This is a genomic window from Pseudoalteromonas sp. KS88 (assembly GCF_004766475.1).
Taxonomy (GTDB): Bacteria; Pseudomonadota; Gammaproteobacteria; order Enterobacterales; family Alteromonadaceae; genus Pseudoalteromonas.
The window spans coordinates 1-57,671 of record NZ_PYHV01000013.1 but is presented as its reverse complement, the minus strand read 5'-3'; the positions used below and the strand labels follow the sequence as shown (position 1 = coordinate 57,671).

At 38.7% G+C, this 57,671-nt stretch carries 57 protein-coding genes (1 of these 57 running past the window's edge); 17 read left to right on the top strand and 40 right to left on the bottom strand.

Going from position 1 to position 57,671, the window contains the following annotated elements; all coding sequences use genetic code 11:
* The 17 genes from C7Y70_RS08290 to C7Y70_RS08210 all read right to left on the bottom strand — a co-directional run.
* On the bottom strand, positions 1-856 hold the 5' portion of the coding sequence (locus tag C7Y70_RS08290; RefSeq protein ID WP_245321436.1) for a hypothetical protein. The gene continues 365 nt to the left of window position 1, outside the view; the window shows 856 of its 1,221 coding nt (coding positions 1-856); it begins with the start codon at positions 854-856; its stop codon lies beyond the left edge, outside the window.
* Positions 810-1,226, bottom strand: coding sequence for a hypothetical protein (locus C7Y70_RS08285; RefSeq protein WP_135474308.1), 417 nt, complete (start codon positions 1,224-1,226; stop codon positions 810-812). The genes C7Y70_RS08290 and C7Y70_RS08285 overlap by 47 nt, the downstream gene beginning before the upstream one ends.
* 9 nt (positions 1,227-1,235) lie before the next feature.
* On the bottom strand, positions 1,236-3,257 hold the full coding sequence (gene tssI / locus C7Y70_RS08280; RefSeq protein ID WP_210114663.1) for a type VI secretion system Vgr family protein: 2,022 nt from the start codon (positions 3,255-3,257) through the stop codon (positions 1,236-1,238).
* A 28-nt stretch (positions 3,258-3,285) separates the two neighbouring features.
* Complete coding sequence (gene tssH / locus C7Y70_RS08275) at positions 3,286-6,030, bottom strand: type VI secretion system ATPase TssH (RefSeq protein ID WP_135474304.1); 2,745 nt, start codon at positions 6,028-6,030, stop codon at positions 3,286-3,288.
* Between the two features lie 27 nt (positions 6,031-6,057).
* On the bottom strand, positions 6,058-7,041 hold the full coding sequence (gene tssG / locus C7Y70_RS08270; protein WP_135474302.1) for a type VI secretion system baseplate subunit TssG: 984 nt from the start codon (positions 7,039-7,041) through the stop codon (positions 6,058-6,060).
* Positions 7,038-8,756 (bottom strand): type VI secretion system baseplate subunit TssF, encoded by a 1,719-nt coding sequence (tssF, locus tag C7Y70_RS08265; RefSeq protein WP_135474300.1) that lies wholly within the window; start codon positions 8,754-8,756, stop codon positions 7,038-7,040. Before tssF ends, tssG begins: the two co-directional genes overlap by 4 nt.
* Before the next feature lie 16 nt (positions 8,757-8,772).
* Positions 8,773-9,180, bottom strand: a complete 408-nt coding sequence (tssE, locus tag C7Y70_RS08260; RefSeq protein ID WP_135474298.1) for a type VI secretion system baseplate subunit TssE — start codon at positions 9,178-9,180, stop codon at positions 8,773-8,775.
* A 53-nt stretch (positions 9,181-9,233) separates the two neighbouring features.
* Positions 9,234-9,719 carry an Hcp family type VI secretion system effector gene (locus C7Y70_RS08255; protein WP_006792575.1) on the bottom strand — a complete coding sequence of 162 codons (486 nt, stop codon included), beginning with the start codon at positions 9,717-9,719 and terminating at the stop codon, positions 9,234-9,236.
* Positions 9,720-9,961: 242 nt separating this feature from the next.
* Complete coding sequence (tssC, locus tag C7Y70_RS08250) at positions 9,962-11,488, bottom strand: type VI secretion system contractile sheath large subunit (RefSeq protein WP_135474296.1); 1,527 nt, start codon at positions 11,486-11,488, stop codon at positions 9,962-9,964.
* Between the two features lie 10 nt (positions 11,489-11,498).
* Complete coding sequence (gene tssB / locus C7Y70_RS08245) at positions 11,499-12,020, bottom strand: type VI secretion system contractile sheath small subunit (protein ID WP_135474294.1); 522 nt, start codon at positions 12,018-12,020, stop codon at positions 11,499-11,501.
* Positions 12,021-12,087: 67 nt separating this feature from the next.
* A complete protein-coding gene (locus C7Y70_RS08240) occupies positions 12,088-13,656 on the bottom strand; it encodes a TssA family type VI secretion system protein (RefSeq protein WP_135474292.1) in 1,569 nt (522 codons plus the stop codon).
* Positions 13,653-14,645: a type VI secretion system-associated protein TagF gene (gene tagF, locus C7Y70_RS08235; protein WP_135474290.1), complete on the bottom strand. Its 993-nt coding sequence runs from the start codon at positions 14,643-14,645 to the stop codon at positions 13,653-13,655. The genes C7Y70_RS08240 and tagF overlap by 4 nt, the downstream gene beginning before the upstream one ends.
* A gap of 9 nt (positions 14,646-14,654) precedes the next feature.
* Entirely contained in the window at positions 14,655-18,374 is a 3,720-nt protein-coding gene (gene tssM / locus C7Y70_RS08230) for a type VI secretion system membrane subunit TssM (protein WP_135474288.1), read from the bottom strand.
* 9 nt (positions 18,375-18,383) lie between these two features.
* Positions 18,384-19,109, bottom strand: coding sequence for a type IVB secretion system protein IcmH/DotU (gene icmH / locus C7Y70_RS08225; RefSeq protein ID WP_245321434.1), 726 nt, complete (start codon positions 19,107-19,109; stop codon positions 18,384-18,386).
* A 10-nt stretch (positions 19,110-19,119) separates the two neighbouring features.
* Complete coding sequence (gene tssK / locus C7Y70_RS08220) at positions 19,120-20,460, bottom strand: type VI secretion system baseplate subunit TssK (protein ID WP_135474286.1); 1,341 nt, start codon at positions 20,458-20,460, stop codon at positions 19,120-19,122.
* Positions 20,460-20,927, bottom strand: a complete 468-nt coding sequence (gene tssJ, locus C7Y70_RS08215; protein ID WP_135474284.1) for a type VI secretion system lipoprotein TssJ — start codon at positions 20,925-20,927, stop codon at positions 20,460-20,462. The genes tssK and tssJ overlap by 1 nt, the downstream gene beginning before the upstream one ends.
* A gap of 29 nt (positions 20,928-20,956) precedes the next feature.
* Complete coding sequence (locus C7Y70_RS08210) at positions 20,957-21,376, bottom strand: hypothetical protein (RefSeq protein ID WP_135474282.1); 420 nt, start codon at positions 21,374-21,376, stop codon at positions 20,957-20,959.
* 314 nt (positions 21,377-21,690) lie between these two features.
* Between C7Y70_RS08210 and C7Y70_RS08205 the strand changes: the two genes are divergently transcribed.
* The 15 genes from C7Y70_RS08205 (at position 21,691) to C7Y70_RS08135 (ending at position 33,921) form a co-directional block, all read left to right on the top strand.
* A complete protein-coding gene (locus C7Y70_RS08205; protein ID WP_245321433.1) occupies positions 21,691-25,233 on the top strand; it encodes a contractile injection system protein, VgrG/Pvc8 family in 3,543 nt (1,180 codons plus the stop codon).
* 14 nt (positions 25,234-25,247) lie between these two features.
* On the top strand, positions 25,248-25,853 hold the full coding sequence (locus C7Y70_RS08200; RefSeq protein WP_135474280.1) for a hypothetical protein: 606 nt from the start codon (positions 25,248-25,250) through the stop codon (positions 25,851-25,853).
* Between the two features lie 25 nt (positions 25,854-25,878).
* On the top strand, positions 25,879-26,223 hold the full coding sequence (locus tag C7Y70_RS08195; protein WP_135474278.1) for an immunity protein YezG family protein: 345 nt from the start codon (positions 25,879-25,881) through the stop codon (positions 26,221-26,223).
* Positions 26,224-26,632: 409 nt separating this feature from the next.
* Entirely contained in the window at positions 26,633-27,385 is a 753-nt protein-coding gene (locus C7Y70_RS20585) for a hypothetical protein (protein ID WP_245321431.1), read from the top strand.
* A gap of 10 nt (positions 27,386-27,395) precedes the next feature.
* Positions 27,396-28,145: an Imm49 family immunity protein gene (locus C7Y70_RS08180; RefSeq protein WP_135474276.1), complete on the top strand. Its 750-nt coding sequence runs from the start codon at positions 27,396-27,398 to the stop codon at positions 28,143-28,145.
* Positions 28,146-28,178: 33 nt separating this feature from the next.
* Positions 28,179-28,679 (top strand): hypothetical protein, encoded by a 501-nt coding sequence (locus C7Y70_RS08175; protein ID WP_135474274.1) that lies wholly within the window; start codon positions 28,179-28,181, stop codon positions 28,677-28,679.
* 31 nt (positions 28,680-28,710) lie between these two features.
* On the top strand, positions 28,711-29,055 hold the full coding sequence (locus C7Y70_RS08170; RefSeq protein ID WP_135474272.1) for a DUF600 domain-containing protein: 345 nt from the start codon (positions 28,711-28,713) through the stop codon (positions 29,053-29,055).
* Between the two features lie 35 nt (positions 29,056-29,090).
* Positions 29,091-29,333, top strand: coding sequence for a hypothetical protein (locus C7Y70_RS08165; RefSeq protein WP_135474270.1), 243 nt, complete (start codon positions 29,091-29,093; stop codon positions 29,331-29,333).
* Positions 29,334-29,431: 98 nt separating this feature from the next.
* Entirely contained in the window at positions 29,432-30,172 is a 741-nt protein-coding gene (locus C7Y70_RS20580) for a hypothetical protein (protein WP_245321430.1), read from the top strand.
* Positions 30,173-30,196: 24 nt separating this feature from the next.
* Entirely contained in the window at positions 30,197-30,397 is a 201-nt protein-coding gene (locus C7Y70_RS20640) for a hypothetical protein (RefSeq protein ID WP_245321428.1), read from the top strand.
* Between the two features lie 9 nt (positions 30,398-30,406).
* Complete coding sequence (locus tag C7Y70_RS08155) at positions 30,407-31,159, top strand: Imm49 family immunity protein (protein ID WP_135474268.1); 753 nt, start codon at positions 30,407-30,409, stop codon at positions 31,157-31,159.
* A gap of 33 nt (positions 31,160-31,192) precedes the next feature.
* Complete coding sequence (locus C7Y70_RS20635) at positions 31,193-31,516, top strand: hypothetical protein (RefSeq protein ID WP_245321426.1); 324 nt, start codon at positions 31,193-31,195, stop codon at positions 31,514-31,516.
* A gap of 208 nt (positions 31,517-31,724) precedes the next feature.
* A complete protein-coding gene (locus C7Y70_RS08145; protein ID WP_135474266.1) occupies positions 31,725-32,069 on the top strand; it encodes an immunity protein YezG family protein in 345 nt (114 codons plus the stop codon).
* Between the two features lie 524 nt (positions 32,070-32,593).
* The gene (locus tag C7Y70_RS08140) at positions 32,594-32,938 is read left to right on the top strand and encodes a PEGA domain-containing protein (RefSeq protein WP_135474264.1); all 345 of its coding nucleotides are present in this window, start codon (positions 32,594-32,596) and stop codon (positions 32,936-32,938) included.
* Between the two features lie 263 nt (positions 32,939-33,201).
* The gene (locus tag C7Y70_RS08135) at positions 33,202-33,921 is read left to right on the top strand and encodes a rhomboid family intramembrane serine protease (protein ID WP_245321424.1); all 720 of its coding nucleotides are present in this window, start codon (positions 33,202-33,204) and stop codon (positions 33,919-33,921) included.
* Positions 33,922-33,952: 31 nt separating this feature from the next.
* Here the strand turns inward: C7Y70_RS08135 and C7Y70_RS08130 are convergent, their stop codons facing one another.
* Both C7Y70_RS08130 and C7Y70_RS08125 read right to left on the bottom strand, forming a co-directional pair.
* Complete coding sequence (locus tag C7Y70_RS08130; RefSeq protein ID WP_135474260.1) at positions 33,953-35,143, bottom strand: iron-containing alcohol dehydrogenase; 1,191 nt, start codon at positions 35,141-35,143, stop codon at positions 33,953-33,955.
* 45 nt (positions 35,144-35,188) lie between these two features.
* Positions 35,189-35,551: a DUF1294 domain-containing protein gene (locus C7Y70_RS08125; protein ID WP_135474258.1), complete on the bottom strand. Its 363-nt coding sequence runs from the start codon at positions 35,549-35,551 to the stop codon at positions 35,189-35,191.
* 44 nt (positions 35,552-35,595) lie between these two features.
* Here C7Y70_RS08125 and C7Y70_RS08120 point away from each other — a divergent pair, with 44 nt between their 5' ends.
* Complete coding sequence (locus C7Y70_RS08120) at positions 35,596-36,126, top strand: hypothetical protein (RefSeq protein WP_135474256.1); 531 nt, start codon at positions 35,596-35,598, stop codon at positions 36,124-36,126.
* A 43-nt stretch (positions 36,127-36,169) separates the two neighbouring features.
* Here C7Y70_RS08120 and C7Y70_RS08115 read toward each other — a convergent pair whose 3' ends face one another.
* Positions 36,170-36,712: a carboxymuconolactone decarboxylase family protein gene (locus C7Y70_RS08115; protein ID WP_135474254.1), complete on the bottom strand. Its 543-nt coding sequence runs from the start codon at positions 36,710-36,712 to the stop codon at positions 36,170-36,172.
* 109 nt (positions 36,713-36,821) lie between these two features.
* On the opposite strand from C7Y70_RS08115, the gene C7Y70_RS08110 reads away from it, so the two are divergent.
* The gene (locus tag C7Y70_RS08110) at positions 36,822-37,409 is read left to right on the top strand and encodes a TetR/AcrR family transcriptional regulator (RefSeq protein ID WP_135474252.1); all 588 of its coding nucleotides are present in this window, start codon (positions 36,822-36,824) and stop codon (positions 37,407-37,409) included.
* A gap of 303 nt (positions 37,410-37,712) precedes the next feature.
* Here C7Y70_RS08110 and C7Y70_RS08105 read toward each other — a convergent pair whose 3' ends face one another.
* The 20 genes from C7Y70_RS08105 to C7Y70_RS08010 form a co-directional block, all read right to left on the bottom strand.
* Positions 37,713-38,405 (bottom strand): VpsP family polysaccharide biosynthesis protein, encoded by a 693-nt coding sequence (locus C7Y70_RS08105; protein WP_280953827.1) that lies wholly within the window; start codon positions 38,403-38,405, stop codon positions 37,713-37,715.
* On the bottom strand, positions 38,395-39,162 hold the full coding sequence (locus C7Y70_RS08100; protein ID WP_135474247.1) for a CpsB/CapC family capsule biosynthesis tyrosine phosphatase: 768 nt from the start codon (positions 39,160-39,162) through the stop codon (positions 38,395-38,397). The genes C7Y70_RS08105 and C7Y70_RS08100 overlap by 11 nt, the downstream gene beginning before the upstream one ends.
* Complete coding sequence (locus tag C7Y70_RS08095) at positions 39,128-41,299, bottom strand: polysaccharide biosynthesis tyrosine autokinase (RefSeq protein ID WP_135474246.1); 2,172 nt, start codon at positions 41,297-41,299, stop codon at positions 39,128-39,130. Before C7Y70_RS08095 ends, C7Y70_RS08100 begins: the two co-directional genes overlap by 35 nt.
* Entirely contained in the window at positions 41,299-41,814 is a 516-nt protein-coding gene (locus C7Y70_RS08090) for a polysaccharide biosynthesis/export family protein (protein WP_135474244.1), read from the bottom strand. The genes C7Y70_RS08095 and C7Y70_RS08090 overlap by 1 nt, the downstream gene beginning before the upstream one ends.
* Positions 41,815-41,822: 8 nt before the next feature.
* Complete coding sequence (locus C7Y70_RS08085; RefSeq protein WP_135474242.1) at positions 41,823-43,004, bottom strand: outer membrane beta-barrel protein; 1,182 nt, start codon at positions 43,002-43,004, stop codon at positions 41,823-41,825.
* 15 nt (positions 43,005-43,019) lie between these two features.
* Positions 43,020-44,420, bottom strand: a complete 1,401-nt coding sequence (locus C7Y70_RS08080; RefSeq protein ID WP_135474240.1) for an undecaprenyl-phosphate glucose phosphotransferase — start codon at positions 44,418-44,420, stop codon at positions 43,020-43,022.
* A gap of 142 nt (positions 44,421-44,562) precedes the next feature.
* Positions 44,563-45,414, bottom strand: coding sequence for a dTDP-4-dehydrorhamnose reductase (gene rfbD, locus C7Y70_RS08075; RefSeq protein ID WP_135474238.1), 852 nt, complete (start codon positions 45,412-45,414; stop codon positions 44,563-44,565).
* A complete protein-coding gene (gene rfbB, locus C7Y70_RS08070; RefSeq protein WP_135474237.1) occupies positions 45,414-46,481 on the bottom strand; it encodes a dTDP-glucose 4,6-dehydratase in 1,068 nt (355 codons plus the stop codon). Before rfbB ends, rfbD begins: the two co-directional genes overlap by 1 nt.
* Positions 46,482-46,512: 31 nt before the next feature.
* On the bottom strand, positions 46,513-47,061 hold the full coding sequence (rfbC, locus tag C7Y70_RS08065; RefSeq protein WP_135474235.1) for a dTDP-4-dehydrorhamnose 3,5-epimerase: 549 nt from the start codon (positions 47,059-47,061) through the stop codon (positions 46,513-46,515).
* Positions 47,058-47,954 carry a glucose-1-phosphate thymidylyltransferase RfbA gene (gene rfbA, locus C7Y70_RS08060; protein WP_135474233.1) on the bottom strand — a complete coding sequence of 299 codons (897 nt, stop codon included), beginning with the start codon at positions 47,952-47,954 and terminating at the stop codon, positions 47,058-47,060. The genes rfbC and rfbA overlap by 4 nt, the downstream gene beginning before the upstream one ends.
* Positions 47,955-47,973: 19 nt before the next feature.
* Complete coding sequence (locus C7Y70_RS08055; protein ID WP_135474231.1) at positions 47,974-48,450, bottom strand: glycosyltransferase; 477 nt, start codon at positions 48,448-48,450, stop codon at positions 47,974-47,976.
* On the bottom strand, positions 48,447-48,899 hold the full coding sequence (locus tag C7Y70_RS08050) for a UDP-N-acetylglucosamine--LPS N-acetylglucosamine transferase (protein WP_135474229.1): 453 nt from the start codon (positions 48,897-48,899) through the stop codon (positions 48,447-48,449). Before C7Y70_RS08050 ends, C7Y70_RS08055 begins: the two co-directional genes overlap by 4 nt.
* Complete coding sequence (locus C7Y70_RS08045; protein ID WP_167850804.1) at positions 48,896-49,738, bottom strand: glycosyltransferase; 843 nt, start codon at positions 49,736-49,738, stop codon at positions 48,896-48,898. The genes C7Y70_RS08050 and C7Y70_RS08045 overlap by 4 nt, the downstream gene beginning before the upstream one ends.
* Positions 49,738-50,661 (bottom strand): glycosyltransferase family 2 protein, encoded by a 924-nt coding sequence (locus C7Y70_RS08040; protein ID WP_135474225.1) that lies wholly within the window; start codon positions 50,659-50,661, stop codon positions 49,738-49,740. The genes C7Y70_RS08045 and C7Y70_RS08040 overlap by 1 nt, the downstream gene beginning before the upstream one ends.
* Before the next feature lie 37 nt (positions 50,662-50,698).
* Positions 50,699-52,054: an oligosaccharide flippase family protein gene (locus C7Y70_RS08035; RefSeq protein WP_135474223.1), complete on the bottom strand. Its 1,356-nt coding sequence runs from the start codon at positions 52,052-52,054 to the stop codon at positions 50,699-50,701.
* Entirely contained in the window at positions 52,054-52,902 is an 849-nt protein-coding gene (locus C7Y70_RS08030) for an endonuclease/exonuclease/phosphatase family protein (RefSeq protein WP_135474221.1), read from the bottom strand. The genes C7Y70_RS08035 and C7Y70_RS08030 overlap by 1 nt, the downstream gene beginning before the upstream one ends.
* On the bottom strand, positions 52,889-54,058 hold the full coding sequence (locus C7Y70_RS08025) for a hypothetical protein (protein ID WP_135474219.1): 1,170 nt from the start codon (positions 54,056-54,058) through the stop codon (positions 52,889-52,891). The genes C7Y70_RS08030 and C7Y70_RS08025 overlap by 14 nt, the downstream gene beginning before the upstream one ends.
* A gap of 55 nt (positions 54,059-54,113) precedes the next feature.
* Positions 54,114-54,557, bottom strand: a complete 444-nt coding sequence (locus C7Y70_RS20750; protein WP_135474216.1) for a DapH/DapD/GlmU-related protein — start codon at positions 54,555-54,557, stop codon at positions 54,114-54,116.
* A complete protein-coding gene (locus C7Y70_RS08015) occupies positions 54,550-55,827 on the bottom strand; it encodes a polysaccharide pyruvyl transferase family protein (protein WP_135474215.1) in 1,278 nt (425 codons plus the stop codon). Before C7Y70_RS08015 ends, C7Y70_RS20750 begins: the two co-directional genes overlap by 8 nt.
* A gap of 16 nt (positions 55,828-55,843) precedes the next feature.
* On the bottom strand, positions 55,844-57,463 hold the full coding sequence (locus tag C7Y70_RS08010) for a hypothetical protein (protein ID WP_135474213.1): 1,620 nt from the start codon (positions 57,461-57,463) through the stop codon (positions 55,844-55,846).
* Between the last annotated feature and the right edge of the window lie 208 nt (positions 57,464-57,671).

Below are 57,671 nucleotides of genomic sequence, written 5' to 3'. Positions count from 1 at the left end.
TGACCGCTATCGCCATTAACTCCATCACTAATGGCAGCGCTTGTTTAAATACAAAATGACTTAAAACAAATGAGCAATACTCTGGATTTGCTTTGCAAAATAATGAGCATGGCTCATACCAACGAGTGTCATTAAGTAAACCTGCCAAGGCGAGTAATTGCGCTTTTTGCTGTTCATCAGCGGTTTTTGAAAACACTTTAAATAGCTTATCACTTACATCATCATGCCCTGCACTATAACTGTTGATCAGTGCAGCAAAGGCTATAGTAAAATCCTCATGTGATATTGCTGCGTGTAATTCACTGGTTGTCAGCGATTGCGAAAACAATATTTTTTTTACGACTTCTGGGGGCTTTTCTTTACCTTCAAGTACGCTGGTTCTAAGCGCTTTTAAGTCTTTTAACTGCCAATGATCCACATTGTGCTGTAACAACTCATAATGTGTTAACTGCTGAGCATTTCTTAACTCATTAAAATATGCAGTCACGTCAGTGATAGAGGTAGCGAATAAATCAGCCGCGACTAAGCTATAGATTTCAAAATGCTCACTGTTATTAAGCGCCAATTCGCACAATGCTTGCCATGTAAGTTCGCTGACTTGAGTTAAATTTTGCCCTGCAAAATAATCAGTTGGCGCGTCACTTTTTAAATCACTTAAAGTATATAAATGATTGAGTAACTGCGTGTCGATCACATTAAAGCGGGCAAGCGAAAATGCCCCTTGTTGCAACAACTTTTGTCGGTGCTTTAACAAAGTAGTTAGTCGTTGTTTATGCAGTTTTATTTTATACACAGGTGCAAACATGGTGCTAATTAAGCCTAATTGGCCAACCAGCCAAAGTAAGATCTTGTTCACTGTTAGCTGTTATGTCTTGCCCTTCAAGCACAATCGTGCCATCTGCAAATACTTCAATGCTACCTTTGGCTGTTTGCAAGCTCACACTTTGCTTTGCAGAAATCACAATGTGTCCTTGGGCATTATTGATCTGCGCAGCTGGCGCCTGCTCTGGTTGTGCAAGTAATGCGGTGACAATAAAACCTTGAACGGTGTGCATTAGTAGTACATTAGCGCCAATCTCTGCACTGCTGACATGGGCTCCTTGAGCAATTATTGGGTGTTCAGCATCATTAATTACTACCGCTTTTATGCGCCCAAAACTATCAATACGGCTAACCGTTGCAAGGTGTTGATCGTTTTTAAAAATACTTTGGATCTGTGCACTCATCACTATTCCTTAGTTATTACTAATTGCACTGCCTTTGACGGCAATATTATTTGCTGACAAAGTGATTGTGGTGGCGTCTATCGTTAAATTACCTCCAGCATCAATCTCTATACTGGCACCACCTTGACTTAATTGAATTGAGCCTTGCCCATCTGCTTTAATGGTGATGTTAGCGCCACTACTAATATCGATATCACCATTAGGTGCTTGTAGCTCTAGGTTTCCATCAACAGAGTAAACACTAAGGTCTTGATCACCTTGTAATTTAAGTTCCTGATCTGCTTTAAGTTCTAAGCTGCCATCGGTTGCTTCAATTCGAGTGTTTGAGGTGGCTTTTAGTGTGAGGTCCGCAGCAGAATTTACTGTGATATCACCTTCACGCGTTTGGATCTGCAGGTTATTTTCAACTCGCGTAGTGAAGTCATTGGCAACTGTAAAGGTTGCATCATTTTCAGCAACAAATTGTAGATTTTCTTTGGCTGAAATTGTTACATCACCCTCTACAGACTTAAGTGTTGCTTGATGAGCGCCATTGGTGGCATCGAGTAATAACTGGTTTTTGTTATTTTTATTAGCGAGACTGATCTTTTCTTCACCACTTTTATCATCCATTATTAAGCTATGACCCGCTTTAGTAACGAGTTTATTTTCGGTTGGATTTTGGCTTGTAACTGGATTTGGTGCATTTTGATTATACAGAGCCCCTAAAATAATCGGTCTGTCTAAATCGCCATTTTCTCCGCAAACTAATACTTCAGTGCCTTGCGTAAGTGGAAAGTGCATACCATGGCCACTGCCACCATAAGGCTGCATTAAACGCGTAGATTTACTCTGCTGGCCTTCACCATCTTGGTTAAACGGTAATTTAACAATATAATTGCCGTCGTCATCTATCTCTTGCTCTATAAGCGCATTAAAGGTCGAAAACACTCGTCTAGCGGGTAGCAATGGCGCTTTAAACTTTTGTGATGAAGGGATCAGATAGGCCTGGTTTTTATAGGTAAGGCCTTTTACATTAGCACCATATTCTACACCCGATTGCTGGCTTCCTTTGTGCTCAACCCTTACCACCAAGTATTGACCATCATGATCTGGGTGATCAAATATAGAGACTATTACACCTGGGCGGATTGCTCTGCAATCGGTGTCAATAATTAACTGCTCTCGTTGGCAGTCAAAGGCTTGTTGACGTATTGTTGCCAACGAATTCCCCGCACCAGAGTTAAGGTAGTTATCGCCATAGTGGCTATCTTCACCAAAGCCCGGTTGTGATGATGTATTTTGACTCGATACTTGTAAATTACCCGGTGCATTATAATTGTAATCGTTCAGTGCAACACTTTGTGGGTGCATCTGTGCTTGCCTGCTGATGGCAAAAATGCTCTCGCTGGTGCGTACTTGTCCTGAAGGCGGCACGTAACTTAGGTTGATGTCGCTAAAGCGAGCGGCAATATCACTACTGCTATTACACACTGTAAACGTGCAATCACTGTTAGACTCCTCAACAAAACCATATACAAAACCGTATTTTCGCATTAACCGAGTAACAAATTCATAATCGGTTTCGTTGTATTGCACCGTCATTTCTAGGCTAGGGCCACTTGCCTGCATGCTGAATTTTTGCATCGGAAAACCGGCTTTATTAAATACACTTTTAATAATTGCTGCAGGATCCATTGCCGTAAACACACGGTTAGAATGTTGATGTTTAAGTAAGGTTAAATGGGAACTCAGTACGAGCGTATAGTGATACCCTTGATGACTTTTGCCATGGGCGGTAAAACCACTGATCAGGCCTGATATAGTGCGATCAGCCATCGACCACACTAAAATCAAACTGGCATCTTTACCGAGTAACATGTTTGAGGTTAAATGCTCTTGACTTAATACTTGAATATTAAATACAAAATCTTCGCATAAACTGTCATTTGAGGATGCAAAGTCCGTGACTTGCACCATGCCATCGGGTAGCCCTTGTACGGTGACACTAAAGTGACTAGTGCTTGCTTTATGCTCGCTAAATGCGTCCATGAGTCCCATAACTTTATCCTTTTTAAAATTAAGCGTGATCGGCAAACGTAGCAGTAATTTCGTCTTGCTCGTCAACCGTTAACGTTAAAATATCGGGCATATCTTCTTGTGCCATAAACTCTAAAATAGACTTAGCAATACCCGGCAAGATTTGTTGCTCAATCACAGCATTCACCATACGCGCTCCACTATCTGACAGCTGACACTGCTGGGTTAACTTATCAAGTACACTGGCATCAACACGCAATTGCATTTTATGATTAGTCGCTAAACGGTTCGCAATAGCCTCAAGCTTTAAACTCACAATAGATTGTAGAGCGTCTTTATTCAGTGCTAAATAAGGAATAACCTGCATACGCGCGAGCAATGCTGGGGCAAAAAACTGCAATAGTTGCGGCTTAATTAATTCGCTCAATGCACCAATTGTCGGTACTTGCCATGGTGTACCGTCTTCATTAACTGGTGCATCGGTTGGGTTTAGCGCGTCATTAATGGCCTGTTGGTTTTCGGTTTGCTGATCTTGCGCAGATTCTTCGTCATCTTGTGGACTTAAATCAATCACCGTAGGCGGTGTACAAGCATCAATAAGCTCAGCTGAGCCTAAATTTGAAGTCATAATGATCACGGTATTTTTAAAGTCAATCTCACGACCTTCCCCATCACGCATGTTGCCGCGCTCAAATACCTGATAAAACATGTTCAGCACGTCTTTATGGGCTTTTTCGACTTCGTCTAGCAATATGACAGAGTACGGGCGTTGCCTTACTGCTTCTGTTAATACGCCGCCTTCACCATAGCCGACATAACCTGGCGGTGAACCTTTAAGCTGCGATACTGTATGGGCTTCTTGGTATTCGCTCATATTAATAGTCGTTAAAAACTTCTCACCACCAAATAACTGTTTTGCTAAACAACGGGCGGTTTCTGTTTTACCCACCCCAGAAGGCCCAGCAAGTAAAAATACCCCTAACGGCCCCTGCTCGTTACTAATACCGGCTTTGCTCACTCGTAGGCTTTGCGCTATTTTAGCAATACCACCATGCTGGCCAATAACCTCTTGGCCAATCACGTTTTCAAGGGTAATTAAGTTAGTGATCTGATCTTTAACCATGGCTCCCACAGGCACACCCGTCCACTGCGAAATTATTTGTGCCACGGCATCGGCATCAACTTCACTAAATAAGCCATTATCTTGGGTGTTTTGTTCTTTTAGCGACTGGCGAAGACTTAACAACGCAGTGTTGTCTTGACCTTCGTTATTAGTTGCGTGTTTATGCTCGTTAATTTGGCTTAGGGTTGAAATTTGCGCTTCACGGGCTTGCGTGAACTCACTTAGTTTGTCTTGAGCGATATTTAGCTCTTGCTGTAAATAAAGCAGTTTATCCATATCAACCGCTAAGCCCTGCTCGCTTTCTTGCGCTAAACTAGCAATACGGGTTTCGAGGTAGTTTATATGTTCTCGCTCAGCTTCAATGGCTGCGGGGTCAGTAGCAAATGACATTCGTACCCGAGCAGCCGCGGTATCTAATACATCAATTGCTTTATCAGGCAGTTGTCGGCCTGTAATGTAGCGAGCTGATAATACAACTGCTGCTTCAATCGCATCGTCAGTTATTTGAATATTATGATGCTGTTGATACTTATCTTTTAAACCCGCTAACATTAACTGTGCTGCTTGCTCTGTAGGTTCATCCACTTTAATTAATTGAAAACGTCGTTCTAAAGCCGCATCACGTTCAAAATACTTTTTGTACTCGCTCCACGTCGTGGCCGCAACGGTACGCAGTTCGCCACGGGCAAGCGCGGGCTTAAGCAAGTTAGCGGCATCACTCATACCGGCATCGCCACCCGCGCCAATTAGGGTGTGAGCTTCGTCAATAAACATAATGATTGGGGTGGTTGAATTTTTAACTTCATCGATAACAGTTTTTAACCTGCGCTCAAACTCACCTTTAACACCCGCACCCGCTTGTAGTAGCCCCATATCTAGCACTAATAAGCGCACGCCTTTTAGTTCATCAGGTACTTGGCCATCTATTATGCGCTGTGCAAACCCTTCAACAACCGCCGTTTTACCTACGCCAGGTTCCCCCACTAAAATAGGATTGTTTTTACGACGACGACACAATACATCAACCATCATGCGGATTTCGTCGTTACGCCCAAGCACAGGGTCAATTTTACCTTGGCTGGCTTTGTCAGTTAAATCTTCGCAATATTCGTCAAGCGCGCTACTGCCTTCGCTTTGCGTTTTGCCACTCGTTTGTTGTTGCGCTTTAGTCGCCGTATTTAAACGTTCACTTGAGTTTTGACAAATTTTATCGAGGTTTTCAGCTAAAAAGCGAGCATCAATTTTATCTAAAAGTGCAGGTAGCTGTAAAACTGGGCTGTAAGGTAATAACTCTGTTAGTGAGTCAATTAACGCTGCGCCATTGATCCAATCGCCCTTGTGTTGCACATTGGCACTTAGCCAAGCGCGCTCCAACCATTCGTATAAACGGCGTGAAAACACCGGCTTACTTTGGTTTCCCGCAGGTTGGCGATTTAAAAAATCCAGTAGTTCATGCCAAACGGCATCTTGATTCACATTAAAAAAGTGAAAAATTTGCTCTAAATCACCATTACTGCCTTCTTCCATCAACTTAATTAGTAAATGCTCAGGCAGCACTTCAAAGTGACTTCGGCTACTAGCAAAACCGGCTGCTGATTCCAGCGCTGTAGCCGTGTGACCGTTTAGTTTATCTATAAGTTGTTTAATGCCTTTTGCATCCATTGTTTTATCCTTAAATCCTGTTTATTACTAATGTTGATACTGAAGATGGGTGTAGCTGTGTATGCTGATATTTGCCGCTGCACTGCCTAAGTAACTGTTATGACCCAGCACGAGTGGAGAGCGACCAATGGCTTGTTGCTCTACTGCCTCATTTGCAACTTTTATTTGGCAAAGCCATTGCACATTGCTGGGTAAGTGAGTACTCAACAATGCGGCCATTTTTTTGCCCTGCTCGTTTTGTGGGTTTAATTGCATAGCCGTTTTGCTATCTACTGGGCCAATTGCGATGGTTAAAATACTACCACTCACCAATACCTTACTTCCCAACACCACAGAGCCACCGAGTACCATTTGTGAATCTTTACCAAAGGTGCTGGGGCTGTCTACTGTTTGCCAATTAGCGCGAGTGTCATCAACCTGTAGTTCATTTACTGCAAGAGTATGTTTTAGTAATTGTGCCAATCCAGCAGCACTGGTTTGCTTTAAACTGGCAATACCACATTGTACTTTTTGCTCAGTGCTATTTGATAAAATAGACTCTACCAAATGATCAAATTGAGCAGCTCCACGCCCTGCTACGTTAATTTGTGACTTTTTCCAAGCCTGAAACAATTGGCAATATAAGATATGATTAAACATATCTAAAAATTGCCTGACTCTGTCGCCACTTTCATCATCACTGGCAGCTTGCTCTAACAAATAATGTGGCATAGGTGCATCAACACCATACAAGCCCAAAAAGGAGGTCGAGAGACTTAACCGGCCACGCCCTTGATTATCCAAAGTGCAATCGCGTACATCCGTAGCCGGAAAGCCAAGCTCTTTGTAAGGCTTAAACATCACCCGCTCACTAATGCCTTTTTCAAGCTCTTTAGGCGTAGCCCAGTATTTCTCGATTAAACTCATGGCTTTAAATAAATTGAACTGCCATGGTTGCTCAATTAATTGCTCAATCGGTTTTGGCAACTTTGCCCACACAGGGTGATTAACCGCGCGATCATGCACACTCATAGCTGATAACTCTTGCCTGGTTCTATGTCCCAACACCAGGTTTTATAGCTGGGAATTGCATTAACACGCGTTTGCACACTTTCATTAATTGGTGCGTACATTAAAAAGAACTGATGCAACATATTACAAAAATGATAAAGGTCGGCATCGCAAACAAACTTGCTTTCATCAATATCGAGCAGTACATCAACCCCTTTTATAAAAATGCCACGCTTAATTTGGCTAATTGGTGTAGCGGTTATTTTTTGAATACTTTCGATACGTAAGCGATTTTCAGCTTTTTGAGACCAATCAAATAATGCTAGTAACCTCTTTAGTTCAGTAACCTGTGTTATCTGCGAAAACTTAACATTCAGCAAGCTTATTAATTGCCAGTGTTTAGGTTGCTCAGGGCTTGGTAAATAATTAGTGGGGCGAATAACGTTTTCAACATCAGCAATACTCGGCATATCACGGCCACCTAAGTTAAGCTCCCCTTCTTGCAACAGCTGGCGTGGCCAACCAGCATTAAATACGGTTAAATCAACTGAAAGCGTTTCTTTTTCATCATTCAGATTAAAAGGCAATTGTAAATAATGCGTGGGTGCAGCCGCACCAACGTCTTTGGTGAGCACAGTAAATAGTTTTTTCTCATCTTCAAATACACTTTGGTATCGTGGCGTATAATCGTAGGTTTTACCGCTTAATGAATTACGACCCATTACAGAGTCAACGGTATAACTAAAAATATGATCACTTCGGTTTTGATCTGCTGTAATCATATAATCAGTTCTATTAGGTTCTATTTTTATTGGCTCAGCAGCTTGTGAAAACAAATTGACCGCAGGTACGCAGTTTAATAATATATTTTCTTTAGATAGTTGATGCCCCGGCGGTAATTTGCTTTCTCCTCTAAATACGATTTCAAAGCGGTCAAGATCATCTGCAAATTTAATATCAGCTAACCCAGTAAAACTTAAAAAATAAAAGCGGTCTTTAGCATTAAAATAATCAAGTAATAGTGCATAACCCGGGTGACTTTGATCTGCATTGGGTAGCAATGCGCCATCAATATTTAAATAAGTTGCTGTGCAGCCTTTAACTTTAAGTTTTCTGTTATGCTCAAAATGAGCTGGGCCAAAATCTAGCTCGGCAAATTTATCCGCCGTTTGCAGTAGTTTAAACAACGAACTACATAACGGAGTGTCGCCACGCAAATAAAATTGCAAGTTTGAAAAGTCATAGTTCTTGCGCTCACCTTGGCACACAAATTTAAGGCCAATGCGTAATTCAGCCCCCAAATGAGATTCTTGATAGCGAACATGTTCAACATCTAATGGGGCTATCATTAGGTCATGCGTGGTAGTAAAGGTAATGTTTTTATGATCAACCACCGCATTTTCAGCTTTAATGGTTAAGCCTTTTTCAATTAGGTGCGTTTTCTGCATAGCCAGTTTAGGACTAAACTTAACCACAGTACTCGATGGGTAGTAACTGAGTAATATTGGACATAATTGACGTAATACTTGCTCTGATACCTCGGGAACCGATTCATCTAAACGTTTTTGAGTGTGCGCGGTTAGGTACGCCATCCCTTCAAGTAAGCGCTCTATATGTGGGTCTCGGTCTTTTAATGCATCAATATTTAGCATGCCTGCATGCTCAGGATAATATTGTGCAAATTGCTTACCTGCCTGCGTTAATAAACGCATTTGTGCATCAAAGTACTGCTGCATAAGAATATCCTTATAATTACTCGCCGTTTCTAGCGTGCTGCATAACATCAGCCTTACCACCAGATTCAAACCGTGTGTTTAGTTTAATACTGTGCCCGGAGGTTAAAAATGCCTGTATATCGAGTCGAATAACGCAGTTTTCTTCGCGTATTTCCATCGGTATCACATTGGCATAACGCACTCTAGGTTCGTACTTTTCAATCAATTTTTTAACCTCAAACGCCAATGTATGTTGCGAATAAGGTAAACCCTCATAAATATCTTCAACATCAGGTAAACCATAATCGGCTAAGTGCTTTAATACGCCACGACGAGCGTTTAAAAGTTCATTTAAATGATTACAGACACTATTTTGCTCATCAGTTTGAAAACCCTGATGACCATTACGAACGACAGGTTGAGTTAAAAAATCGAATAACGCCATGAACTACCTCGAATAAAAGGATATGCCTAAGCATATCCTTTGAAATATCTAACTTATCGACCTTCAGTCCATGAGTCAGAGAACTCGATGTTGCCATCAAGGTAAGTCCAAGTAATGCGCTTGTAACGTAAACATACCGTTTCAAGGTGCGGATAACGCTCCTTGTCTAAGTCTTTTACATTGTGCATTGTTGGTGAGATTGACGTAATTTTTACATCTTCCAACTTGTGGCAGAAATACTCACGTTCAGTCCCTGTGTCATCAATACGGTACCATTTAAGCTCAAGTTGCTTAAGTGTTTGACCGTTTGAGCACGCTTTATACAAGTATGGTGTAGATGCATCTACCGCTTTAGTAATTACAAACGGTTCGTGCTTACGAGTACCTGTAAGTTCACCTGTGTCGTTATCTGTAGGGATGCGAAGTTCATGATCAAAGTGTAGGATCTCAATTGAACCTTCACGCTCTGCAACAGTTACAGAACCTTTGATATCATTACCTTGGTCATCCTTTAACCACATATACGCTGGAATTGCCATTTCATTATTCTCCTTTTAGAATGAAGTGTTTCCTGTTAATGGCATTGGCATAAACAACCTTGTTTATGCCCCCCAAAAAGCCCGATGCTTCATGCCACTGGGGAACATGTCCCAAGTTGGGTGCAACCAACTTGGGGCAATCTTTTCCATCTACATTTTTACACCAACCAGCTACTCACCAAATTGACGTATTTACACTTTAAAAGCCTGCGTTAAATGCGTTTCATCGGCGGCTTGGCAGTTCATTTTTCGCCAGGCATTTGCCCTACTAATGCTAAGCGCACATCAATGCCTTCTACTTGGAAATGCGGCACAATGTAAGTACTCACACGGTAATAACCCGGGTTACCTGGGATCTCAGCAACGGTTACTTTGGCATCTTTTAATGGGTGCGTTGCAATTAATGACTCATCTGGGTTGTTCATTTTAGTTACGAGCGCACCTAACCAATCATTAAGCTGTTGTTCCAATTCATGGCGTGGCTTGCTTGAACCTATGTTCTCGCGTTGTAATACTTTTAAGTAATGTGCAATACGCGACACCAAAAAGATATACGGTAAACGTGAGTTTATACGTGCGTTTGAGGTTGCTTCAGGCGTTTCAAGTACTTGTGGCTTTTGCGCACTATTAGCAGAGAAGAAACACGCAAAATCAGAGTTTTTATAATAACTAAGCGGAATAAATCCTTGGTTAGCAAACTCAAGTTCTTTAGTCTCTGAAATAAGTACTTCTGTTGGAATTTTAGTTTCAGAGCCTTTACCTGCTTCAAATGAGTGAAGTGGTAAGTTCTCAACTTTACCGCCTGATTGTGGACCACGAATATTCACTGCCCAACCATTATCATGGAAGCTACGAATAATATTAGCGGCAAAAGCAAACGTTGCATTGCCCCATAAATAACGCTCATGGTGCTGGCTATTTACGTCTTCTTGGTAATTAAAGTTACGCAGTGGGTTTGTTTCACCATACGGTAAACGCAGTAAGAAACGCGGGAAAGCTAAGCCAATGTAGCGTGAATCTTCTGACTCACGGAAGTTTTTCCAACGTAAGAATTCAGCACGTTCCATGTATGAACCAATATCTTGAATTTTAGATACTTCATCCAATGACTCTTTTAAGAAAAACTTAGGTCCTACGCTGCCCATAAACGGGCAATGTGCCGCGGCTGATACACGCGAGATTTCTTGCAGTAATGACACATCAGGTGCAGAGCAATCGAACTCAAAGTTAGACACCATAGTCGAAACTGGCTCACCACCTGGGGTATCGTAGTCAGAGGTATAAACATGCTTGTACAAAGCCGATTGTGTGGTGTCTGGTGCTTCTTCAAAGTCATCGCGTAACGTTTCTTTATCTACATCAAGCATTTCAATCTTAATGTTAGCGTTATTAGGCGTGCGGTTAATTAAGTAACGCAGTGAACGCCATGCCGATTCCATTTTTTGAAAATTCGGATGATGTAAAATTTGGTCCAGCTGTTGTGAGATAATAGTGTCTACTGTAGCGATGTAGTCATCTAATAACAGTTTATCTATGCGCGTAACATCTTGGCCACTGTTACCCGCCATATCTAAAAATACATTAATAGCCGCTGTTAATCGCTCATTTGCACGGGTTTCTGCTAGGTTGCCGGCATCACGAAACGTGTCTAATTTGATTTCATCAGCAACAGGTGCAATATCCACCATATCACATAAGCTTTCGTAGGTTGAAGTGGGCGCTTGCTCAACACTGTGAGATGCCACATTTAATTGTTCTTGCATTGACATGATAACGTCCTTATTCAGCCAGTGGTTGTTTTTCGTCTTCCGACGCAAGTGGAGCAATTTCGTCAAGCTTGGCTTTTAATTCATCAAGCTCAGGTTGGTTTTGCAATACACGTTCAAGCTCTTTACGCAGTGATGAGTTATCAAGCAGGTTTGATTTCAGGTCACGTAATAAGTTACGCATTGCCATCATTTTATTAAGCTCAGGTACCTGTGCTGCGACTTGCTCAGGGTCAAATGATTTAAATGAGTCAAACTGTAAATTGACGTTAATTTCGCCATCACCCTTGATCTTATTTGATACCTGAAAATTGGCTTTTGGTGCCATATCTTTCAGTACTTGCTCAATATTATTTTTATTGATTGTCACGCGTTCACGTTCAGCAAGTTCTTGCGTGTTTTGACCATTTGAGTAGTCACCTATTACCAGCATTTTTAGTGGTAATTCACTTTTTTGCGATGCCCCATCAGTATCAAGCTCTAGCGATATATTGATCCGAGCTCGTGGGATCTCTTTTTGAAATGTATCTGTCATGTTTTTTCCTTTGCAGTTTGTTTGCTAAATTCCAATTAGCCTTAACCCATTAGTCAGGCTCTTGTTACTAAATCCAACTAATTGCTTTCGCTGGATTAGTCACCATCATTCGCTGACTAATTTGCTTAGCAGCTAAACTCATTTCATCACTGTCTGTCTGCGACAGATTGGCGTAACATTGCTTGGCGAAACGCCATACTTCCATGCAAAAATGTTGTTGCCATTTTGCTAATTGAAACGTTTCAATTTGCTCAAGTAATTCAGTTAAAATTGCCAATGCATGTTCGTAATGCTCAGCTTTGAGTAATAACTTAGCTCGTAATAATTGACTTTGCGCAAGGTCAAACCCTGTAGGGGTACTCAATTGCTCAACCTTGCCAAGCGCTTGGCTTAATTGCCCTTGTGCTACATCGTCTGCGAGTAAAGTGTACTGCTCTTCAAATACATTGTTTTGCACCGTATTTGTCTGCTGGGTTTGTCCATTAGCTATTTCAAGTAAGGTCTCTTTACTGGCTGGGCTGCATAACCCTGTGCCATCGTCATAGGTCAAACTGGTTAATAGTGGAAACTGACTTGTTAAGTTAACTAATTGCTGTTCTAGCCAATGACTCAATTTAGCTTTATTTAATTGCTTCAATGCACTTAATGCGAGTAATTGTAAATTAAGATTAAATTGCATCGCCCCTTCCATAAACAACCCCTCTGCAAGTATTAATGCTTGCTCAGGTTGCTCACTGGCAAGGGCGTTTTCAATCGGGGCAAAAGCAGCCGCTCTTGGCGCGGGTAACCGAGTTTTCCCATTTTCATTAGCAGGAACTTTTAGACCAGACCAGCGGGCTGCCCGCGATAATTTAACTACCCGTTCTAAGTTATTCTGCTCTTTATCAAAGTTAAGCAATTCACGTATAGCTGCTAAATATGCCGTATCGTTTGCCACATCGGCTACATTAATTGCTGTATTAGTATTGCCATTACTAAGCGTCGATTTAACGGCGGTATCAGTGGCAATTGTTTGTTCAGGGGCTGCTTCTGTGGTTTTTGAACTTGGTGCTGGCTCATCCTTAACGACAGGCTTAGGAACGGGGTTACGTTTAATTTGTTCGTTATTCCACTCATTTAGCGTAGATAATGGGCCTGATTCACTATCAAGTGCAGGCACTGAATGCTGGTTATATTCACTAAGTACTTCAGCCAGTTCAATCCATTGTTCAGGGCTGGTTGAATGTGCTTGCGCAATTCCTTTTAACCGTTCTTGTTGCTGTAAAAACCAAGTATTTACAGCACTACGCATACGCGCTTTTAAAGGGTGAACTTGATCAGGAAAATCAACTAGAACTTTATTAAATAGCTTAATTGAATACGTTAAACCAACCACCCCAAACTCACTCGTTGCTGCAAGGCATAAATAGCTCACTAACCGTAAATCTTTACTTTGATTTTGTAAAAGATCCGTGGCTTGAATAAACATAACTTTAAAATCAACTTCGCCTACCCCAGAGGACGATGCTTTTAAGCTCTTAAAGGTTTCTTCATACTTTAAATCTTCACCGCAAATTAACCCGCCTTTGAGTGGTGCGGATAGCTCATCAAGCCAGAGCTGCCAGCTTGAGTGGGTGTGTGGATGTGTCATATTCATGCTTTACACCAACGTCTTAGCGCATCATAAACACTCATATTATCCATATCTGCAAAATTTCGACTGTACTCGCTTGACGCTTTATCTAACGCCAAGTTCGTTAGATCTATGATATCTTGAGATTTGATATCGTGCTGCCACACAGATCCAAAGTAGGATGCGGGAATAGGTCGGCAATAAATAGTCAAACTTGGCGCATGCTGCTCACAGCCTAACTGATAAAAAAACCATGGTTGCCAATTATGATCAGCGACAACCGACGCCACCAAATGCAACCAAAATCCAGCGACTAACGCACTTTCATGGCTAAACTGCGGCATGGGTAAACGAATACCAAATTGACTGCGCAAACAGCCCCGATTAGCGATTGATTTTAAGACTTCTGAAAGCGACTCAATTAAAACTGCACGGCGATGTAAATCATCAATACCTAAGTGTTGCCAAATTACACTCATGGGTACCAATCGTAATTTATCAAGCTCTTGGTTCAAGTTAGGTTGCTGCTTTAGGGCATCAGCCACTTTATTAAATGCGTGTGCTTGTTCAGCCATTGCCGTGCTTGACGGCGCATCAATAACACGGTCATTAACACCGATTAAGTGTTCAATCACATGACTTGCAAATAAGAATAAGAATGCAGGGTGTCGCTTATAGGTATCTACCCCACTATGTATAAATGAGCTAAAAGGATAAAACCTGCCGCTGCTGTCTTGGCTCGGCTGTAAAACCCCAAGTAGGCTACCATCATCACTATTACCCGAGATGAAAAACAAGGATTTAACGCCGTGCAAAGCTGTCGTATTATTTACCTTCCGGCCCCTGTTAAGATGCGCAAACCCTTCTTGTAACCAGTGATCTAATGCCACCGATTCACGTGATGAAATATTAAGCTTAACAAAATCTGGACGAACAGGTGTTTTACCCATGTAGCCAAAATTAAACTGCTTTACCAGTGTTGGGGTTTTCTTTTTTGCAAATAAGTTAAACATTAATCGCTCCTACTGAATCGCACTATTATTTGCGTTCGCAAATTGTGGTGAGGGAGAAAATAATGAATTAGGTAGTGCAAAAGACGCCAGCATATACTTTGAAAATATTCCGCTGTTACGGCCTGATTTTAAAGAAAACTGTACTTTAAACTCATGGTCAGACTTATCTTTTAATTCCCACGTTGCTAAGAATTCAGTGCCTTTGATCCATTTAACATTGGCATTATTAAGTACTTTAAGTAACGCCCATGGACCATCTTGCTCTATCGATATACGGTTGCCTTTGTTGTCTAAGCCATACAGCACTGCTTTTTCAGCGGCTCCTCGCCCTGGCCATGAAAAATTACGCCACTCTTCAGGCTCATTTCGGTAGCGATAACCTTGCTCAGAAAAACCGAGGAATGTTTCTCTAATGCCACGTTGCGGCACTGGCATCATTTGGAAATTAAAGCCCGCAGAATCAGCCCCATTAGCAAACAGTGAGCGTGAAACTTTATTCGCCTTAGTTAAGCCACTTAATAGATCTTTATTAAAGCCAATACCAACACCATTCCATAGTTTTTCTTCCCAGACTCCACGTCGCACTTTCATAAATGGTTTTAACTGCGTATTGATAAAATTCCATAAAATGCCTGTTTCTGTGTTTAAAAACTCAGACACATCTGCAATAGCTGCATCAGGGCCGGTTAAATTAAATGGATATTTACCAGCAATGCTATTGCTATACATAGTGTAAACTTGGTTATCCCATGCTTCATTTAATTGGCTACGTGCTTTGGCCATAATTGTTGCAATACCAGCTTGTAATGGCGCCTTAAATAACTTATCGAGCGTTTCTTTTGTTTCTGGGTCCAGAGCACGAGTTTGACTTTCAATAATGATCCATGACGACTGTAGAGCATTAGTTTGATTATTGCCTGAGAGTAAGTCTTGAACAAAAATCATTGCTTGGCCATCGTCTTCATTACTTGCAGCCATTGCTTTTATATCAGAATGTATACTACTTAATGCGCTAATATATTGGCCCATATAATCCGAACTACGCTTATTTTCATCAATTTGTGTGAAACGGCGTAAATCGGCAAATCGCGATTCGAGTTCTGGCGCTCTAACTGTGCTAATTTGTGAAAAATCAGGTTTACTACTTATTGCTTGTTTTGCAATTTTACCTTTGGCGACTTTCTTTTGTGCCGCATCAGATGCACCTGCAACAAGCGTTGCAATTTTATCATTATTAGCAGTCACCGCTGACGGTTCATCTGCCAACAAAATATTAGCGTTTACCAGCGCCATTAAATCAATTAGCGGACCGTCATTAGATGAAAGCCTTGCAAAATCGATACTGGCGTCATTTAAATCTCTAAATGCAGGTACCTTTACGCTATTTAAAAACTCAAACCAGGTGTTACCGTAATCTTTAAAGTAATACGCACGCATCGCCTTTGCTAAAGTATCAGCTTGCGCTTCGTCTACCACATTCTGGCCTTCTTCATTGCTAGTGCCCATTACCCAGTCACCAGAGAAAACTAAACGTGAAATACGTTTGATCTCTGGATAAACATATTCACGCCAGCCAGCATCGGTATATACATACGGAATTTCAAAATTGCTTTTCAGTACATCACGGTTATTAGCTGACATAAACTGATTAAGCTGCAAAGCTTTTTTACGTTCAGCAAAACTAGTAATTATTTGTTGATAAAGTGGCTGTGCCTCTGGTTGCGTATTTAAATTATTGCGCGCAACGTGAACGGCAGTCTCGTTTAATTGCCAAAACATAATTGAACCTGGTTGTTCAATATCAACACTCATATTGTCTAAGTACAAATCTAATAATGCAGTTAATTGGTTATAAATAGGGGCATCTTCTTTCGCAGATAAATCTATATTGAAGTGCCCACTGATAAAGGTTAGCAATTGCAGCTTCGCAAAGTCAGGCTCTTTATGTTCTGGGTGCGCACTTAACATTAAGTGCAATTTAAGTGCGTCATAATAGGTTTGACGAATACCAGCACGCGCATCAGGGTCATCTGAATTCCACTGACTATCATGGTGTTTTAGCTGTGCAAGCACATGCTTTTGGGCAGGTAAGGTTATCAGCTGATTGAGCTGGTTAAACAAAACCGTTGCAACGCTTTGTTTAGTTTCATCGCCCTCGTAAATACCAAAAATGAAGTACCAAGGTAATTGTTGCTCATAGCTAATCAGTTCTTGATAGTGCTCAAATAAGGCAAGCGTGGCGGCTAGTTTTTGCTCGTCTTTTGCTTTATTAACATTAACTTCCACAATCGCTTTAACACGCGCTTCACCTTGGTTAAGCAATAACTGATTACTGGTATAAGACGTAATCAATAATGCGGTAATAGCTGCAATAGAGGCTAAGCCAGTCGTCACTGTGAGGCCCTTTAACCAACGACCAACTAAGCGTTTTTTTCGATTTCCACGGGTTAAATCTTGCAGTTTAAAAATTACATCGTTGAATACGCGGTTGATAAAGTAACTTTGCGTTATAGTTTCCTGTTTTTGCTCTACAACCACAGCCCCAAATTGATCGCGCACACCATTATTTACTCGTTCAATTGGCGTGCCTTCTTGTGTGCCTGAGGTAAAGTAGACTCCTGCAAACCAAGGTACTTCTTGGTATGGGTTAGACTTGAATAATAAATTTACAAATTCAGTTAGCTTGGTTGAAGCTGATTTAAACTGATTAGGAAAGTCTAAAATAAGCTGTTTACGGTGCTCATTACGCTCACGCGCAACTTTGCCCATACGCTGTTCACATAATCGTGCATACAGCTCTTCCATTCTAAGCTCAAACATTTCAGCGGGATCATTTTGTTGATCTTCACTGATATCAAGCAAGTAAGCGCCCCAAACCTGCTCACGTTCTTTTTCGGTTAAATCGTTAAAAAAGGGTTCGAAACCACTGATAAGATCTGTTTTGGTAAATGTGATATAAACAGGAAAAATAACGCCTAGTTCTGTAATTAACTCTTCAATACGCTCACGCACTAGTTTTACATGGTGACGAATTTCTTCACTGTCTGAGGTTAAAACGTCCGCCACACTTATTGCTACCATCACACCATTGATTGGCAGTTTAGGACGGTATTTTTTTAGTAGGTTTAAAAACGATAACCATTCTTTATTTTCAGATTGCTCTGTAGTGTAACGCCCTGCAGTGTCAATTAAGATAGCTTGATCAGAAAACCACCAATCACAATTACGAGTACCACCAAAGCCTTGGATATGTAACTCACTAGAGTTTGAGTATGGAAAATGCAAACCTGAATTGGCAAATAACGTGCTTTTACCTGTCGCTGAAGGGCCAATTATCATATACCACGGTAATGCATATAGAGCGGTATTTCCACGATAGCCTGCGCCTAAATGTGATGCTTTTAGCGAGCCAAGTGCTTCTTGCATTTTTTCTTTTATTTCATCTAATTCAGCATTTGAGCCTGCATTATGACTGGCCAACTCGGACGCCAATTTATCACCCGAGCGTTTTGTCCATAACCAACGAATAAAAATAAACAGTATAAATACGGCAGTCACAGCACCCATTGCGATAAGTTTTTTGTCGGTTGTATCTAGACCAACAATACGCCCTGCAAACCACACAATACTTAACACAGCAATTAAGCCAATTAACTGTCCTGTTGCTCGCGATGACACTAAACCAAGTAGAAAGTGCACCATGCCGCTTTTATTAACTGTTCCTTGCATCGTATTACCTTATCTCGTCTCGTTGGTTTTGTTTAACTGAGTGAGTACTTCCACTTGATTATTAATAGTTTGCGTACTTTGTGTAGCTTGCTTACTAATCACAAAATGAAAACCTGCAAATAACGCTGCAATCGATCCCAAGCAAATTGATAAAATCACCCAATATGGAATGTTGCGGCCAACTTTCATGGCAAAGCCTTCCGCCGGTACTGCGTTATCTGCGAGCTGTGCGTTCGGAATTCCTTTTACATCTTCAATTTGTGCTCGTACATCAACTATCAGTGCTTTTAATTGCTCAATGCCTTTTACTTTATAAATACCTTCGAATCCCAATTGCAAGCAAATGTAATACACTTCAAGTGCCGCAAATTTATTTTCCCCGCCTGTACGCAATTTAGCTAAACGTTCAAAAAACTCTTCACCTGCACGGTTATTACCAAAAAATTCAAGCTGTAATGGACGAGACATCCAATCCATTCGAAAATGAGCCCCCGAGCTCATAACAAACTCATCACACATAGCTGTTAAGGCAAATTTAACCTCTTGCATCACACTCGTAGTTACTTGCTGGGTATAGCAATTGCGCTCAAATTCATCAAAGCTGTTAATAAGCTGCTCGCGGAATTCATTGAGTTCAAGATCAGTTGATTGCTTTAGTTTCAATGGCGATAATGAGTTAATAACGGGTGAAATACAGGCGACTAGGTCTTGTTCATTGGCGTGTTGTTGCATCATTCAACCTTCATTAATTACGTGCGACAGTGACAATTTCGATTTGCGCTGCTTGCAAACCAAACGGTATAAACAAACTTAATGATTGCTCTTCAATTATCTGCTGCCAAATGTAACCGTGCGACTCAAGGCGGAAATATTCATAGCCACTTTTTATTGCCAACTTATTAGGCGGCCGTTGACAGTGAGTCAATTGAACACCCGCAAGCGCAGAGGAAATCATAATGTCTAGCTTTTCGCTTGCTCCAACCTTTACCTGTTCGCTAAACGTTTCGATCCACTTAGTGTCTTCTGCTTCAAAATAAACCGCCAAGTAAAAATCATTGTTATCGAATATCGCAGAATCGATAGTTGCAACTTGGTAAATTGCGTTCGATACCTTACCCAGCTTGAGGCCAGCCATTTTCTTCGGTACAACGCCTTCGAGTAATTTAGTTAATAACTCGTCTAACTTACCGAATACATGACTCAGCTGCTTGTGTTGATAGGGTGGCACTTGATTGACTAAATCACTGTGTTCAAACATCGAAACAGAGCTAATCAAATCAACCAATTCACAATATAAGCGCTCTGGGTGTACCAGGCTCAAACTTTTTAAGTGATCTAATCGCTTTGCTGACGGTGCCATGGCATTAAGCAATAAAAAGCTATTCATTTCATTGGGGCCAAAGTCAGTCACTGAGCCAAAGTTTTTACGACGATTTAATAAGACACTTACTTTCGCATTGACTAAATTAGCGGTACGATTCAATAGCTCCGTTAAATAGCTTGACGCACTGATATTCAGTAACGGCGGCACAAACAGTTTATTAACACTACAAGAGCCATCTTCTGAACGTGTTATTTTTAAACAAGCCAAGGTATCAAAATAGGTTTTTACATCACTGTCAGTCAGCAATATATATTTAGGGTGCGCAATTAACACCTCTCGATTACGAGCTGCATCATGGTCATCACTCAATTCGATATAATCTGCCTGGTATGCACTTAATTGACCCGATGTCGCATACCCTTCTATATTGCTCACTACTTTATTTGCAGCGATAGCGATATAAATAATCACTTCATCTTGGTTTGTATCAAGTTCAAGCTTTAACTCATCGTGTTGTTGGCGGTCAAACTCAAGTAGACGACCATTTTCAAGTAACAGTTTGAAACTAATGATTTTTAAAAGGCCCCGCGTTAAAGCAGACTCATCAATAGTAAGGTGCTGTATGCCATACAAAAGTGAAGAAGTTAGGCCTTGTCTAGCAATTTGATTTTGCTCATGGTACTCATCAAATAACTGAAAGTGTTGTTGCGCAAGCAATACACCTTCAGCCCAGACGGGTTTTGCAGGGGCTTTAATATTCATTACTCTGCTTCATCCTCATCAGGCAGTTGCACTTCATTATTTGTAATCAATACATCTAATGAAGTTGATAGTTTTACCGGGCCATCACCTAATGGGTGATATGTTTTCCACTTGTCACCTTGGCGGTCTCTAAATAATGCAACAATCGCGACGAAACGTGCATTTTCTGCTTGTTCAAACTCAATATTCGTTTTCTCTGCGGGATTAATTGTTCTCTCTTCTACAGTTATAAGTGTATTTGCCAATACTGATTTATCTGATTTCCAAAGCTCTTCAAATGTGGCTGTTTTGAAACCCTGAATGTCAGACAACTGATACACCCTTAAAACGACAGGAAGAGCTTCATCAAACTGATTTAAATTCAAATTATCTGTGGCTGTTATATCCAACTCTACATTAGTACTCATGCAGCCAGTAATCGACAAAATGAGCAAAGCAGACATTATTCTTTTTGCTAAGAGACGCATTCAATACCTCACCATACATTTATTATTAATTATTTTTTACAAAGAACTTCTTCATAAACGGGACAAATAACACGGTTAAACCTAACCGATGCACAATCAGACCAGCTATTACCTTTAAATAATTTAGAGAATAAGCTAACTGATTTTTTTTCTTGATTTTCGATAGTTAAAGATTTGATTACAACACTGTCAACAGAGGATATTATCTTTGAATTTAATGAGAAAAGTTCATGAATATAATCAGAAATACTTTCATTAATTAAAATAAGCTCGCCATCGTCTTTAGGAGGATTATTAAGAAAGAAGAAAAACTGCTCCATAACGGATTCAGAAAAAACACGGTGCGGGGGAATACCCATTTGATCAAGTAATGACGAGATATTGCACGTCAAGGACCAAGCCAACAAGTAAAGGCTATCAACTTGATTTATAAAGTCTTTTTTTGTCATGAGTCGTCCTTGTGAAATCAAGCATTAACATAACCTTGTTAATGCAACAATACATCTGTCCATAGATTGGGCGCATGATACAAACTAAACAGACATACTGTCAACCGTAGAATGCTCAAAAATACAACTAAAAGTTAACTTGACGACAAATTAATAATAAATGATTGTTTTCCTTATGCGAACAATGATAAAAATAAAATGAATAAACAAAAGGCTAATATCAAAACAATATAAATTAAAAATAAATTTGATAATTTTAATTCCTGAGTGTATTTTACCCCGATAATAGATCCACAAAGAAAGAGCAAAAGGATATGTCTCATTCTCGGTTATTGTTAGATATAAACAATAAAACTATGAACGTAACACAGGTAAAAGGATTTGAACGCCTTAATAGTACATTTGAGTTTTCCCTTATCTTCGATACGCATTCAGAACAGCCACTAAATGATTTACTTCTTCAGTCAGCTTTAATTACATTTGTAAATAAAGACAATTACTTTCGCCACCAATCTGGATTAATAACTAAATCTAATGATTTTGGGCTATACCATAATAAACGGCGCTATCAGGTCATAATAAAAGATAGGTTAAGCACGTTAAAAGACACGACGAATAGTAAGGTTTTTATTAATGTAAATGTCAAAGATGTGCTGTGTCATTTAGCTATGCAGGCTGGCTATTCACAAGGCCAAATCGATTTTAGATTAAGCTCAGCGCTTACAGATATGCCGCAATGCGTACAGGCAATGGAAAGTAATTGGCAATTTTTACACCGTTTACTCTCAGAGCATGGTTTGTTTTATTGGTTCGAAAGTAAAGATACCAGCGAAACGCTGATCATAAGTGACAGCAATCTAAATAGCCCCTATTTAGACAGAGGCATAATACAAGTCAAAAATAGTGCTGGTATGAATAACCAACACCAAGAGGCCTTTGTTGGCTTTATGCACGCCCAAGTGAATGAGTCAATTTATAACAGTGCCACAAGTAGCAGTCACTACGGGCAATTTGAAAATGTAGCCAGTAACAGTCAATCATTTTTTGAGCCCTGCGCTGCAACTCCAGCTCAAGCTAGTTCACAGGCGCAAAACTTTAATAACGCGATGGCAAGCCAAGCAAAAGTCGTCACACTTAACGGTAATGTATGTGATTTATTTGCCGGCTGCTCCATCTCGATAGATGACCAAACAGGTACAGGAACCAGTAGCGACTTAATGTGTATTGCTGTTGAGCACAACAGCGAGCAACCAAGCGACGAAAATAGCCATGACGGCTTAACTAAATACAGTTGCACAGCCCAATTTATTGAACGCGGTACGCCATTTAAACCAGAGCCAATACCTCATCAAGCAAAACCGATGGCGTTTCCTGCGAAAGTAGAATCATTGACAGGCAATGCATTTATTGATGACAACGGGCAATATCGGGCGCGTGTTGATTTTGATAAAGCCGCCCGACCTGTTACACAATCAAGCCCGGCGCTACAAAAACTAGCCTTGTATGCCTGCCAAAACCAGTCCCAAGCCACAGGTTGGCATTTTCCTTTGGTAGGTGACTCAGAAGTTCTCATTGGATGTATCAACAACGATCCTAACCATTCGTTTATTATGGGCTTTGCACTAAACGCTGATCAGCCAAGTGTTGTCACTGCCGCCAACCCAACGCATAACCGATTATTAAGTGCAGCTCACAACGAACTGTTATTTGATGATGACGACCAACAACCAAAAGTCATTTTGCAAACCCTTGCCAGCGAGCATTACCTTGAACTCAACGCCAAGCAATCTGGCCGCCAATTCATCGAATGGATAAGCCAACTCGGCACTATAAACTTGCACGCTGGGCGAGATTTATGCCTAGAAACTGAAAATAACAACGTACAGTTTGTTATTAAAAACAATCAATTCATAGATGTTAAAAATGCAGTATCGCAGCAAACCAACAACGGTAATATCAATTACCAAAGTGCCGGCAACCAAAACATCAACGGTAAAGAAGTCAGCGTAACCGCTGATCAAGAGCTGTCACTCGTCTCTGGCCGTGCAGTTAAAGTTAATGCGCAGAGCGATATACTACTTAAAACCAATAACAGTGACTTAAAGCTCAACGTACCAACTGGCTCAACATTTTTACAAACCAGCGAGTCAATTAACATCACAGGCTCCGGGCAAGGCGATTTAATCATTCATAACGCCGGCGGTGAAATTAAACTCGACAGCCAAGGCAATGCCACCATCATCGCCACCAATGTTCTCACCCTCGACAGCAACATGGTCACCTTTGATGGACCGGTTGATTACGATATTGAAAGCCCTGATACAGCCAGTAGCCCAAGTGCCTCAAACCCGGCCAGTATTAGCCGTATAAATAATGTAAACATTAACGACGCAGGCGTTGCAGCAACGACCGCCAGTGTAGTCGATTTAGAATATGTTTACCAAGACGGTAGCCCTGTTAAAAACGCGCCCTACACCATCACCTTTGATGATGGAACACAAGCTTCTGGCCAACTAGACGATTCCGGCCAAGCGCAATTAACTAATATTCCGAACGGCCAGTTCAGTGTTAAATACGGCGAAGACAGTCGCGATTTTCAGCCCGAAGATAACACCACACCGAACCCGCTTTATGGCCAAATAACCACCGCCGATGCTGTGCACATGATTAATAGCGGTAACACCGCAAAGCTTGAAGAAGCTGGCAATTTAGCCAGCCAAGCCGGCGATTGGTTATGGGGCACATTGCAGGGTGATTTTAATAAAAATCCCAGTACATCACAAATTGTGGTGGGTACCATTATCTCGATGATACCGGTGGTTGACCAAATCATGGATATTCGGGATATTTGTGCCAACGTTATGCTCCTGACCGATGATGATAAATCAAACGACAGTGACGGTTGGATAGCCTTTACCCTGACCGCCATTGGCTTAATTCCACTCTTTGGCTCTGCTATAAAAGGCGTAGGTAAAGTTGTCATTAAAAACAGTGGTGAGTCGATGGAAGCCGCCATTGCAGTGTTACGCAAGCTCGGCAAAGGCGACCCGGTAAAATACTTACGGGAAATAAACTGGCAGGATTTAGGCAGACAGGCCGCCAGTGAAGTAAAAGCCGTAATCAAAGGCTTTAGAGATACCTTACAAGAGGTCTCAACCAGCTGGAAATACGACCTTCTGCTGCCAGACTCTGCCATTGACGGCATGCAAGCCATGGTCAAACAACTTGATGAAGTCACCCCAAAAATTGACCAAGGCGTAAGAAACGCCGCGCAAGAAATTGGCAATCGCGTAAACAAAGCCCTCGATGAATTTGAGCCACCGGCAAGCACAGGTGTAGTGGGCAAACCGAAGAAAACAGTTGCCAATGAATTAGAGCCGCCGAAAGGGAATGATTTAAAAGGGGCTAAAGTAGCCAATAGATCCATTGATGAATTATTAGTAAATGGTAAAGTTCCTTCTATAAGAAATAATAAGTTTAATGAATGGTATAATAATTTATCTTTAGAGGAAATGAGATTACTTTGGGATGATAAAAGTATTCGAGAGAGTATTGAGTCTCGGATTAGAAAGCCTGGTGGCTATCACGAATGGTATATGGTCGCTAGAACACCAAAATTTAAAGAATGGGGCCTCCCCATGGAAGAAATGAAGCGAGTTAGAACAAAAATATCTGAGTTAAAATGGAAAGTACCTAACAGTGGCACTCCTGGTATGCACGGAAAAAAAGGGTCAGGAACCTTTCACAAAGAATTACTAGAAATAATTGACAATAGTAAATCTCTAGATCAATTTCATACTCAGTTAGAAACTTTAATTACTAGATGGAAAATAGATCCTTCAGTATTACCCAAATAAAATAGTGAGAACTTATGGAAAATTTAATTAAAGATTGGAAATGCTTTTGTCAAGGTACACAACAATTTGATAAATCCCATTTCACTTATTTATTTCATGAGGAAGGAATAATTAATAACGTTAATCAGATAACACAATTTATTCCTGAACAAGAGAGGATTACTCAGGTAATAAAGGACGTTTTGTCAATTAAAGAAGTCAAAGATAAAGTTAATATTACCGATGAAGCAATCATATCTCATGCTAAAAACTTTATATTAGAACAAGCTAATTTATTAGAGAATATGGATGATGAACTCCGAAGTGCAACAGATAGTTTTGAAGTTAAATTTGCAACGCCTGCTGAATTCGAGTCTCATCTAGATGACGATATTCCCCATTATTGGCTTTTTGATGAGTTTGGAGATTTAATTAGAGACACAAAGAAAAACGATGATGAAGTGGTATTTGCGTTTTTTGAAGCCTTATATGGAATTGACAATGACTATTATTTAAGTTGGTATATTGCTGCGCCTTTACTTGGAATTAAAATAAATTTAAGTAGCTATTATGAACTGTGGAAAAACAACTGCCAGATTTTATTGATAAAAGGTAAGTTGTTAATATTAAAGAATACATAAACTAATTACATGCTAAGTACAGCACATGCAACCAGACATAAAAAGCATCCCACAACAACTTGGGCAATACTTGTACCAGCAAATCAATGAGCCATGGCTTGAGGCTAAGCTTATTTTAGATTGCGAGGATGAAAACGTACTTGAATGTACAGCGCATTATCAAACTGCTTCTGATGCAAGCGACCAGCCAATTACCGTGACAGACGAGATAGTCGATTTATTCAGCACCCTATTTGAAAGTGCCACAAAGCACCAACCCGAAAACTGGACGCGCGCTATTTTTACCATCAGCCGCCAAGGTCAGTTTAACTTAAACTTTGGGCGCGATAATTACGATGATGAAGTTATCACCGCACAACAAACGCATTAATAAATAACTTAAATTCAAGTACAAAATAAACCCGCTCTCTAACAACATGGATGTTGTAAGGCTAGGCGCCACAGTCTTTTAAAGATTAGCGCCCTAGCCTTTCATTAGCTTTTACACCAGAAAAGCTTAAATACTCTGCAATAAAAGGCGTGGGTAAAGTCGTGATCAAAAACGACGGTGAGTCGATGGAAGCCGCCATTGCAGTGTTACGGCTTTTTACCCAACGAAAGTAGGCAAAGGCGACCCGGTAAAATACTTACGGGAAATAAACTGGCAGGATTTAGGCAGACAGGCCGCCAGTGAAGTAAAAGCCGTAATCAAAGGCTTTAGAGATACCTTACAAGAGGTCTCAACCAGCTGGAAATACGACCTTCTGCTACCAGACTCGGCCATTGACGGCATGCAAGCCATGGTCAAACAACTTGATGAAGTCACCCCAAAAATTGACCAAGGCGTTAAAAATGCAGCGAACGAAATTGGCAATCGCGTAAACAAAGCCCTCGATGAATTTGAGCCACCGGCAAGTACAGGTGTTGTGGGCAAACCGAAGAAAACAGTTGCCAATGAATTAGAGCCGCCGAAAGGGAATGATTTAAAAGGGGCTGCAGCGCTTAAGCGAGTCAGAAACCCTGCCCTTGACGCCCATTATAAAAACCTAGCTGCCTATGAAGCGGCATACGAGAAGAAACTAGCAAAAGCGATTGAAAATGGCGATTCAAATCGACGTATTGGCGCATTTAAAGCAAAACTTACCGAAGTTAAAGGTGAACGAGCAGCAAGTGCCTATATGGCAAAACACTTTTCTAAACCGCCTCCTCCTGCCAAAATGGAGCTTGGCTTTGGCCCGGGTCCTGGTGTCGACCAAATTTGGGCAAAGCGTGATAAAGACGGCAATGTACTCGAGTACTTTGTGGTTGAAGCAAAAGGGCCTGGTGCTAAGCTACAAGAAACAAGTACCAAAGGAAGGCAGATGTCTGATAAATGGATAAAAGCTAATATGAACGCGATGAAAAACTCCAAAAAGTATCCAGAACGAAACCAACTTGGGCAAGATTTGCTGGATGCTATTGAAGATCAAGAACCTGGTATTAAAAAATTGGTGATTGAAGCTGTTGAAGAAAGTGGCAATGTAGTTGGCGCAAAATTACAACCTTTACCTTAGAGAAATAAGAATGTTAAAGTTAAATAAGTTTGAAGAAGACTATGAGCGTGTTTTCAAGCGCGCTCCAAAAGTATTAGCAAAACGAGAGCCTCAGATTATAGACCTAAATCTAAGCGCGTATGACAGACAACAAGCAACTTTTGTCGTTGCTGGTAAGTATATTCAGTTAGCTTATTTAAATTATTGGTTAGAAAACTTTGACCAAGTGAAACCTAACCTTCAAAAAGCCGCTCCTTATGCTTTTTTACGTGGATTTGATCCAGACTTAAAAACCCACAATAATGATTGGACTATACAACAAGAGCTTAATATTGTCATACTGTTTGCTGAGCCAGACGTCATTGAGAAATTAAGTAACAGTGACTGGTTATTACCGAAAGACAATATTATCAATCAAGCATGTTATCTTTACGACCGTCTTCTAATGCAAATAGGCACTGGTCAAACACCCGTTCAATCAGATATTGATGCTGCCTTGCTTGAAGCTAAAACCACCAAAAACAAAGATGTGCTACAGTATATCCTCCCATTAACCGAAGCAATTTCCGCTTTAACATCAGGCAACAAAGCACTTTGGCAAGCCAGTATTGATAAAGCAATCAAATGGCACTCTGATGAATGTAAATTTGGCGATTACAAAGATATGGAAGAAGGGTTTATTTGTTTAAATGCCCTAACCATGGCTAAATTGGGTAAAGATATGCATGGTTGGCAATGCCAAACCGATTCACTCTATTTACCTTTATTTTTAATTGATTAGTTTCGATAATCACACAACACGAGCCTATTATTTATGAGCAGTTTAATTCACCTATCACTTATTGACGAAGATAGTTACCCTACTATGCTTAGCGGTGATGATGAAAGCAAATACCAACAATTGCTTGAAATTACTGAAGAAGAAGCCATTCATTGGCAGTCAATCGAAATAAACCTGCGCGGCTTTGAGCCCGCACTGCAACTATGGGATGCTATCGCAGGTAATAGCCGGTTATTATTGATTGCTAGCTTCAATTTTTTTCCCCATAAGCTACTTCCACCTGACGCTGACATTAGCGGCACTTTCGGCTTTTTCCCAGCCGATATGGTGAAAGATTTATATAACATAATGCAACAAGAATATAGCTTCGATATTAACAGCTTAGAGGGGCAGCATATTATCGCTGAAATTGAAAAGGATGGCGTTGATGAAGTAAACCCCGAAGCCTATGACCTCGTTCGAGACAAGTACTTTGTAACCTTTAGAGATGCGGCTGAGCAAGGTAAATCAATCGTCGTACTCATTGAGCAATAATTAACTATATAGAAAGCGCTAAGGACAGCAAATGCAATCCGACATTAAAAACATCCCCCAACAACTTGGGCAATACTTGTACCAGCAAATCAATGAGCCATGGATTGAGGCTAAGCTTATTTTAGATTGCGAGGATGAAAACGTACTTGAATGCACAGCTCACTATCAAACTGCTTCTGATGCAAGCGACCATCCAATTACCGTGACAGACGAGATAGTCGATTTATTCAGCGTTTTATTTGTTAAAGCCACCAAGCACCAACCCGAAAACTGGACGCGCGCTATTTTTACTATTAATCGCCAAGGCCAATTTAATCTCAATTTTGAGCGTGATAATCACGATGATGACGTTATCACCGCACAACAAACGCATTAATTTACGCTAATACAAAAACACTAAGGACAAAAAACATGGAAGTTACTAAAAGCTCTCGTACTAAATTAAGCCTAACCGCCTTACTTTTTTCAAATAAATATATCAAAAGCCCTGTAATTCGTATCGCAATCATCTTTGCCATCATTATCGCGTGTTTGCTGATGATCAAAGTAGCCATTTTGGCCTTTTACATCACGGTGTTTCTGTTAGTCGCTTTTTTTATCTGGACTGGCTGGAAGCGATTTACGAAACTTAAACATACTAAAACGCTCAATTAGATCATTAGCTTTTACACCAGAAAAGCTTAAATACCCTGCAATAAAAGGCGTGGGTAAAGTCGTGATCAAAAACGGTGGTGAGTCGATGGAAGCCGCTATTGCAGCACTTCGACTTTTACCCAACGAAAGCAGGCAAAGGCGACCCAGTAAAATACCTGCGTGAAATAAACTGGCAGGATTTAGGTAAGCAGGCCGCCAGTGAAGTAAAAGCCGTAATCAAAGGCTTTAGAGATACACTGCAAGATATTTCAACCAGCTGGAAATACGACCTTCTGCTGCCAGACTCTGCCATTGACGGCATGCAAGCCATGGTCAAACAACTTGATGAAGTCACCCCGCAAATTGACCAAGGCGTTAAAAATGCAGCGAACGAAATTGGCAATCGCGTAAACAAAGCCCTCGATGAATTTGAGCCTCCGGCAAGCACAGGTGTAGTGGGCAAACCGAAGAAAACAGTTGCCAAAGAATTAGAGCCGCCGAAAGGGAATGATTTAAAAGGGGCCGCAGCGCTTAAGCGAGTCAGAAACCCTACCCTTGACGCCCATTATAAAAACTTAGCTGCCTATGAAGCGGCATACGAGAAGAAACTAGCAAAAGCGATTGAAAATGGCGATTCAAATCGACGTATTGGCGCATTTAAAGCAAAACTTACCGAAGTTAAACGAGCAGCAAGTGCCTATATGGCAAAACACTTTTCTAAACCGCCTCCACCTGCCAAAATGGAGCTTGGCTTTGGCCCGTGTCCTGGTGTCGACCAAATTTGGGCAAAGCGTGATAAAGACGGCAATGTACTCGAATATTTTATAGTTGAAGCCAAAGGGCCTGGTGCTAAGCTATAAGAAACAAGTACCAAAGGAAGGCAGATGTCTGATAAATGGATAAAAGCTAATATGAAAGCGATGAAAAACTCCAAAAAGTATCCAGATCGAAACCAACTTGGGCAAGACTTGCTTAAAGCAATAAAACGTAAACAGCCAGAAATGAATAAGCTTGTAATAGAAGCAGTTGAAAAAAACGGAGCACTAATAGGTGGAAAGCTTCAAAAGTTACCGACAGAAATCTAAGAGAAACATATGTTAAAGCTAAACAAATACACTGTTGATGAATTAGAAGAATTATACGACGACCTAAATTTTATGGTTGAACATCGTATCCCCGAAATATTTGACAAGTCAGCCACTTCTGATGATCGCAAAAGCGCTACTTTTTGGGTGACCAATCAATATATTGACATAGCTTATACCCATTACGTACTCGAGAACTTTGACCAAGTAAAACCCTATTTGGAAAAAGCCGCTCCTTATGCTTTTTTACGTGGATTTGATCCAGACTTAAAAACCCACAATAATGATTGGACTATACAACAAGAGCTTAATATTGTCATACTGTTTGCTGAGCCAGACGTCATTGAGAAATTAAGTAACAGTGACTGGTCATTACCGAAAAACAATATTATCAATCAAGCATGTTATCTTTACGACCGTCTTCTAATGCAAATAGGCACTGGTCAAACACCCGTTCAATCAGATATTGATGCTGCCTTGTTTGAAGCTAAAACCACCAAAAACAAAGATGTGCTACAGTATATCCTCCCATTAACCGAAGCAATTTCCGCTTTAACATCAGACAACAAAGCACTTTGGCAAGCCAGTATTGATAAAGCAATCAAATGGCACTCTGATGAATGTAAATTTGGCGATTACAAAGACATGCTTGAAGGCTTTATCTGTTTAAACGCACTTACCATGGCTAAATTGGGCAAAGACATGCTTGGTTGGCAATGCCAAACCGACTCATTATATTTACCTTTATTTTTAATTGATTAGTTTCGATAATCACACAACACGAGCCTATTATCTATGAGCAGCTTAATTCACTTATCACTTATTGACGAAGATAGTTACCCTACATCGCTTAGCGGTGATGATGAAAGTAAATACCAACAATTGCTTGCAATTACTGAAGAAGAAGCCATTCATTGGCAGTCAATCGAAATAAACCTGCGCGGCTTTGAACCCGCACTGCAACTATGGGATGCTATAGCAGGTAATAGTCGGTTATTATTAATTGCTAGCTTCAATTTCTTCCCCCATAAGCTGCTTCCACCTGACGCTGACATTAGCGGCACTTTCGGCTTTTTCCCAGCCGATATGGTGAAAGATTTATATAACATAATGCAATAAGAATATAGCTTCGATATTAACAGCTTAGAAGGGCAGCAGATTATCGCTGAAATTGAAAAGGATGGCGTTGATGAAGTAAACCCCGAAGCCTATGACCTCGTTCGAGACAAGTACTTTGTAACCTTTAGAGATGCGGCTGAGCAAGGTAAATCAATCGTCGTACTCATTGAGCAATAATTAACTATATAGAAAGCGCTAAGGACAGCACATGCAACCAGACATAAAAAACATCCCCCAACAACTTGGTCAATACTTGTACCAGCAAATCAATGAGCCATGGCTTGAGGCTAAGCTTATTTTAGATTGCGAGGATGAAAACGTACTTGAATGTACAGCGCATTATCAAACTGCTTCTGATGCAAGCGACCAGCCAATTACCGTGACAGACGAGATAGTCGATTTATTCAACACCCTATTTGAAAGTGCCACAAAGCACCAACCCGAAAACTGGACGCGCGCTATTTTTACTATTACACGGCAAGGCCAGTTCAACCTGAACTTTGAGCGAGATAATCACGATGATGAGGTTATCACCGCTCAACAAACGCATTAATTTACGCTAATACTAAAATACTAAGGACAAAAAACATGGAAGTTACTAAAAGCTCTCGTACTAAATTAAGCCTAACCGCTTTTTTCAAATAAGCTCATCAATAGCCAAGCTATTTTTATCGCTATCATCTTCGCTATTGTGATTGCATGTTTGCCAATGATTAAAGTAGTCATTATGGCCTTCACATCACGGTGTACTGTTTATTAATTTGATATTCTACTATTTTTGCTAATCCTAACAACGCTAAAATTTCACTTTAAGTTACCACTTTATATACAGTATCAATAAAGTATTTATTGCCATAATCATAACAAAAAAGGCGAAATCCGCTTTTTTTTGCAACTATGATTTGAACCTTATCCTAATACATACTAAAATGCGCCTTGATTTATAATCAGATAAATTTTGAAAGTCATGGAAGACTAAAGTTGATATATAATCCTACCCCTTGCTATTCCATGATATTCATAAATACATTTTATATAAACAAAGATGTTTATAATGAAAAATTTAATGGAGTAATTATGAAAAAGTTAAGTGCGTTAGTTGCAGTAGTGATGCTATCTGGTTGCTCAAGTAGCCCTAAAGTTGAGCCTCAATCAACCCCTGTAGAAAAACCTATCGTTATTGAAAAACCGCAAAGCGATACAATTTCTTTAACTGTACTGACCTCCCCTGAAGATGCTCGCATTCGTATTATGAACATAAAACCGAAATACGAAGCAGGTATTGAGCTCGATGAAGGTAAATACGACATCGAAGTTACTAAAGGTGGTTACCTAACTTACAGAAAGTGGATTACAGTTAATAAAAAAACAATCCTGACTATTGAGTTAGATAAAATAGAAGTAACTCAGTCAACGTTATAATTTCTCATGATAGCAAGTACACCTTGCTATCATGATTATGTGCCCAAATCCTTCCTAATTTCAATTAGGGAGCCATCTCATGCGGAACAGTATAATCGTCAAACTATATACTGTTTTCGCAAAAAAACCTTGAGCGCTTTCACTTACTTGAAGATTTTCATACAGAAATTGATTTATGCCGCCATTGTGACGGTAGTTGGATTGAAAAAGACCAATTAGAAAGTGTAGAAAATAGCCCTAAACTAAAAGCAAGTTTAGACGAGTTGAATAAAAAAATAAGCTGGAAAACATATCTTTTCCAGTTTCTAACTCAAATGCCGGTTGAATATAACCTAAAGCCAAAACAAACACCGTGGGTTACACGTGGCTTAATCGTGATTAATGCAATCATTTTTGCATTGTACTTTTTTAATAGCGACACCTTTATGGCTACACTCGACATGTTTGCTATAAACCCCAGTAAAATTTCACAGGGTGAACATTTATGGACGGTGATCATCTGTGTTTTCTTGCATGGCTCCATCATGCACTTAGTCGGAAATATGTACTTCCTTTATATAATTGGCGATAACCTTGAAGATGTTCTAGGTCATAAAAAGTTTTTAATGTGGTATATGATATGCGGTTTAGCTGCGTCGTTTGCCAGCTTTGCCGTTCACCCAAACTCAACGATACCAAGCGTTGGTGCAAGTGGTGCGATAGCTGGGTTATTTGGCATGTATTTAATGTGGTTTAGGCATGCAAGTTTAACGTTTATGATCATTATTTATCAAAAGAAACTCTCAGCAGTCTGGTTCTTTGTGATTTGGTTAGGGATTAACATATTTGGTATGTTATCAGCACCGGATGGTGTTGATTATGGAGCCCATTTGGGTGGTTTTATTGCAGGTTTAATCATCGGTTACTTACTTAAAACCAAAATTAATCAAAACAACCCAATCATTCGGTTGCTAAACCAACCTGAAGCTCAGCTAAAACGCTAATGGATATAGCCTTCATCATGAAGGCTACTTTTCATTCGATGAGTTGGCTAATGATCGCCTCACATTCAGTGTGACTCATAAACGCGGGAACGGGGTAATCTGGATGTGCTTCTTTCATCGCAGCCGTTGCCAGCTCACTAACATCTATAGCACGTATTTCTGCTAATGTATTAGGAATTTCCAGCTCGAGTAATAGTTGCTCTATTGTTTTGAGCACTATTTTTGCTTTCTCCTGCGTGCTTTGCCCAGCGTGTGTTAACTCACAAAAGTCTCCAATAGCTGCAAGTTGAGGGTGAATTTTTTCACCATAAAGCGTTAATACAGGCATCAGTAATACACTATTAGCTAAACCATGTGCCGTGCCATAACGTGCTCCAAACTGATGTGCTATCGCATGCACATAACCCACTGAAGCCCTCGTAAATGCTTGGCCCGCATAGAAAGATGCAAGTAACATATTTTCACGCGCCACTAAGTTATCACCTTGATTAAATACCGTAGGTAGATTATTGAAGATAAGTTTAATCGCATCTAATGCTTTTTGATTGCTAAAGTCTGTGCCAATTTTACCAATGTAAGATTCAATTGCATGCGTTAACGCATCCACACCCGTTGCTGCAGTAATAAAGTTAGGTACACTTTGAGTCAATGGCGCAATTAAAACGGCATCGCTGGGGACTAAACAAAAATCAGTTATTGCGTATTTTGTTTGCGCTTTAGGATCATTGATCACCGCTGCAACTGTAGTTTCAGAGCCCGTGCCTGCCGTTGTAGGGATCGCGCAAAGTGGCGGCAGTTTCTTCAAAACTTTAAACAAGCCTTTTAATTGTTTGATAGACTTTTTAGGTTTAACGGAACGAACCGCAATCATTTTTGCACAATCCAGTACTGATCCACCACCTATGGCAACAAGGCCTGCACATTGTTTTTCGTGGTACAAAGATAATCCATTTTCAACATTATCAATGGTTGGGTTTGGCGAAACATCAATGTATAAATGCCATGATATTTTATGCTTATCAATAAGTGCTAACGTATGCTCAAGCACCCCTAAGTTAAATAATGTCTCATCACTGACAACCAGTAATGGCGCTTTTTTATCCCAGGTTTTTAACCATTGCTCAAAACCACTGTAGCCTGTGTACAAACGTGGATTGGGTATACCAATAAAAGTAATAATACACTGTAAAATAAAATGATAGCAGCGGTAAAAAAATGTCATTTCAATAACTTATCATATTAATTGTAAATTCAATATTGCATCAATTTAACGATATTGCCAGTAATAAAGGTAACCTAACAGACCACAATTTATAAAAATAGTGACCCATAGCCCAAATATGAACGCACGTTTTTTTGATTTATGCCTAAACCACTGCTGCGCTATAAGTGCGCCTGGCCAACCACATGCTATTGCTAAAATATGTAAGCTTCGTTCAGGAACTCGCATCATTTTCGTTGAAGGATTGGAAGCTAAACGCTTATCCCATTTATAAACCAATAACGTAATCATACTCATTAATGCATAGCCACCTACAACTATATGGGGCCAATAACCCAGTAAGCTTCCGACCAAGAGTGTGGCTAAAAAACACACCGAGAAAGTGATTAAAAATTTTTTAATTAACAAGCCGTGACCTATACTAGAATAATTAATAATAACTAGAGCTAATTATGTCATATATAAAAACAATTTTACTATTTCTAACCGTATTTATGGCGCCTGTAATAAGTGCTGAAGAACATAAAAACTTAGCCAAAGAACTACAAGTATTCGCGCCCTATATAGGTACATGGCAAGCTGATTTTGAAGTAGAAAAAGACAAACCAGCCATTCAAGATGTAAGTAAATGGGAACGAGCGTTAAACGGCATGGCGATTCGTACATCACACTCAATCAATGAAGGAGTGTATGGAGGCGAATCAATGATCTTTTGGGACAGTAAAGAACAGTCTTTAGTATTTTACTATTTCACCACCGCGGGCTTTTACACTAAAGGAACAATGAGTGTGCTTTCTCAGAGCAAATTTGTCGCTTACGAAACAGTCACAGGCTCAAAAGAAGGTATCACCAAAGTAAAATCAACCAGCGAATACAAAGATAACAAGTTTACTGTACTTACTTCATACCTAAAAAAAGGCGAGTGGACCAAACCTGAGCAACGAGTTTATACCCGCAGTGATAAAAAAGTAAAATTTAAATAATAAGGCGTTGAGTACGCAGAACATGTCTGCGTACTCAATTCAATCATTTAACGAACGCTTTAAAAGGCTCATCAATGGGTGTTTTTGCAAGGTGATTTGTATAATTGCTCATAACTTTTTGCGATAAACCGACAACAATTTCTAATAATTGCTGTTGCGCATAACCCACAGCGAAAAACGCCTCTATTTGCTCATCACTTATAACACCGCGGTTTTGTGTCATTGCCAAGGTTGTTTCTCGTAATGTTTCTAACTTTTTATCTGCTAATGGCGTTTTATTTACTAGCGCATCAACAATTGCCGGGTCAACTTTCATACTTGCAGCAATTGCACTGTGTGCTGGTACGCAATAGTGACAATTATGCTCAACGTTAATCGTTTGCCATACAACCGTTAACTCCTCAGCATTAAATGATGTGTTTTGAAACAGTTCATGCAGCACCTGATACCCCTCTAACAAAGTTGGCGCTTCTGCCATCACAGCATGCAAGTTTGGTAGCATACCAAATGCAGTTTTCGAATTAGCAATAAGTGGTTTTGCAGCGTCAGCTGCAGTTTGCTCTGTATGTAATGTAAATTCTGCCATTTTAATACTCCAAATAATAAAGTGTTTAAGAAAGTTCATGAGTATACTATTTGATTTTGAGCGATCGCTCAAGTTAAAATTGAGCAAGTGTTCAAAATAGGTTTTAACTATGGCTAACAAATTAAAGTTCGAACGTAATGAAGTGGTGCGAACTGCGGGTCAATTGTTTTGGCAAAAAGGCTTTAATGCAACCTCTACACGTGACTTACAAAATGCAACGAACATGCGCCCCGGCAGCATATATGCAGCGTTTGGATCTAAAGAAGGGTTGTATTGCGAGGCACTTAAAGACTATGCACAATTAATGGAAGGCCAACTGTCGCAAGCAATAAATGAACACAATTGCGTGCTAGACGGTTTAGCAAGCTTTGTAACAAGAGTGCTTATTGAGGACGCTGATTGCGCCCCGAGTAGGTTATGTATGTTAATAAAAGCAAATAACGAATTTACGCAAAATGAACCTGCATTGAAGGTTTTAAGTGTTGATTTAGCCAATGAATTTGAGGCTTTTTTAACAGCACTCTTTAAACAAGCACAGCACCAAAATGAGCTTAGTACAGACTTGAGCGCACTAGAATATGCCCGTTACTTTCAAATACAATTTACCGGATTGCGAAGCTATTTAAATCGCCCCAACACACAAGTACTGGCATCAGCATTAATTGATCAGATGTTTGCATCTCTCAAACAACTTTGAGTGCAATAGCAGCATCGACAGACGAAGTAAACAAATGTGTTTAATGATTTGGGGCTAACCGTCACTTTATAAAAACGGCCGAAAAAATACGAGTACCTACTGACAAAGTTGAGCCTCAAATGTGTAGGGGCTCTATGTTCACCATGCATAGATGAAATATCGGAATTAGCGGTTAAAACATTAAAGCCAATACTGGTAATATAAAAAGGCTTTGCTTGTACCTTTTTTTTACATTTACCCCGTCAGAACGACCTTCAGCAATACTTGTTATTTACGGTGAATATGCAATTAGCAAGTAGGTGCTTAGTTACAAAAGCGCACCTCAAGTGCTTGTATATTTACTTCTTCAATATATGATGATTTATTCAGTAATAAGCACACCATTTGAAGCTTATTATATTTCTTTGCCAATGCTAACTGCGCTTTTAGTCGATACTCTTTTAAAAAACTATCATGAACAATTTTGATATATAAACGCTTATCTTCATTATTTAGATAATTCCAATTAGTTAAATATATTTTACTAACAGTAAACATAACATGCTTAGTGTAGCGCCCTGTGGAATGGGCTTTAGCTATATAAAGTCTGGTTTGGTCATTCATTCCGTATAAATATGCACTTAAACTCGCTAGATCTGTCCAAGTCTCTGACCAATGTGGCCGAGTTTTAGTAGCGCTTAAATATAATCCAACCACATCAACATAACGTGATTTTTTTTCAGCACCGACAATAATCCCCCAGTGTAGTACCCTGCCTTGCGTATGTATGTAATGATTGTGCTCTGGATGGAAATGAACTGCTTTCTCTATTGCTTCTTTGGCTTGTTGATAGCTATTAACGGTTAACGACGCCCTATCGTCATTCCAACGCTCTAGAAGCGCATTTGTTTGAAAATAATATGTACTAGCGATCCCCCACCTAAATGCCACTAAAATTAAATACGCACATAAGCAAGCAATTATCAGCTTACATATTAAAAATACACTAACCTTCATCAAAAAGAGTCTGTGTTAGTTTTTGAGGCGTGATTTTAAAAAGAGTATCAGCTTTTTCCACGCCGAATTCTTTAGTAACTAAAGCATAGGCCTTAGATAAAACAGGTGGCCGACGGCTAATATTGTGGGCATCACTTGCAATTACGTCTACTTTATCTTGGGCAAGTAAAGACAGTGCATATGATTTCACCGTATTTCCAAACTCACCTGTAATACTTCCGGCTGTTACCTGTGTTAGGCAACCTAGGCGTAAATATGGATTTAATAACGAAGGGCTTTTTAGCAAGTCTCTATTTCTTTCCGGATGCGCAATTATCGGCTTATAGCCGTTGTTAAATAGCCATTTAACAAAATTTTCAGCTCCAGGTGGGATATGACTATGAGGAAACTCTAAAAGTACGATTTTATAGCCATTTACAGTACCTAAAGTTGGTATTTCGCCACTCATTAATTTAGCCATATGCACAATATCAAGTCTAAGCTCACAACTAGCTGCAACATTTATAGTCAAAGAGTGCTCTTTAATTATTTTTTTTAGGGTAGATAAACCAGCGAAAATAGTATTTTGGTCATTTTCAAATCGGCCGCTATGTATATGAGGAGTAGCAACAATATGCGTTGTACCATCTTGCTGCGCTAAACGAAGAAGAGACAAAGCGTCAGCTTCGTCTCTTGCACCGTCATCTATCCTAGGAATTATGTGACTATGAATATCAAACATTTTATGACTTTTTATCACCATACGAATAATAATCATAGTAACCGTGGTAGCCTTGCGTTTTAGAGACTTTATCTGTATCTAAATGGTTCAACACTACACCAGCTAGTTTTGCCTTATCTTGCAATAATCTACCAATCCCATTTTTAACCATAGAAATATGCGTATCATCACTTTTAACAACATAAATTACACTATCAGCACTCTTAGAAATCATTAATGAATCACTCACAGCTTGCACAGGAGCAGTATCTATAATGATTCTATCGTAGCGTTCTTTGAATAACTCAATCACTTTATTAAATTTGCTACTCGACAAAAGTTCAAGTGGGTTTGGTGGCAGCTGACCACAAGGCATAACATCTATGCCACTTTGTTCATCTTGGTATAAGCAATTTTCTAATTTTTCTGTTCCCGCAATAAAATTCGATAATCCTGGGTGATATGCCGGTATATCAAAGCGTTTACAGATACTGGGTTTACGCATGTCAGCATCAATCAGTAACACGTTTTCAATCTGACCCAGAGAGAATGCTAGATTGATTGACGTTGTCGTTTTACCTTCACCTGGTATTGATGAGGTGACTTCTATAACTTTATTATTATCAGCATCCATTTGCGATAAGACGACGCCTGTTCGAAGTGTTCTTACAGCTTCTGAAAACTGTTTTTGCTCTTTATCAAAAAATGCTCTCACATCCAGCTCACCACCTTTAGAAAGTGGGATCATGCCTAACATACGCATTGAAAGTTTACTTTCGATATCAGCTGGAGTTTTTATTGTGTCGTCAAGCATTTCAAATAAAATTACGAGTCCAACAAAAAACATGAGGCTGATAAAAAATGAAGCAGCAACAATAAGCTTACGATTTGGTTTAACTGGGTAAAGGCTCGCATCAGCTATGCCCGTAAATCGTGCAGGACTTGCTTTGTAATCACTGGTCGCTTCGGTTTCGCGTGAGCGTTCTAAAAATGTATTGTAAAGGTTTCGATTGGTATCTAACTCTATTTTTAGAGCGGTATATTGCGTATCAAGTTTGGTTATTTCGCTGTACTTACTACGAATTTCAGCAAGCTCGGCACGATATCTATTAACACGTTGAGCTGCTGTGTATGATTCTTTTTTTATACCTGCTATCAAAGATTTAATCTGTGAATTAACATGTTCAACACGCATATCGAGTTCTTCTGTAGCTGCAATCATGCGAGGATGTTTAGGACCATACTTTTTACCTAACTCCGCAAGCTTAAGTTGAGCACTTTCAAGCTCAGATCGCCCTTTAGATACTGAACTATGGCTTATGATTTCAGGTAAAGACTTAAGGCTTTCAAAATCAGATTGGCCCATTTTATTTATAAGCTCTAAAATATTATCTACTTTGTTTTTATCACTTTCAGCAATAGATAAAGTTTCTTGAGTTTTTTCAAGTTCGTTATCTATTCTCACCAAGGCACTTTCAATATCAACAATATTATTTTTTTGCCTAAAGCTTTCAAATGCAACTTCGGCGCGTTCAAGCTCTGACGTTAAACCCGCCATTTTTTCACTCATCCAGGCACTCGCTTTACGCGTAATACCCATTTTCGCTTCTAATTGAGTTTCAATATAAACCTCACCAATCGCATTTGCTACTGCAGCGGCTAGGTTTCTATCAGACGCTTGGTATGTGATATGAACTAACTGAGTCCCTCTGACTGGTTTAACTGTTAAACGTTGCCTGAAATCGCTAACTAACTGTGCCATTGCATATTCATGATCTAGCGCAGCGTCATTTGCCTTAGTCCCTACTAGTGAATATATATATTTTTTTGCACCTGATAATAAACCTGTTTTAGCTTTAAACTCTGGATGTTCAATCAAGTTGAGCTTGTCAATAACTGCTTCAGCAATGTACTTTGACTGTAAGATCTGAAATTGTGTGCTGTAAAATTCGCGCTTAGTATTGTTAAACCCATACATTTCATCAACAGACATCATACTTTTTTGTTCTGGTTCTATTAGCAATGTCGCAGTTGATTCATAAGTTGGCTTTATTTGCATCACTATAAATGCGGTTAACACGGATATAAGCAGTGAAATAAACACAAGTCGCCATTTATATTCCATACACGCGTATACATAACGTTTGTAGTCTAGAGAGTTATTTTTTTCTAAAAATGTATTTCGGGTATCCATTAAAAAAACCTCTGCTCAACCGTTAGCGTATCACCTGCATGTACTATCGAATCCAATGTTGCATCTATTTGTCTTGATTTATTTTTTTCTTTAAATAAAAAAATTTTTTCTTCTGATGCGCGTTCTGTAAAGCCACCCGCAATCGCAATCGCTTGATTTACGGTCATACCTGGTTGATATGCATAACTACCAGGCATACGCACTTCTCCATGTATAAAAAAAGGACGGTATTGAATTACGTTTACATAAACAGTAGGTTCAATTAAATAATCTCCCTTTAGCCCCCTGTATATTTTTTGTTGTAAGCTTTTCTCTGTAAGACCACTAACTTCAATTTCACCTAAAAAAGGGTAGTTTAGCTTTCCAGACCGTCCTATTTTAGTTTCCAAAGACAAGTCATCTTCTCCGTAAACCTTAATTTGTATAATATCGCCAGTATCCAATAAATATTTTGTCTCATCAGCGAATACTGAAATTGAAAAGAACAGAGCTAAGTAAAAGCAAAAAAACTTCATGTTTATCCTTACATTGAAACTTTAAAATTTAAGCCAATAAGTGTTTTGTCGTACCTGAATTGTGTTAAATTAGAGTCTTTATCTTGTATTGCGCCATATGCACTAATCTCGAGCCATCGCGCAGTACTGTGCACTAGTCCTATTACAAGTTCTTGAGAATCGTCTTCGCGAGTAACGCCTTCATAGTCATCATTTGTGAAGCTATATACAACGTTAGTGCCAAACCGCTCAGTCCAAGTATGCTCCCAGCCAATAGAAATACCTTTTTGATTGATGTAGTCACCAAATGCATCAGGATCAACAGCACCTGCTTCAGAAGTTAATACAAAAGTTGAATAGGTAAGCGGAGACCACTGAGCTTCTACGAGCCAACTTAAGCCATTAAAATCAGAGCGCTCAGCAGATTTAAATGACTTGTTCTGGTAACCAATTTTAGCAACACCAGTTGTTAATGCTGTCGCTTCCCAACGAAGTCCAATACGAACTTCAGAAACATCTGAATCCCGAGAATCGCCACTGATATCGATAACATCGTAGCGAATATCAGAATGGGAGGCATCAATAGATAAATCAGTTAATCCACTTAAAGAGTATAAAAACTCACCACCAAAAAGCAGTTCATCGACATCCCTGTATTGTGTTAAAAATCGGTTATTTGTATAACGTGTATCAGCATAGCTTGCTAAAACAGCAACACGAGAGGTATCAACCCCGCCGATTTCATAACGAACATCAGCATTTTGCTCTCTAAAATTACTTGCTTCTTTGAGTAATTCATCAAAGCCTTCTGTAAGACCACTACCACGTTGCTCAGTATCAAAATCATAAGAGTAGCTAAAATCAAAACGGTTGCTAGCTGAAGGCTCTAAATGTATTGACGTAGCTAAACCGCCATTAAAATAATTATCATCAGAGCTTGCTAAATATGTACCATTTTCAACATATGCACCTATTGAATACTCATCGAGTGCATCAATCATTTCAAAATTAACTGATGGTTTCACAATAATTTTTGTACTGGAGGTTTTATCAGCCGAGCGATTAAAAATATTGTTGTCATATTCAAATTTAGACTCAAGCAAAGGTGTTATATCCACTCCCGACTCAGTTTGAATTGAAGCGGGTTCTATAGCATATATAGACGAAGAGAAACTTGCGGCTAATGCCAATGCTAGCATACTAACTTTCATATTAATCCCTTGTTTTTAGTAAGCATTTTTACTTATAAAGCCTTTGAAAATAGTTAAAAATACAATTTTAAGATCAAATAATAACGACCAATTTTTTATATATTGCAAATCAAATTCGACGCGTTTTTCCATCTTTTCTAGTGTATCTGTTTCTCCACGCCAGCCGTTGATCTGTGCCCAACCCGTAATACCAGGTTTAACCTTATGGCGTAACATATAGAATTCGACCTTTCTTCTGTATTCTTCGTTGTGTGCAACAGCATGTGGCCTAGGCCCTACAATCGACATATCACCAAGTAAAACGTTAAAAAATTGAGGAAGTTCATCTAAACTCGTACGCCTTAGAAAACGTCCAAATTTGGTGATCCTGGGGTCTTCTTTCGTTGCCTGTGTGACAACTGTATTGTTTTCCATAACGCTCATGGAGCGAAATTTCCATACATTAATCTTTTGACCGTATAATCCGTAACGATGCTGTTTAAATAGTACAGGACCTTTGGATGTTAATTTAACACCCAAAGCAATAGCGCATAAAAGTGGAGAAATAAGCATGAGAATAACTGTAGCAAGTAGAATGTCTTCGGTACGTTTAACCCACTCACGGGCACCAAGATAAGGTGATTCAAAAACACTTAGTGTATCGATATTACCAATGTGCTCGATTCGGGCATGTATTAAATTCGATAATAAAAAGTCTGGAATAAAGTGCACATCAACAGTCGTGTCACCTAGTTTAAGTAGAATATCTGCGATTCGTTTTTCCGCTTTAAATGGTAACGCGATAAACAATACATCTATTTGACCACTCTTCGCCCTTTGGACAGCGCTGTCAATTCTACCCTCAATATCAAAGTTCATATCTTTGAATAAGCGCTCGGGCTTTCTATCATCAAAAAAGCCCACAAAGTCATATCCCAGTTCATCATGCTCAAGTATCTCGCTAAATAGGTTAGCCCCTGCTTCGGTCGCCCCCACTATTGCAACTTTATTAATACTCAACCCAAGTTTACGACGGTTAATCTTATATAGCCTGACAAAACCACGTGATATAAATAAGCCTATTGTTGATAAGGCAAACCATAAAGAAAGCGTTACTCTTGACAACTCTTCAGTAAACTTTAAAGCGAAAGCGATTATAAACAATAACGCAAATGTACTTGCTAAACTTACCCATGCAATTAAGACCATATGCCTTAACTTGCCGGCACGCCATGACCGGTACAAACTGAGTGTTTCAGCCGTATATAAATAGCCAATTGTAACGATTAATAACACTATTATGTAGTTATTAGAAATAATCGTTCCATATATAGCAGCAGCCATAAAAAGCGTTAAAATAATCGTAGCTATATCAACAAAACGATATAAAGCAGCAGATGAGTTACTACCCGTTTTAAATGTCCTTGATTTATTCACTATGCCTCCTTGCCATAAATAAAACGGCTAATAAAAAGTTCCCGTATTATAAACAATAAATCATCAAATAAAAACGAAAAAGGTACAAACAGAGTGATTTTATTTAAAAACCGAGGATTATCCACTCACCATTATAAATTATTTAATATTTATTCTTATTTAAATTAAAGAACTCTTTTAAATGGCTATGCCAATGTACTTTCCCTTGGTTATTAGCAAGTAAACTAAAGATTGGCCTTTTAGCGGGGGTAGGATAATTTTCACTAGAAATTGGCACTAGTGGGATCGCTTTATTCAGTATGCCTATTTCGCAAGCAAGTGTTTGAATTGCAACTGCAAAGTCATACCAACTTGAAACACCCAAATCACTATAATGATATCGAGTAGAGAGCGCTTTCACTTCACAAAGAGACCATAAAAACTCAGCCAAGCCTTTTGCATTTGTTGGGCAACCAATTTGATCGCTTACAATGGATAACCTATCTTTTTCAGTCATCAAACGTAGCATTGTATTTACAAAGTTATTTCCATAACTAGAATAAACCCAAGATGTACGAACCACGGTGCTATTACTAGCATAAATTTGGGTAATGGCTTCCTCGCCCGCTAATTTTGACTCACCATAAACATTAATTGGGTTAGGTTTATGATCTGGGGAGTATGCCGAATTTTGGCGCCCATCAAAGACAAAATCTGTAGATACGTGAATAAGCCTTGCACCGTAGTCTTTTGCAACATGCGCAATTAATGCCACCGCATCTCGGTTTAACGCAAAAGCATTTTCTGAGTCAGTTTGAGCTTGATCAACAAGTGTGTATGCTGCGGCATTAATAATAAAGTCAGGCCTTATTGATAAAACAATATCGCGAATACTATCCAATTGCATAAGATCAATATCAGCACGGCCATAGGCAACAGCTTCGATATAAGTAGGGCAAGTATCAATTAGTTCAGAAGCTAGTTGCCCACTTTTTCCGATAATTAATGCTTTCATTATTTCTGCTGCCCTAAACGTTCACCTTGATAGCTGCCATCTTTAACGTTTTTGCACCAATCTTTATTATCTAAATACCACTGAATAGTTTTTAAGATGCCAGACTCAAATGTTTCTTCTGGGTACCAGCCTAGTTCTTTATTAATTTTATTCGCATCAATAGCATAACGAACGTCATGGCCTGGTCGGTCAGCAACATACGTAATTAAATCGTTAAAGTCCGTTAAACCCACAGGTTTTTCAGTTATGAGAGCATTAAGGTGATTACAGATAGTTTTAACCACATCTATATTTTTCTTTTCGTTAAAGCCACCAATGTTATAAGTTTCGCCAACCTCACCTTGTGTTACAACGGCATACAGAGCCCTTGCATGATCTTCAACGTATAGCCAATCTCTCACTTGCGAACCATCGCCATACACAGGTAATTGTTTCCCCTCAAGTGCATTTAAAATAACTAGCGGGATAAGCTTTTCTGGAAAATGATACGGCCCATAATTATTTGAACAGTTAGTTAATACGACCGGAAAATTATAAGTACGGTGCCATGCTCTCACAAGGTGATCTGATGCAGCTTTAGAAGCTGAGTATGGAGAGCTTGGTTCGTAGGATGTTTCTTCAGTAAACAAGCCTGTTTCACCTAGATCACCATATACTTCATCAGTAGAAATATGATGGAATTTAAATGTTGATTTTTTATCGTCGTTTAAATTGGCATAATAACTTCTTGCAGCTTCAAGAAGTTCATAAGTTCCAACTATATTTGTTTGTATAAACTCTCCAGGCCCATCAATTGAACGGTCAACGTGGCTTTCAGCAGCCAAATGCATAATGTAATCTGGTTGAAATTTTTCAAATGTAGCGCTGATTAATGAACGATCACAAATATCACCTTGAACGAAATGATAACGTGTAGAATCATCAACGGATGTTAACGATTCAAGGTTGCCTGCATAAGTTAATTTATCAAAATTGACCACCGTGTTTTCGGTGCCATTAATTAAATACCTTATCAATGCTGATCCTATAAAACCAGCACCACCTGTTACTAAAATTGTTTTTCTCATTGTTACCTCTAAGTGCCTCTAAAATAGCCTGTTAATTAAAATATGGTGCATCTTTAAATAATAAACCGCTCTCATCTTTAGCTGACAACTGCACGGTGTCTTCAGGGCTTATGGGCCAATCAATTTTCAGTTGAGGGTCATTCCAATACACACTTTGCTCAAATTGAGGCGCATAATAGTCTGTGCATTTATAAACAAATTCAGCGGTATCTGATGTAACATAAAAACCATGGGCAAATCCTGCTGGTACCCATAGTTGACGCTTATTTTCTGCACTCAAAACAATACCGAACCACTTTCCAAATGTAGAGCTGCTTTGTCGCATATCAATAGCAACATCGTATACAGCACCTTGCACTACATGGACTAACTTACCTTGAGTTTGCTGTGTTTGATAATGCATTCCTCTCAATATTCCACGGCTAGATTTGCTGTGGTTATCTTGCACAAATGTCACATCTGCCACATGCTCTTTAAACCACTGTTCTCTGAATGTTTCGAGGAAAAAACCACGCTCATCACCAAAAACCGTAGGCTCTATAATTTTCAGATCTAAAATCGGCGTATCAATTACTTTCATGAGAAAACTCGCTGAGACAGTAAACTTAATAGGTACTCACCATAACCACTTTTGCGAAGTGGTTCAGCAAGCTGTTTTAACTGAACATCATCGATGTACCCCATACGATAAGCAACTTCTTCAGGGCAATTAACTTTTAAGCCTTGGCGCTTTTCTATAGTTTCAATAAATTGAGCTGCTTGTAATAAGGAGTCATGCGTGCCTGTATCAAGCCAGGCTGTGCCACGGCCCATGATTTCTACATTTAAAGTGCCTGCTGCTAAATAGCGCTCAATGAGATCTGTTATTTCTAATTCACCACGCGCTGATGGTTTTACTTCTTTTGCAAAATCAACAACATCGTTATCAAAAAAATATAATCCTGGCACTGCATAGTTAGATTTAGGCTGTTGTGGTTTTTCTTCTACTGAAATAGCTTTACCACTTTCATCGAACTCAACAACACCATATGCACAGGGATTTGCAACATGGTAACCAAAAACGGTTCCGCCCTTGGACCTTAAAACTGCATTTTTTAAAGACTTAACCAAATCATGTCCATAAAAAAGATTGTCACCGAGAACAAGAGCAGCATTAGCACCCGCTAAAAAATCTTCGGCAAGTAAAAATGCTTGTGCTAGACCGTCTGGTGAAGGTTGATTAGTGTATTCTATTGATATCCCCCACAATGAACCATCACCTAACAGCTCTATAAAACGGGATTGCTCTTGCGGCGTTGTGATAATAAGTATCTCTTTGATACCTGCGCACATCAATGTTGCTATTGGGTAATAAATCATAGGTTTATCATATACAGGCATTAACTGTTTACTAACCACTTTCGTTAACGGGTAAAGTCGAGTACCACTTCCCCCTGCAAGGATTATCCCTTTTGTGTTATGAGCTATTGTCATGTGTTAATTTTTCCCTAATTTAAAAAACAATTTTTTTTATGTAATCGGTTATTTGTGGCGGGGCTATATGGTTAAGTTGCCCTTGTGAAGCAGTTGCAGCAAGCGCCGAATTTATGGCATCCGCAAGCATAGTTTCATCGTCTGCGGGATGGAGGCCTGCAAGCTCTTTTAACTTCATATACGTTGCTAATTGATGATCATTACGATGTTCGTTTAATGAATAAAGGCGCGGCATAACAACTAGCGGTTTTCCCTCACTCAAGCAAGATAAGATGGTTCCCATACCGGCGTGACCAATCACAACATCTGCATTATTAAAGTATTCATCTGCTTCTTTGCCTGAGATAAAATCAAATACCTTGCCAATTTTAGGGCGATAACCTTGCTCGCCAACTTGAAAAACGCAATCACTATAATTTTGCTCAATTGCCCACTTTTCAATTGCTTTTATAAGCCTATCAAATGAAAGCTGAGTACCTACTGTAACGAAAATCAAAACACTCTTCCTTTATAAATAGGACCATTTTCTCTTGCGACTTCAGGCCATTGTGTTAGCCATACATCTGCAATTTTAGATACTTTGCTACCAGCAAGAGAAAGTTCTTCAGCATTGGCTACTGAATCAACCCAAACCGTTTTTGCACCTATCAATTTACCCCAAAGGAGCGCGAAAAAACCCGGTGCAGCACCTGTACTAATAATGACATCAGGACGGTGTTTTAATACCTTGAAACATGTTTGCAAAGCTAAAAGAATGAGTTTAAATTTCTGGTCCATATTTGCATCGATTACTGTTTCAAAGCGATTATCATCTACATGGCTTTTTAAAGAAGCATCATTCGTTATGAAAACAACATCATGATCTTCCCAAACAGCTGATAAGCGATTTAATTGGATCCAGTGCCCACCACGAGATGCGATGGCCATAACTTTTTTCTTATTCATACTACATTCCTTGATGACTCATCTTTTTGCCACTTATAACTGTGGATATTTTTAGCTTTTATCTGTGCTGATTTAGCAGCAATAAAATTCACCATTGCATAAACTAAAAATTCAAAAACACTCGGTTTAATGCAAAAACGTTTGCCCGGTAGCTCTTGATTAACTAAGAGATTTTTTCTTTTTAATTCAAGATTACCCAGTTTACTTCGCGTTTTAATTTTTATCAGATCTGAGAGTGTACCTGGCGCATTAACAGTAGAAATACACTGTTTATCGACCATTTGCTGTGATTGAGGTACAACTTCGCGAATAAAACCATCATCAGCAATCACATTCGGAAATACATCAAAACACTGCCTAGCAGTTTTATTTAAACCATAAACACCTGAGCCAAACCCTTGTTGGTTATAAAACTTAGTTTTAAACCACGCATTATAAAATGCTTTAACAAACACACTTGAATGGGCAAAATTCATCACCGCTTTAGGTGATGCAAGTAAAGGCGTGGTTGTGTTAGATAAGGTTTTTATCAGTGACAAAATCTCTTCATAACTGATCACAACATCCGCATCCATGTAAATACGCGGGTAACCTAATCCAGCTTGTTTTTCAGCTTCATTTAACGCATTAGTTTTTGAGCCAAGTTGGATATCTAAACAAGTAACCTGCGGGAATTCCCGACGAATAAAGTCAACGGAATCATCACTTGTGCCATTAACCGCAATAGTAATTGTGTATTCACCATTTATAACACCGTCATAGAGCGGGTTAAGTGTACGACCAATTACATTTCGCTCATTATAAGCGGGGATAATAATTGCGGGTATAAGCGTTGTCATTATATTTCCCATTTAAGCTGTTGACGGCAAAACATCCACCAAACCTTTGCTTCTGCCCGTTTGAGCTTGTGAAATGAAAGTAAGCTGTAAGCACAAGCGCGTAATACAGCACCACAAAATAGGCTTAATCTTGCGACGCCATATGACAACGGATTCCAATATTTTTTGCAGTATTTTAATTTTGAATGATAAAGAAAATTTAATTTATTCTGCGAAGTAATTGTTTTACTTCCTTCATGCATTATAACTGCTTGACTGGTTGACATAGGCTTTGCTCCGAGCTCTCTCGCTCGTCGGCAAAGATCAACCTCTTCACTATACATAAAGAAACGTTCGTCAAATCCATTTAACTCTTTCAATAAATTGGTATCCATTAATAAGAAACAACCTGAAATTGAATCTACGTATGGCAATCTATTAATTTCATCCGGAGTGTAAGCATCTGGTATACGTAGAGACAGTTTTTTTAGTAGGATGTCTCCGAAGAAAGACCAACTTAACACCCCCCTTAAACTAGGTTCGCGCCACGCGTTTTGGCCATCTATTTGCCCTTGTGAATTGATTGTTTGCCCTCCCCAAACCTTCGCATCGGGGTTAGAGTTAGAAAAATCGACAAGACTCGTTATGCTGGTTTTATTAAGCCTAACATCAGGATTCAAAAAGAGAGTTCTATTGGCTTTAATATGAGGCAAAGCTAAGTTACAACCACTACCAAACCCAACATTATTTTTTGACTCTATAATCTTAAGATCGAACCCTTCAATATTTCTAAGCAAGGCAACTGAGTCATCATGTGAAGCATTATCTACGATAATTATTTGAAGGTGCTTATTTTCATAATAACCATTTTTTATGTCGGTAATTGCGTTAAATATATCTTCGCCACAGTTATAACAAACAATGACAATGGTAATTTTATCCATTAAAAAACCCTTAAATTTAGTCGTTGTTGACTTACTTTCACTTTTTTAAGTTACACTTTTTTACGTTTACTAAATTAGATAAACAAATGATTTGTAGCTTTAAACTGTTGAATGTGTAGAAGCGTATTCCTAATTTTCTATTAACGGTTATCGCATTCGTTATACACATAGTAATTGTACCTAAAAGAGAAGATATTGCCGCTCCAACAGCGCCGTAAAGAGGAATCAGAATAATGCACGAAGAGAATATTACTAACGCTGACATGTATAAATTTATTCTCAATCCTTTTAGGTTTTTAGTCATTGTTAATATGGTCCCAAGTGGACCAACAAAACTTCTTAAAACCCAACAAAATGAAAAAATTACCAAGACTAAATAGCTATTTTGGTAATCTTTCCCAAAAACTAATAAAATCATTTCTCCAAAGAAAACGAAAGATAAAAACATCCCTATTGAAAACGCATTTGAGATAGCGATCAGCTTAATTGACTCATCATGGATTGAAGCAAATCTTCCTTTTTCAAATTGTATAGAAATTTTTGGTGCTAAAAGCGCACAAAAGGCAACAAACATGAAACCAACTAGAGTTGACAATCTAAAGGCAACTGAAATTAAAGCTAGCTCGGTTTCAGTAAGCCAAAAACCTGATAGTAGAGCGCCTCCTTGTTGGATGATTATCATAATAAAGGCGATTGCTGTGTAAGGCAGTGTATAAGTGAGTGTTCTTTTAAAGTTTAACTTATTAAAATCTTTTACATCATTTTCTATTGGCAATTTATTTAGTTTAAAAGAAAAAATAACTAAGCAACTTAGAGCAACAAAAAAACAAAGAATTATAAAGAAAACACTTAAATATAAAACATTTAAATTCATCCAATAGACAGCCAAACAAGCAACAACACCTGCAAAACTGACGCCTAAACCCAGACTCCAATATTGACTGTAAACCATAACTTGACTTTGAAAGTAAGATGCTAAAACTTGAATAAATGAGAATATCAATGTAATTATTAGAAATGAATATAAAACAAAGCGAGCTAATTCACTTTCATATATAGGAAACATATTAAAGAATGACAACAAGGCCATGATGAGGCATAAAATGATGGAGGTAAAAAAAACAAATAAACTAGTTTGAGTAATAACATTTTTATGTTCTGAGGCTGATTTTTTATGAGCCAGTTGCTTAATAATGGCATTATCCGTGCCTGCTCTTGCCAGTTGAACAAGTATCATCATTATAGAATAGCTATATAAAAAAATTCCCGCTTCTTGAGTTGATATTGATCGTGCAACTAAAAATAGAAACAAAAAAGTCAATAATGCTGATATCACTTTTGAAAAAATAGCCGCAATAGATGTCTTTTTAAATAAAGTTAATATTTTTTTCACTATAAATCCATGTGTGCTAAGACAGGTTTATGATCACTGCCGGTGTTAATATTTAGCGTTTTACCAACCTTCAAGCTGATCCCTTTTGTATAAATTTCATCAATAGAAATAAGAGGACCTAACCAGCCAATTCGGTGTTTTGGGCCTGGAAAAGTATTTATAAAGCCAGAACCATATTTTGTTAGTGCCCCCTCGAAAGCATGTTCAGACACAAGAACCTCTCTGGGTAGGTTATTCTTAGTTACATTAAAGTCACCAGCAACAATTACTTTTTTTACACTAGATTGGTTTATATCTTCAAATAACTTGCTATAAAACCTCTGATAGTTTGCGTAATTGAGAAAAAACTTGGGTGCATGAAAGTTGTAAATTAGCAATTCTTCAGCATCAACTTCAATTATGACTTTTTGTATGTTCCCAATAAATCCGGATTCTTTTACTGTCAACTTAGTCATCAAAGCAGTTCTCTTGTTTTCGTCAAATATGTATTGATAAGCAGGAAACAAATTATTTAAAGTATTTCTAAAGTTCTCTCCTTTATCTCCTTCCTGTAGAAGTAAAATATCTGGGGAATGAGATAAAATAACGCTATTAATATCAGCAATTTTTTGTTCGTTACCTGATCGTAGAGAAAAAGTGATGACAGTTAGGTTTTCATCAACCTCGTCAACCTGATTAAAACCAAAGGATAGATAAAAATAAAGAGACAATGAAATCAGGCACAAACCTAACCCTAAAAATATTTTTCTCCAAATCAGACAAGATATAGCCCCAAAAAAAACAATTAAAATTGGTATATAACCTTGTATCAACAACCACACATCATGTATTAAGCTACCACTTTGCATTTTTTATACCCTTTGTAAGTTTTGGTTTAATTAAAAAAGAGTTATAAATACCTAACATGAGAAAAACCATTAATTGAGCGCGGTCAAAAAAATCGACAGTTAAACCAGCGAATACAATAGAGGCTGTTGAGCAGAAGAACACAAAGTAAAACTTACCATCAGTTTTATGGTCTTTATTCTGCCATTGTGCTTTTAGAGTCAAGAAAAAGAAGGCTGTCAGAAAAAATAATGCAGGGTATCCACTCACGAGAGTAACATTTAACCAAAAGCTATCAACGCTATCACTCATCCAAAATGGTCTAGACCAACTTTCAAACCCAATGCCAAATAGTGGGCTATTTGCAATATCATCTGCAGAGAATTGCCATTGTTGATATCTAGCGTAGGCGGTTGCGGGGTTAAGAGCTAAAGATTCAACCATTACAAGCACAGGGCCACGGTTAGAACTAACAATGAGTAAGAGGTAGATAATGCTTATCCCCCAAACTATTACCTTATAAATATTCTCAAAATATTCAGCTATTCTCTTAAGTACAAACAATGAAAATTGCATAATGACCATTAAAAATCCTGCTGAGGTCACAGAACTTATCATAGCAACAAAGAGCCCTGTGCTCATTAACAGTGCTTTTAATGGTTTGTAATATAAAAACGACAATGGCAGAACCATCAATGCACAAATTGAATAAAGTATAGGGTGTGAAAAAACAGTACTTGCTCGATGCAGGCCATACCTAAAGTATGAATCTCCTAAATATTCTAAAACTGGGTTTCCGAATATATTTGCAGCCCAAATATGCAGTACCCTAATCCCATTGCTAGCCTCTATAATAGCTAAAGGGATTAACAACGTAAAAACTAGAAGAAATGTTTTGAATAACTTTTTAAGAGAATCTTTAGAGCCACATAATAACAACCCAAGCCCATATCCAATAAAAACCTCTAAAAAGTTAATAACACCAGACTCAAGGTTGGCTGTACCGTGATTAGCTAAAAAGCTCACTGTGACCCATGCACAATAAAGAAGTAGAAACTTTTCAGTAAGCCCAAACAAATTTTGTTTTCTTAAATTAACAAGAACAAAAGGTGTAATACAAATTAAAATTAACCTATAAAGTTCCATTCTAATTGAACCCAAATAAAAAAAAGCTTCCATGGGGATCAACATCGAATAAAAGTAGATTAATACTAGCGTGTAAATATGCTTATTTTCAGCCATCATTTTCAACTAGTATTCCAAGGGCTTTTGTTTTTATACCTGTTTTTATTACTTTTGCAGGGTTACCACCGACAATAGTATTTGAAGCTACTGACTTAGTGACTACGCTACCAGAACCAACAATACATGAATCACCTATAGTCACTCCCGGTAGAATGATTGCATTTCCCCCTATAAAACAATTTTTACCAATTTTTATTGACTTAGTAAGGTTTCTTGACATGTCGTGAGTTAGTAAAATTGCCCCAAAGGCAATATACGTACCCTCACCTATATTTATACCTTTGGGATTTGTAAGATCTAATTTTGCTTTGAGTGAAATACGAGCAGTTGGATGAATATTCATCCCAAAAACTAAATTTAGAAATTTTATTCTTAAACCTAAAATCGCATGACGTAGAGTTACATGAACTAGCCATTTAATTTTCTTAAACATTGTATTTTCTCAGATGGGTATCAATTTCATGTAATTGTTCTAATGCTATTTTTCGAACATTGGGGACATGCTTATCAAGATCAATTTGAAGTGTTGATATAGTGTTTATTGATTCGATGACTCTATTAAATACTTCATCTGTTTCAAGCTTTCGCGGATCGATCACACTATATCCAACGCCACATGATTCAAAAACACCTAACGCCTTATCACTGTAAGATATTGTGCACACTGGTGTTTGAGTTGACAAAGCTGCAATGGTCGCATGCATTCGCGTACCCATAAACCAGTCAGTTTGAGATATTAACCACTTAATCTCACATTGATCCAAATTTGCTTCTTGAACTTGAATACGTGAAGAGTCTTTTAAGCCTAAGTTTTCAATAAGCTTAATACTCGCTTTATAATCTGATTCGTAATCACCCAAAGGCGATGTCAGTACATGTGGAATCAATACAATTTTAGAATCCGTACTTTCTAAAAGGTAAGTTATTAACTTTTCAATACATTCGTTGTAATCCGCCTTGAACTTATAACGATTCCTTGCTTCGTCAGGGTCATTAAAAATAAGACCACTTACATTTATTCCCAAAACTTTTTCATTCGAATCTGATTCAAGCCATTGCATCACTGTTTGATTTATTTTGTTTACTGATTTATTTACAGGTAATGCAAAAGCCATATCAACTCCAACTTTATGGATCTTTGGATCAAAGTCATGACCTAAAAGATCTTTTAATGTCTCATACGACCTTAAATCTCTTGCCCAAGCCATTTTTGCTTGTTTTACTAACTCTCTGGCTTCATTTTTTGTTTCTTCAGATATAAAAGGTCCATACGTTTGTGGTAAAAATACGAGAGGGATATTATTTTTCAAGGCAAAATATTTAGGAGAGTTCACCAAATCAAACCTAAATTTTCCGTATAGGTCTGTAAAACTATCTCCTCCGCTTACATCAAGAAACCCATCTGTATTAAGCAAGTGTTTACAGTTGGCATTATAGAAGCCATTAAATTTACTGAAAAAGTTTAATTGTAGATAACTTTCTTTTTGGTAAAACTTTTTGCTTAGCTTAGCACCACACAATGTGACCTCTGCAGTTCCACCTTCAACAGTAAACTTATTACTACGGATGCCTTTTTTAGAATCTAACACAGTAAAATTATTGCAATTATTAAAATTATAGAGAGTGGAAATTGCAGCATTACCAAGTGCTGAAACACCTAAGTTACTAGTTCCTGGATCTGAACCGCATATTACATAATGCATATTGGTACCTTTTTCTTTATGTTATTTTATACTTTAATTTAAGACTTTGAAGTCGCTCTTTTGCCCAACATGCTGTAACTAAAAAGCCTAGTTGGCTGGTATATATATTAGGATTTTTCAATATCTTAGTTAGTTCTTTATCTTCTATACCTAAATATTCACCCATTACATCAGGAAGTAAATTTTTGATAGTTTCATCATTAATTAAAGACTGTATTGTGGATGTAGAACCAAGATCGTTTTTTCCTTTCAAGCCAATAACTCTATTGTATACTTTTCTATATTTAACAATTAATTTACTGTTTAAAAGTGAACGATTACCTAATTGATTTCCATAAGGTATTTTAGCTAAGTTGGGATTTATTTTATCGATTAGAGTAAGTTGAGCTTGTCTATTTTTACGCAACTCATTCGGTACTGCGCTTGCCCAACAGAGGTAATCATCTGTTAATAATGGGGCTGCTACGTTATAAAACCCTGATGATGCATTCAGAACAGGTCCAACCCAATTTTTCACTCGATGCTCTGAATATAACGAGACCAAACTCGAACGCCATGCTTGTGAGTTTTTAGTATTTAGTATGTCATATAAGCTTGATGTAAGGTTTTCATGCAGTAATTGATGATGACCGACATCGTTCATCATTTTATTACCAGTCAAATAGAGACGCTTTTTAATCCATGTTTCAAAAATAAATCGATTAGATATAAGAGAGTCAAAAGGGGTGAAATAGAAATCGCCTGCACACTCTCCTCCAGCCCCACTTAACTGCCCTGTTCTTTTTGGTTCTAACTTTCTATAAACTGTAGGTAACCAGCTATATGAGGCTGCATTTGCACAAAACCCAGATAAAGCAACAAACTTCAAACCATCCTCAGCAAGCTTCCGAGCATCAAAAGAATCACTTATAAAAAAGTGCTCCGTGTCTGATAACTTACTTATCAATTTTGCAATTTGGACATCACTATCTAACGCTTTACCTATAGTGAAGTTTACTTTCGGGGAAATACCGCCAGCAAGGCCTAAGGCATAAACTAGTCTACTATCAATACCACCTGTTAATTCAGCTGCATAGTCGTTCGAAAAACATTCAGCCACCATTTTAGGAAGTGTATCCAAGAGCCTTTCTTCGGCAATTTTAAAAGAAAGAGGTTCTATAGTCATTTTATGAATCGTGATTTTATTATCACAAATCTTAATATAATTTCTGGCATTTAACTTATATACGTTTTCAAAAATGGATAAACTGCCTAAACGAAACCCTATAGACACATCTTGAAAAATTGCATTTTTTGATATAGTGCAGTCAAATAAAGCTGCTAATGTACTAGGATCGGATGATACAGCTTCAATGCCATTACCTCTATCTAGATAATATATATTACCCATAGCTAATTGAGATGAACTAATTTTCAATTCCGTAGGTGTTTTATTTATATGTACTACAAGAGGATCTATTGAGCTATATTCGGATGAGTTATCTTTTTTTACGTTTACATTTGAGCCCGCAGAGTAAAATAGGCTCAAACTAGAAAGTTCTGATAATTTTTCAACTCTCTCATAATCAAGCAAAAAATCGTATGAAGAAAAGTCATTGTTGATGATCAGAAATCGGCCTTGATCGATATTATTCATTCCCTTTTCTCTTCATAGTCCATAGTATAAAATCAAATTGTATTTTACACTAAACTTTAAATTACAACAATCCATATTGGGAACATAATTATACCTATTTATTTTTAACATCTTAAAAATTGACTAGCACCTCGTCAACAATAAGGATTTTCATGCAAATTTAATTTGATGGATTGCATTTAAGTGTTATTTATAAAAAAAATAAGAT

Bases quoted from the DNA above. Each gene is read 5' to 3' on its own strand.
- C7Y70_RS08285 (WP_135474308.1), bottom strand. From the start codon at position 1,226: ATGAGTGCACAGATCCAAAGTATTTTTAAAAACGATCAACACCTTGCA.
- tssI (WP_210114663.1), bottom strand. From the start codon at position 3,257: ATGGACGCATTTAGCGAGCATAAAGCAAGCACTAGTCACTTTAGTGTC.
- tssH (WP_135474304.1), bottom strand. From the start codon at position 6,030: ATGGATGCAAAAGGCATTAAACAACTTATAGATAAACTAAACGGTCAC.
- tssG (WP_135474302.1), bottom strand. From the start codon at position 7,041: ATGAGTGTGCATGATCGCGCGGTTAATCACCCTGTGTGGGCAAAGTTG.
- tssF (WP_135474300.1), bottom strand. From the start codon at position 8,756: ATGCAGCAGTACTTTGATGCACAAATGCGTTTATTAACGCAGGCAGGT.
- tssE (WP_135474298.1), bottom strand. From the start codon at position 9,180: ATGGCGTTATTCGATTTTTTAACTCAACCTGTCGTTCGTAATGGTCAT.
- C7Y70_RS08255 (WP_006792575.1), bottom strand. From the start codon at position 9,719: ATGGCAATTCCAGCGTATATGTGGTTAAAGGATGACCAAGGTAATGAT.
- tssC (WP_135474296.1), bottom strand. From the start codon at position 11,488: ATGTCAATGCAAGAACAATTAAATGTGGCATCTCACAGTGTTGAGCAA.
- tssB (WP_135474294.1), bottom strand. From the start codon at position 12,020: ATGACAGATACATTTCAAAAAGAGATCCCACGAGCTCGGATCAATATA.
- C7Y70_RS08240 (WP_135474292.1), bottom strand. From the start codon at position 13,656: ATGAATATGACACATCCACACACCCACTCAAGCTGGCAGCTCTGGCTT.
- tagF (WP_135474290.1), bottom strand. From the start codon at position 14,645: ATGTTTAACTTATTTGCAAAAAAGAAAACCCCAACACTGGTAAAGCAG.
- tssM (WP_135474288.1), bottom strand. From the start codon at position 18,374: ATGCAAGGAACAGTTAATAAAAGCGGCATGGTGCACTTTCTACTTGGT.
- icmH (WP_245321434.1), bottom strand. From the start codon at position 19,109: ATGATGCAACAACACGCCAATGAACAAGACCTAGTCGCCTGTATTTCA.
- tssK (WP_135474286.1), bottom strand. From the start codon at position 20,460: ATGAATATTAAAGCCCCTGCAAAACCCGTCTGGGCTGAAGGTGTATTG.
- tssJ (WP_135474284.1), bottom strand. From the start codon at position 20,927: ATGCGTCTCTTAGCAAAAAGAATAATGTCTGCTTTGCTCATTTTGTCG.
- C7Y70_RS08210 (WP_135474282.1), bottom strand. From the start codon at position 21,376: ATGACAAAAAAAGACTTTATAAATCAAGTTGATAGCCTTTACTTGTTG.
- C7Y70_RS08205 (WP_245321433.1), top strand. From the start codon at position 21,691: ATGTCTCATTCTCGGTTATTGTTAGATATAAACAATAAAACTATGAAC.
- C7Y70_RS08200 (WP_135474280.1), top strand. From the start codon at position 25,248: ATGGAAAATTTAATTAAAGATTGGAAATGCTTTTGTCAAGGTACACAA.
- C7Y70_RS08195 (WP_135474278.1), top strand. From the start codon at position 25,879: ATGCAACCAGACATAAAAAGCATCCCACAACAACTTGGGCAATACTTG.
- C7Y70_RS20585 (WP_245321431.1), top strand. From the start codon at position 26,633: ATGGTCAAACAACTTGATGAAGTCACCCCAAAAATTGACCAAGGCGTT.
- C7Y70_RS08180 (WP_135474276.1), top strand. From the start codon at position 27,396: ATGTTAAAGTTAAATAAGTTTGAAGAAGACTATGAGCGTGTTTTCAAG.
- C7Y70_RS08175 (WP_135474274.1), top strand. From the start codon at position 28,179: ATGAGCAGTTTAATTCACCTATCACTTATTGACGAAGATAGTTACCCT.
- C7Y70_RS08170 (WP_135474272.1), top strand. From the start codon at position 28,711: ATGCAATCCGACATTAAAAACATCCCCCAACAACTTGGGCAATACTTG.
- C7Y70_RS08165 (WP_135474270.1), top strand. From the start codon at position 29,091: ATGGAAGTTACTAAAAGCTCTCGTACTAAATTAAGCCTAACCGCCTTA.
- C7Y70_RS20640 (WP_245321428.1), top strand. From the start codon at position 30,197: ATGTCTGATAAATGGATAAAAGCTAATATGAAAGCGATGAAAAACTCC.
- C7Y70_RS08155 (WP_135474268.1), top strand. From the start codon at position 30,407: ATGTTAAAGCTAAACAAATACACTGTTGATGAATTAGAAGAATTATAC.
- C7Y70_RS20635 (WP_245321426.1), top strand. From the start codon at position 31,193: ATGAGCAGCTTAATTCACTTATCACTTATTGACGAAGATAGTTACCCT.
- C7Y70_RS08145 (WP_135474266.1), top strand. From the start codon at position 31,725: ATGCAACCAGACATAAAAAACATCCCCCAACAACTTGGTCAATACTTG.
- C7Y70_RS08140 (WP_135474264.1), top strand. From the start codon at position 32,594: ATGAAAAAGTTAAGTGCGTTAGTTGCAGTAGTGATGCTATCTGGTTGC.
- C7Y70_RS08130 (WP_135474260.1), bottom strand. From the start codon at position 35,143: ATGACATTTTTTTACCGCTGCTATCATTTTATTTTACAGTGTATTATT.
- C7Y70_RS08120 (WP_135474256.1), top strand. From the start codon at position 35,596: ATGTCATATATAAAAACAATTTTACTATTTCTAACCGTATTTATGGCG.
- C7Y70_RS08115 (WP_135474254.1), bottom strand. From the start codon at position 36,712: ATGGCAGAATTTACATTACATACAGAGCAAACTGCAGCTGACGCTGCA.
- C7Y70_RS08110 (WP_135474252.1), top strand. From the start codon at position 36,822: ATGGCTAACAAATTAAAGTTCGAACGTAATGAAGTGGTGCGAACTGCG.
- C7Y70_RS08105 (WP_280953827.1), bottom strand. From the start codon at position 38,405: ATGAAGGTTAGTGTATTTTTAATATGTAAGCTGATAATTGCTTGCTTA.
- C7Y70_RS08100 (WP_135474247.1), bottom strand. From the start codon at position 39,162: ATGATTATTATTCGTATGGTGATAAAAAGTCATAAAATGTTTGATATT.
- C7Y70_RS08095 (WP_135474246.1), bottom strand. From the start codon at position 41,299: ATGGATACCCGAAATACATTTTTAGAAAAAAATAACTCTCTAGACTAC.
- C7Y70_RS08090 (WP_135474244.1), bottom strand. From the start codon at position 41,814: ATGAAGTTTTTTTGCTTTTACTTAGCTCTGTTCTTTTCAATTTCAGTA.
- C7Y70_RS08085 (WP_135474242.1), bottom strand. From the start codon at position 43,004: ATGAAAGTTAGTATGCTAGCATTGGCATTAGCCGCAAGTTTCTCTTCG.
- rfbD (WP_135474238.1), bottom strand. From the start codon at position 45,414: ATGAAAGCATTAATTATCGGAAAAAGTGGGCAACTAGCTTCTGAACTA.
- rfbB (WP_135474237.1), bottom strand. From the start codon at position 46,481: ATGAGAAAAACAATTTTAGTAACAGGTGGTGCTGGTTTTATAGGATCA.
- rfbC (WP_135474235.1), bottom strand. From the start codon at position 47,061: ATGAAAGTAATTGATACGCCGATTTTAGATCTGAAAATTATAGAGCCT.
- rfbA (WP_135474233.1), bottom strand. From the start codon at position 47,954: ATGACAATAGCTCATAACACAAAAGGGATAATCCTTGCAGGGGGAAGT.
- C7Y70_RS08050 (WP_135474229.1), bottom strand. From the start codon at position 48,899: ATGAATAAGAAAAAAGTTATGGCCATCGCATCTCGTGGTGGGCACTGG.
- C7Y70_RS08045 (WP_167850804.1), bottom strand. From the start codon at position 49,738: ATGACAACGCTTATACCCGCAATTATTATCCCCGCTTATAATGAGCGA.
- C7Y70_RS08040 (WP_135474225.1), bottom strand. From the start codon at position 50,661: ATGGATAAAATTACCATTGTCATTGTTTGTTATAACTGTGGCGAAGAT.
- C7Y70_RS08030 (WP_135474221.1), bottom strand. From the start codon at position 52,902: ATGCAAAGTGGTAGCTTAATACATGATGTGTGGTTGTTGATACAAGGT.
- C7Y70_RS08025 (WP_135474219.1), bottom strand. From the start codon at position 54,058: ATGGAAGCTTTTTTTTATTTGGGTTCAATTAGAATGGAACTTTATAGG.
- C7Y70_RS20750 (WP_135474216.1), bottom strand. From the start codon at position 54,557: ATGTTTAAGAAAATTAAATGGCTAGTTCATGTAACTCTACGTCATGCG.
- C7Y70_RS08015 (WP_135474215.1), bottom strand. From the start codon at position 55,827: ATGCATTATGTAATATGCGGTTCAGATCCAGGAACTAGTAACTTAGGT.
- C7Y70_RS08010 (WP_135474213.1), bottom strand. From the start codon at position 57,463: ATGAATAATATCGATCAAGGCCGATTTCTGATCATCAACAATGACTTT.